General features: G+C 58.4%; 53 protein-coding genes and 2 tRNA genes (1 of these 55 only partly in view). 29 read left to right on the top strand and 26 right to left on the bottom strand.

Features of this window, described 5'->3' with window-relative positions; genetic code table 11:
* The 5 genes from G5137_RS11155 to G5137_RS11135 form a co-directional block, all read right to left on the bottom strand.
* Positions 1-2,095: the 5' portion of a pesticin C-terminus-like muramidase gene (locus tag G5137_RS11155; RefSeq protein WP_421255374.1), read on the bottom strand. Its footprint begins 548 nt before the window's first position; 2,095 of the gene's 2,643 nt are visible here — the first part of the coding sequence; its start codon is at positions 2,093-2,095; its stop codon lies off the left edge, out of view.
* Between the two features lie 34 nt (positions 2,096-2,129).
* Entirely contained in the window at positions 2,130-4,175 is a 2,046-nt protein-coding gene (tssI, locus tag G5137_RS11150) for a type VI secretion system tip protein TssI/VgrG (protein ID WP_421255373.1), read from the bottom strand.
* Positions 4,176-4,537: 362 nt separating this feature from the next.
* Positions 4,538-5,056 carry a type VI secretion system effector Hcp1 gene (gene hcp1 / locus G5137_RS11145; protein WP_010634242.1) on the bottom strand — a complete coding sequence of 173 codons (519 nt, stop codon included), beginning with the start codon at positions 5,054-5,056 and terminating at the stop codon, positions 4,538-4,540.
* A 229-nt stretch (positions 5,057-5,285) separates the two neighbouring features.
* On the bottom strand, positions 5,286-5,996 hold the full coding sequence (locus G5137_RS11140) for a LuxR family transcriptional regulator (RefSeq protein ID WP_421236341.1): 711 nt from the start codon (positions 5,994-5,996) through the stop codon (positions 5,286-5,288).
* Positions 5,997-6,302: 306 nt separating this feature from the next.
* Positions 6,303-8,408, bottom strand: a complete 2,106-nt coding sequence (locus G5137_RS11135; RefSeq protein ID WP_421255372.1) for a TonB-dependent hemoglobin/transferrin/lactoferrin family receptor — start codon at positions 8,406-8,408, stop codon at positions 6,303-6,305.
* Positions 8,409-8,600: 192 nt separating this feature from the next.
* On the opposite strand from G5137_RS11135, the gene G5137_RS11130 reads away from it, so the two are divergent.
* From G5137_RS11130 to G5137_RS11120, 3 genes are read left to right on the top strand one after another with little or no spacing between them, the layout of a single operon-like run.
* Positions 8,601-9,572 (top strand): ChaN family lipoprotein, encoded by a 972-nt coding sequence (locus tag G5137_RS11130; RefSeq protein ID WP_421255371.1) that lies wholly within the window; start codon positions 8,601-8,603, stop codon positions 9,570-9,572.
* 25 nt (positions 9,573-9,597) lie between these two features.
* Complete coding sequence (locus G5137_RS11125) at positions 9,598-10,152, top strand: cysteine hydrolase family protein (protein ID WP_005348211.1); 555 nt, start codon at positions 9,598-9,600, stop codon at positions 10,150-10,152.
* Between the two features lie 37 nt (positions 10,153-10,189).
* The gene (locus tag G5137_RS11120) at positions 10,190-10,573 is read left to right on the top strand and encodes a hypothetical protein (protein ID WP_005335256.1); all 384 of its coding nucleotides are present in this window, start codon (positions 10,190-10,192) and stop codon (positions 10,571-10,573) included.
* 86 nt (positions 10,574-10,659) lie between these two features.
* Here the strand turns inward: G5137_RS11120 and hutZ are convergent, their stop codons facing one another.
* Positions 10,660-11,217: a heme utilization protein HutZ gene (hutZ, locus tag G5137_RS11115; RefSeq protein WP_005335257.1), complete on the bottom strand. Its 558-nt coding sequence runs from the start codon at positions 11,215-11,217 to the stop codon at positions 10,660-10,662.
* A complete protein-coding gene (hutX, locus tag G5137_RS11110; protein ID WP_040066748.1) occupies positions 11,214-11,726 on the bottom strand; it encodes a heme utilization cystosolic carrier protein HutX in 513 nt (170 codons plus the stop codon). The genes hutZ and hutX overlap by 4 nt, the downstream gene beginning before the upstream one ends.
* 170 nt (positions 11,727-11,896) lie before the next feature.
* Between hutX and G5137_RS11105 the strand changes: the two genes are divergently transcribed.
* The 5 genes from G5137_RS11105 (at position 11,897) to pepE (ending at position 17,173) form a co-directional block, all read left to right on the top strand.
* Positions 11,897-12,748: a heme/hemin ABC transporter substrate-binding protein gene (locus G5137_RS11105; protein ID WP_040066746.1), complete on the top strand. Its 852-nt coding sequence runs from the start codon at positions 11,897-11,899 to the stop codon at positions 12,746-12,748.
* Entirely contained in the window at positions 12,745-13,776 is a 1,032-nt protein-coding gene (locus G5137_RS11100; protein ID WP_005335261.1) for a FecCD family ABC transporter permease, read from the top strand. The genes G5137_RS11105 and G5137_RS11100 overlap by 4 nt, the downstream gene beginning before the upstream one ends.
* An 11-nt stretch (positions 13,777-13,787) precedes the next feature.
* Complete coding sequence (locus G5137_RS11095) at positions 13,788-14,600, top strand: heme ABC transporter ATP-binding protein (RefSeq protein WP_268012483.1); 813 nt, start codon at positions 13,788-13,790, stop codon at positions 14,598-14,600.
* A gap of 230 nt (positions 14,601-14,830) precedes the next feature.
* Positions 14,831-16,192, top strand: a complete 1,362-nt coding sequence (locus G5137_RS11090) for an endonuclease/exonuclease/phosphatase family protein (protein ID WP_421236342.1) — start codon at positions 14,831-14,833, stop codon at positions 16,190-16,192.
* A 243-nt stretch (positions 16,193-16,435) separates the two neighbouring features.
* Positions 16,436-17,173 carry a dipeptidase PepE gene (gene pepE / locus G5137_RS11085; RefSeq protein ID WP_421255370.1) on the top strand — a complete coding sequence of 246 codons (738 nt, stop codon included), beginning with the start codon at positions 16,436-16,438 and terminating at the stop codon, positions 17,171-17,173.
* 120 nt (positions 17,174-17,293) lie between these two features.
* Here the strand turns inward: pepE and G5137_RS11080 are convergent, their stop codons facing one another.
* The 3 genes from G5137_RS11080 to dnaB all read right to left on the bottom strand — a co-directional run bounded on the left by G5137_RS11080 (position 17,294) and on the right by dnaB (position 20,372).
* Positions 17,294-17,713, bottom strand: a complete 420-nt coding sequence (locus G5137_RS11080; RefSeq protein ID WP_058058222.1) for a secondary thiamine-phosphate synthase enzyme YjbQ — start codon at positions 17,711-17,713, stop codon at positions 17,294-17,296.
* Positions 17,713-18,786, bottom strand: coding sequence for an alanine racemase (gene alr / locus G5137_RS11075; RefSeq protein WP_185228398.1), 1,074 nt, complete (start codon positions 18,784-18,786; stop codon positions 17,713-17,715). The genes G5137_RS11080 and alr overlap by 1 nt, the downstream gene beginning before the upstream one ends.
* Positions 18,787-18,977: 191 nt before the next feature.
* Positions 18,978-20,372 carry a replicative DNA helicase gene (gene dnaB, locus G5137_RS11070; RefSeq protein ID WP_041210543.1) on the bottom strand — a complete coding sequence of 465 codons (1,395 nt, stop codon included), beginning with the start codon at positions 20,370-20,372 and terminating at the stop codon, positions 18,978-18,980.
* Positions 20,373-20,735: 363 nt separating this feature from the next.
* On the opposite strand from dnaB, the gene G5137_RS11065 reads away from it, so the two are divergent.
* A complete protein-coding gene (locus G5137_RS11065; protein WP_421255369.1) occupies positions 20,736-21,596 on the top strand; it encodes a Tim44 domain-containing protein in 861 nt (286 codons plus the stop codon).
* A gap of 195 nt (positions 21,597-21,791) precedes the next feature.
* Here the strand turns inward: G5137_RS11065 and ushA are convergent, their stop codons facing one another.
* On the bottom strand, positions 21,792-23,516 hold the full coding sequence (gene ushA, locus G5137_RS11060; RefSeq protein ID WP_421255368.1) for a bifunctional UDP-sugar hydrolase/5'-nucleotidase UshA: 1,725 nt from the start codon (positions 23,514-23,516) through the stop codon (positions 21,792-21,794).
* Positions 23,517-23,784: 268 nt separating this feature from the next.
* Between ushA and G5137_RS11055 the strand changes: the two genes are divergently transcribed.
* The 3 genes from G5137_RS11055 (at position 23,785) to G5137_RS11045 (ending at position 25,589) form a co-directional block, all read left to right on the top strand.
* Positions 23,785-24,129: a DUF2956 domain-containing protein gene (locus G5137_RS11055; protein WP_206877835.1), complete on the top strand. Its 345-nt coding sequence runs from the start codon at positions 23,785-23,787 to the stop codon at positions 24,127-24,129.
* Positions 24,130-24,272: 143 nt separating this feature from the next.
* The gene (locus G5137_RS11050; RefSeq protein ID WP_107684268.1) at positions 24,273-24,608 is read left to right on the top strand and encodes a hypothetical protein; all 336 of its coding nucleotides are present in this window, start codon (positions 24,273-24,275) and stop codon (positions 24,606-24,608) included.
* A gap of 111 nt (positions 24,609-24,719) precedes the next feature.
* A complete protein-coding gene (locus tag G5137_RS11045; protein WP_421255367.1) occupies positions 24,720-25,589 on the top strand; it encodes a hypothetical protein in 870 nt (289 codons plus the stop codon).
* 54 nt (positions 25,590-25,643) lie between these two features.
* Here G5137_RS11045 and G5137_RS11040 read toward each other — a convergent pair whose 3' ends face one another.
* Both G5137_RS11040 and fkpA read right to left on the bottom strand, forming a co-directional pair.
* On the bottom strand, positions 25,644-27,050 hold the full coding sequence (locus tag G5137_RS11040) for a sigma-54-dependent transcriptional regulator (RefSeq protein ID WP_005348258.1): 1,407 nt from the start codon (positions 27,048-27,050) through the stop codon (positions 25,644-25,646).
* 152 nt (positions 27,051-27,202) lie between these two features.
* On the bottom strand, positions 27,203-28,006 hold the full coding sequence (fkpA, locus tag G5137_RS11035; protein WP_216952987.1) for an FKBP-type peptidyl-prolyl cis-trans isomerase: 804 nt from the start codon (positions 28,004-28,006) through the stop codon (positions 27,203-27,205).
* 118 nt (positions 28,007-28,124) lie between these two features.
* Here fkpA and G5137_RS11030 point away from each other — a divergent pair, with 118 nt between their 5' ends.
* Both G5137_RS11030 and G5137_RS11025 read left to right on the top strand, forming a co-directional pair.
* On the top strand, positions 28,125-29,093 hold the full coding sequence (locus G5137_RS11030) for a vegetatible incompatibility protein HET-E-1 (RefSeq protein WP_043820853.1): 969 nt from the start codon (positions 28,125-28,127) through the stop codon (positions 29,091-29,093).
* 14 nt (positions 29,094-29,107) lie between these two features.
* Entirely contained in the window at positions 29,108-29,323 is a 216-nt protein-coding gene (locus tag G5137_RS11025) for a SlyX family protein (protein ID WP_216952985.1), read from the top strand.
* 102 nt (positions 29,324-29,425) lie between these two features.
* On the opposite strand, the gene slyD is transcribed toward G5137_RS11025, so the two are convergent.
* Together slyD and G5137_RS11015 are read right to left on the bottom strand one after the other, a co-directional pair.
* Entirely contained in the window at positions 29,426-30,028 is a 603-nt protein-coding gene (slyD, locus tag G5137_RS11020) for a peptidylprolyl isomerase (protein WP_160881135.1), read from the bottom strand.
* Between the two features lie 143 nt (positions 30,029-30,171).
* A complete protein-coding gene (locus G5137_RS11015) occupies positions 30,172-30,375 on the bottom strand; it encodes a YheV family putative zinc ribbon protein (RefSeq protein WP_005335287.1) in 204 nt (67 codons plus the stop codon).
* 39 nt (positions 30,376-30,414) lie between these two features.
* Here G5137_RS11015 and G5137_RS11010 point away from each other — a divergent pair, with 39 nt between their 5' ends.
* The 3 genes from G5137_RS11010 to G5137_RS11000 all read left to right on the top strand — a co-directional run bounded on the left by G5137_RS11010 (position 30,415) and on the right by G5137_RS11000 (position 33,178).
* Complete coding sequence (locus G5137_RS11010) at positions 30,415-31,074, top strand: hypothetical protein (protein ID WP_421255366.1); 660 nt, start codon at positions 30,415-30,417, stop codon at positions 31,072-31,074.
* A 153-nt stretch (positions 31,075-31,227) separates the two neighbouring features.
* Positions 31,228-32,127 carry a chemotaxis protein gene (locus G5137_RS11005; protein WP_227342036.1) on the top strand — a complete coding sequence of 300 codons (900 nt, stop codon included), beginning with the start codon at positions 31,228-31,230 and terminating at the stop codon, positions 32,125-32,127.
* Positions 32,128-32,191: 64 nt separating this feature from the next.
* The gene (locus tag G5137_RS11000; protein ID WP_227342035.1) at positions 32,192-33,178 is read left to right on the top strand and encodes a hydrolase; all 987 of its coding nucleotides are present in this window, start codon (positions 32,192-32,194) and stop codon (positions 33,176-33,178) included.
* Here the strand turns inward: G5137_RS11000 and G5137_RS10995 are convergent.
* On the bottom strand, positions 33,157-34,260 hold the full coding sequence (locus G5137_RS10995; RefSeq protein ID WP_337072492.1) for a GGDEF domain-containing protein: 1,104 nt from the start codon (positions 34,258-34,260) through the stop codon (positions 33,157-33,159). The genes G5137_RS11000 and G5137_RS10995 overlap by 22 nt on opposite strands.
* A 145-nt stretch (positions 34,261-34,405) precedes the next feature.
* On the opposite strand from G5137_RS10995, the gene G5137_RS10990 reads away from it, so the two are divergent.
* Genes G5137_RS10990 through G5137_RS10980 form a run of 3 tightly spaced genes read left to right on the top strand, consistent with a single transcriptional unit; the run spans position 34,406 to position 36,101 of the window.
* On the top strand, positions 34,406-34,630 hold the full coding sequence (locus tag G5137_RS10990) for a YheU family protein (protein ID WP_421255365.1): 225 nt from the start codon (positions 34,406-34,408) through the stop codon (positions 34,628-34,630).
* 52 nt (positions 34,631-34,682) lie between these two features.
* Positions 34,683-35,552, top strand: coding sequence for a phosphoribulokinase (locus G5137_RS10985; protein ID WP_157162054.1), 870 nt, complete (start codon positions 34,683-34,685; stop codon positions 35,550-35,552).
* Positions 35,553-35,567: 15 nt separating this feature from the next.
* Positions 35,568-36,101, top strand: coding sequence for a DUF4136 domain-containing protein (locus G5137_RS10980; RefSeq protein ID WP_421255364.1), 534 nt, complete (start codon positions 35,568-35,570; stop codon positions 36,099-36,101).
* A gap of 148 nt (positions 36,102-36,249) precedes the next feature.
* Here the strand turns inward: G5137_RS10980 and G5137_RS10975 are convergent, their stop codons facing one another.
* Together G5137_RS10975 and G5137_RS10970 are read right to left on the bottom strand one after the other, a co-directional pair.
* Entirely contained in the window at positions 36,250-36,546 is a 297-nt protein-coding gene (locus tag G5137_RS10975; protein ID WP_216952978.1) for an MliC family protein, read from the bottom strand.
* A 97-nt stretch (positions 36,547-36,643) separates the two neighbouring features.
* Positions 36,644-37,048 carry an OsmC family protein gene (locus G5137_RS10970; RefSeq protein ID WP_216952977.1) on the bottom strand — a complete coding sequence of 135 codons (405 nt, stop codon included), beginning with the start codon at positions 37,046-37,048 and terminating at the stop codon, positions 36,644-36,646.
* Between the two features lie 300 nt (positions 37,049-37,348).
* Here G5137_RS10970 and crp point away from each other — a divergent pair, with 300 nt between their 5' ends.
* The 4 genes from crp to G5137_RS10950 all read left to right on the top strand — a co-directional run bounded on the left by crp (position 37,349) and on the right by G5137_RS10950 (position 41,168).
* Positions 37,349-37,987 (top strand): cAMP-activated global transcriptional regulator CRP, encoded by a 639-nt coding sequence (crp, locus tag G5137_RS10965; protein ID WP_005335304.1) that lies wholly within the window; start codon positions 37,349-37,351, stop codon positions 37,985-37,987.
* 124 nt (positions 37,988-38,111) lie between these two features.
* Entirely contained in the window at positions 38,112-38,912 is an 801-nt protein-coding gene (locus G5137_RS10960; protein ID WP_216952976.1) for a putative RNA methyltransferase, read from the top strand.
* Between the two features lie 343 nt (positions 38,913-39,255).
* Positions 39,256-40,362 (top strand): porin, encoded by a 1,107-nt coding sequence (locus G5137_RS10955; RefSeq protein ID WP_216952975.1) that lies wholly within the window; start codon positions 39,256-39,258, stop codon positions 40,360-40,362.
* A gap of 176 nt (positions 40,363-40,538) precedes the next feature.
* Positions 40,539-41,168, top strand: a complete 630-nt coding sequence (locus G5137_RS10950; RefSeq protein ID WP_216952974.1) for a murein L,D-transpeptidase catalytic domain family protein — start codon at positions 40,539-40,541, stop codon at positions 41,166-41,168.
* 76 nt (positions 41,169-41,244) lie between these two features.
* Here G5137_RS10950 and G5137_RS10945 read toward each other — a convergent pair whose 3' ends face one another.
* The gene (locus G5137_RS10945; RefSeq protein WP_216952973.1) at positions 41,245-41,676 is read right to left on the bottom strand and encodes a universal stress protein; all 432 of its coding nucleotides are present in this window, start codon (positions 41,674-41,676) and stop codon (positions 41,245-41,247) included.
* Positions 41,677-41,869: 193 nt separating this feature from the next.
* Between G5137_RS10945 and G5137_RS10940 the strand changes: the two genes are divergently transcribed.
* Entirely contained in the window at positions 41,870-42,619 is a 750-nt protein-coding gene (locus tag G5137_RS10940) for a substrate-binding periplasmic protein (RefSeq protein WP_216961110.1), read from the top strand.
* Positions 42,620-42,637: 18 nt separating this feature from the next.
* Here G5137_RS10940 and G5137_RS10935 read toward each other — a convergent pair whose 3' ends face one another.
* A complete protein-coding gene (locus G5137_RS10935) occupies positions 42,638-43,090 on the bottom strand; it encodes an RNA methyltransferase (protein WP_216954310.1) in 453 nt (150 codons plus the stop codon).
* Positions 43,091-43,294: 204 nt separating this feature from the next.
* On the opposite strand from G5137_RS10935, the gene G5137_RS10930 reads away from it, so the two are divergent.
* Positions 43,295-44,386 carry a PfkB family carbohydrate kinase gene (locus tag G5137_RS10930; RefSeq protein WP_216961106.1) on the top strand — a complete coding sequence of 364 codons (1,092 nt, stop codon included), beginning with the start codon at positions 43,295-43,297 and terminating at the stop codon, positions 44,384-44,386.
* Positions 44,380-45,288: a pseudouridine-5'-phosphate glycosidase gene (locus G5137_RS10925; protein ID WP_216952970.1), complete on the top strand. Its 909-nt coding sequence runs from the start codon at positions 44,380-44,382 to the stop codon at positions 45,286-45,288. Before G5137_RS10930 ends, G5137_RS10925 begins: the two co-directional genes overlap by 7 nt.
* Before the next feature lie 87 nt (positions 45,289-45,375).
* Here G5137_RS10925 and G5137_RS10920 read toward each other — a convergent pair whose 3' ends face one another.
* The 4 genes from G5137_RS10920 to G5137_RS10905 form a co-directional block, all read right to left on the bottom strand.
* A complete protein-coding gene (locus G5137_RS10920) occupies positions 45,376-46,101 on the bottom strand; it encodes a carbonic anhydrase (RefSeq protein ID WP_216954309.1) in 726 nt (241 codons plus the stop codon).
* A 350-nt stretch (positions 46,102-46,451) separates the two neighbouring features.
* Positions 46,452-47,726 (bottom strand): alpha/beta hydrolase, encoded by a 1,275-nt coding sequence (locus G5137_RS10915; RefSeq protein WP_421255363.1) that lies wholly within the window; start codon positions 47,724-47,726, stop codon positions 46,452-46,454.
* Between the two features lie 426 nt (positions 47,727-48,152).
* Positions 48,153-48,228, bottom strand: a tRNA-Asn gene (locus G5137_RS10910).
* Positions 48,229-48,232: 4 nt separating this feature from the next.
* Positions 48,233-48,308, bottom strand: a tRNA-Phe gene (locus G5137_RS10905).
* Between the two features lie 265 nt (positions 48,309-48,573).
* Between G5137_RS10905 and rraB the strand changes: the two genes are divergently transcribed.
* Entirely contained in the window at positions 48,574-48,909 is a 336-nt protein-coding gene (gene rraB, locus G5137_RS10900) for a ribonuclease E inhibitor RraB (protein WP_216954308.1), read from the top strand.
* 56 nt (positions 48,910-48,965) lie between these two features.
* On the opposite strand, the gene G5137_RS10895 is transcribed toward rraB, so the two are convergent.
* Entirely contained in the window at positions 48,966-50,918 is a 1,953-nt protein-coding gene (locus G5137_RS10895; RefSeq protein ID WP_421255407.1) for an EAL and GGDEF domain-containing protein, read from the bottom strand.
* Between the two features lie 185 nt (positions 50,919-51,103).
* Here G5137_RS10895 and G5137_RS10890 point away from each other — a divergent pair, with 185 nt between their 5' ends.
* Entirely contained in the window at positions 51,104-51,598 is a 495-nt protein-coding gene (locus G5137_RS10890; protein ID WP_216952967.1) for a hypothetical protein, read from the top strand.
* A 70-nt stretch (positions 51,599-51,668) separates the two neighbouring features.
* On the opposite strand, the gene G5137_RS10885 is transcribed toward G5137_RS10890, so the two are convergent.
* Positions 51,669-57,197, bottom strand: a complete 5,529-nt coding sequence (locus tag G5137_RS10885) for a type I secretion C-terminal target domain-containing protein (RefSeq protein ID WP_421255362.1) — start codon at positions 57,195-57,197, stop codon at positions 51,669-51,671.
* Positions 57,198-57,216 lie beyond the last annotated feature (19 nt).

Here is a 57,216-nt window from a genome sequence, read left to right as displayed (position 1 = left end):
CAAGCCCCCTTCCATAAGTAACACCAGACGCACCAATCACAACCCCTCTATTATTTGGAACATGTGGATGTCTTGAAAAATACATACTCGTATCAACATCGTTCCCTTCAGCATCAAATGTGAGCTGTCCTTTGGGTACAGTGAGCCATTTTTCATCCATTTCATCATCAGAGATAGGCTCAGCCACCAACCCCATCATCCCTGCCGGATGAATAAACCAAGGTTTGGTATCACCCAATATCGCGCTGGCATCTTCCACCCACGCCATATTGCGGTGTACCTGCATCGCATACTCATAGAGCTTCGGCTGGTCAGCCAACTCCTGCTTGAGACGCGGCCAATCCCCCGGCTTTACCCATTCGCTTTTGTGCTTGATAAACAACAACCGCAACTTGCCCGCCAGCTCCTCATCGGCCAGCGCGGCCTTGATGTCATTGCCGCTCAGGGTGCCATCATTGTCCCTGTCTGTCACCAGCTTGTCATAGAGGGTACTAAAAAATTTGCTCGCCTCTTTCTGCTGCGGATCTTCACTCTCGGTATCTGCCTTATCTAAAAAGCCATCTTCATCGCTGCTACCATCGACCAGCTTGACGCCCAGCTGGTGCCAGTCGTGCTGACTGATGACTTCGACATCACCGCCCTTCAATACGAACTCGCCAGGCAACTCCCCGTCCGCAGTAGTCCGCTCACGCACTTTCACAAAATTGTTGGCACCATGAGTAACAATATCAGACTCTTTCACCGCCAACGGTAAGACCAGCGGCCCAAAATTGGCAACCTCGTGAAAACCATGTTGGCTATCGCTGGTTAGACGATAGGTAGTGACCTCTTTCTTTACTAGCAGGTAGCCTTGGCCACCGGTGACCCGCGCCTTGTTATTGATGCAATCTTTAAGCGCCTGTTTGTCGCTCTCTGACACAAACACCTCAAAGTGCACGGCTTTGCTGTCGGCGTCTTTCTCGAAACCGCTGGCACTGGCAGTGGCTAGCTCATGCTCCCCCCAATGACCGATGATCTCTCCGGCCTGCACCGGTATCGGATTTGCGCTGCGGTTAACAACCGGCGCATCGTCTTTGAATTCGACCGGGGTACTCGGTTCAGCGGGCAGTCCGGCCCCCATCTTGCTTTTTGCCAGCCAGCCAACGGCACCTTTGCCAGCATTGGTCATCACCTGATTCGCACTGTCTTTGACTGTGCCGCTGCCCGTCTTGAACACCTGTACTTTACGAAACTCTGTCGTGCCGCCATTGAGGTTCACCATCTGTGGTGGCTCAGTGGATACCACCACCTCACTGCCAGCAGGCAGCCCCATGCTACCCACTGTGGTGTCAGCAGTTTTACGTAACCATGTATTACTCGGGACCTTGTGGCGGGCCGGTTTGCCTTCTGGTGGGGTCATCCACGTCGGCTTTTGCGGATATTCATGCTGTAACTGGCTCTGTGCGATATAGAACGGGCTGTTCGGTTCATCGACGTAGTGCACCAGAAAATAATTGTGGGCTTCATCCCTGTGGTTGAGCAGGTTGCTCGGGGTTTGCTGGAGCAACTTCACCTCAGCACCTGTTTTGGCATACACAGGACTACTGCCCGACAGTCGGCGTGTCAGCTTTAGGGGGTCTCCCTGCGCCACCGGTTCATAGGTGGAGACACCCGAGCCCTTGACGGTAACTCGCGCCGCCTCGGGACTGTTGTAGCTGTTCTCGCAGGCGATGTGCATGTAGAGGCTGTAGAACGTCAGGCGATTCTTGTTCTGCTCTCCGCCTTCGTAGCGATGACGAACCAGACAAAACGAAGGGGAGGTATGTAGCTCAATATCGTCTCCTGGCTTTCCTGCTTCGGGGCTGCGGGTTGCCTTGGCCGGTTTGGTCGCCAGTCGGTAGGCCACAATCTCCCCGTCAGCAATCGCGCGCACTGCTCCGCTCGGGTGCCAGCCTCCGCTTTTACTGAAATGGATACCACCGTGCCAAATGCGGTTACGGCCTATCGGGAAGGTACCGCTCTTGAGACCATTGATCTTCTTGATAAATTCATCGAGGGATGCAATCTCGCTGGAGCCATTTTCACCCGCCAGTTGCATGGGATAGACGATTTTCATCTTTATCATTCAATCCTAAGTTATTCGTCGAACATCAAGCAGAGGGCTGATAATCGCTATCGGGCTCCAGCGCCTTGAGCAACGCCTCCATCGCCTTCTCGGTGGCAATCGCCTTGACCAGTTCAACCAGTTCCGGAGCTTTGACCACCTCAACCCCTTTGGGAATAACGGGAGCCTGACCAGCCCAGCCAGAGCCAGCTCCCGGGCAGCCTCCGGCATTGAGTTTGATGGCGGGGCCGACCAGCTTGATGCCGCTCGGGTCAACTTTGACAAAGCTGCCACCCCCCTTGAGGGTGATCTCTGAGCCCGCCTCCAGCACCAACTTGTCACCCACCTTGATATGCACCTCTTCACCCGCTTCCACCAACAGGGATTGACCCAGTTTCTGGTGCAGGGAGGTATCCACCGTCAGCGAATAGTCCGCCTCGATCTGGTCACGCTTCTCACCTTCCACCGTCAGGTGGTCATTGGCCTTGATGCGGGTCACCCGATCAAAGTCGATGTCGGTGTGTTGGTCATGCTTGATGTGCCAGGCGGCATCGTTCTCTATCAGCACATTCAGGTCTTTCTGACCGTGGATATAAATCTCTTCCTGCCCCGCCTGGTCTTCAAAACGCAGCTCGTTGAAACCCTCGCCTTGATGGGTCTCGGTACGCAGCACGGTGCGGGTCTTGTTGGCGGGCAACTCATACGGCGGCCGGTTGGTGGCGTGGTAGGTACGGCCCGTCACGATAGGCTGGTCGGGGTCTCCTTCCAGAAACGAGACGATAACTTCGTGGCCGATGCGCGGAATCGCCATCATGCCGTACTGACCACCGGCCCAGCCTTGCGAGACTCGCACCCAGCAGGAGCTCTGGTCGTTGGAGCTGCCATATCTGTCCCACGGGAATTGCAGTTTCACCCGCCCGTGCTCGTCGCAGTAAATCTCCTCCCCGTCGGGGCCCACCACGATAGCGATTTGCGGGCCGTCCACCATCGGCTTGTAGGGTGCCTCGGGGCTGCCGATGCGGGCGCGCCAGGTGGTGCTCGCCTTCACTACGCCAAATTCGTTGTGGTAGACGGTGGGACCGCTGCCGCCCTCTTCTTCCAGCGCTTGGGGCTGCTCACCGGTGTGGCGAATATGGACGATTTGCCAGTCGGTGTTGAGGCTGCCGTTCGGATGTTCGGTCAATGAAAAGTGCTGCCCCGGCAACAGCGCTGCACTGTTGGATTTGCCACTGCACGCTACCGCGTCATTGCGCAGCGCATCAAGCCGGTGCTGGGCAAAGGCCTTGCCGCTGCCGTCCTGTTTGTAGCGGCCCGGGTAGTCAAAATGCTGGTAGGTATCGCGCTGATGGTCGAGCTCCGCGCCCTGCTTTTTGTGGGAGAGGCCATAGGCCGGGGTGTTGAAGCTGTAGTCTTTGAGCTCCACATCCGAGGGGCGCACCGCCTCGCGGTAGTGGAACTGGCGCACATAGGGCCCTTGTTCCAGCGAGCGGTTGCCGAGGTTGAAGAAAAGCTCGGGGCCAGCGGTCAGGGCGGCAGCATCGTCAGCAAAGACGATGCGGTGTTTGCCTTGCTCAAATTCGTGGAAGTAGAACAAGCCCTCTTCGGCAGCGAGGCGGTTCACGAAATCGAGGTCGGTCTCGCGATACTGCACGCAGTATTCCCGCTGGGCGTGCTCGTTCTTGAGCGCAAAGGCGTAGTCAGTAATGCCGTGTTCTTGCAGCAGGATACTGAGGATTTCATCGGGCTTTTGCGCCTGAAAGATGCGTGAGTTCTGGCGCAGCCCCAATCGCCACAGGGCAGGTTTGACTTGCAGCTGATAGCGGGTACGGCGAAAGCCGCTGTCCCCTTGGGCAAACTCGCTCACTACCCCGCAGACCCGACGCTGCAACTCGCCGTTGTACCACACCAGCAGCTCGCACGGCTGGTCCAGCACGGCGCCAAAGTCGACATCAGGCTGGCTACTTGCCACCTCCAGTTGCAGATTGAACGGCCGATTCAGCCCCTCATCCAGCTGGAAACTGGCCACCACGAAGGTGCTCTCGGGCAACTCCCCCACCTTGACGGTAAATTGCAATCCGGTTTGATTAGCCATGGCTTTCCCCTCTTGTCACGGCCAAGCTGTGCCTGAGCCCTTGCCAACTCTCGCGCCCATACACGCCCTCGCCGCGCAGCCACGCTACCGCCCTCTCAGGTGCCGCAAGGGCACCAAAGACAAGGGGGTTAACAGGTTACGAGCGGTTCGGGTCTGCATCACAGGACACCCTTTAGTGCTTTGCCATCCCTCCGCGCTCACTCGCAGGGCATAAAACCCCAGCAGGGGGATGGCAAAACAGAAAAGCTCCAGCCAACCCGTTGGCCAGGCTGGAGAAAATGCACAGTACAAGAAGCCGGTTGAACAACCGGCTCAAAGACACATTACTACTTACAAGGAATACCAAAGTACCGAAGCAAGGCTTACGCCTCGATGGGGGCGCGCCAGTCGTCCGCACCGGAAGTACCGGCAACGGTGTGCTCCCAGTCAATCTTGCGGTAAGCCATGGAGACCTGGATAAGCTGGGTGAAGTCAGACTTCGCCGGGTCCTGGCAGTGGGGCATCTGGCAGTCGATGTCAACGATAGTGGCATCGGTCAGCACGGTAGAGAAGAAGTGCTCCTGCTTGCCCTCAACGGAGGTGCGATACCACTTCAGGGTCACTTTCGGCAGCATTTCGCCGGAAGCCAGCGCGTTGTACATCAGCGGCACGGCTTTGTTCAGGGCGACGGTGAACTTGAACGGCTTGTGGACACGCTGACCGGCAGGCTGACCGGATTGCGGGTCGGTCGGGACGGTGACAACGTGCTGGAACTCTTGTACCAGCATCTCGTCTTCGTGGCCTTGCACGAAGATGTTGCCGACTGAGTCAGAGGTGAAGGCTCCGGCGGTGATATTGCCCTGGGTTTTACCTTCGATGCTGATATAACATGGAGTTGGCATGGGTATGCTCCTAAATAAGTTGGTTAAACGAGATAGCACTCAACCAACCCTTTAGCAGCGACCATGCCACTTATTTTTATTCTTATTTTTCAATTAGTTAAATAAAAGACAATTCTCGCACGATTCCTTCATATGCAATAAATTGCGCAACATCATCAAACTCACTGGCAAAACTGTCATTTTAAGTGATTTTATCTGTGTAATGAGCAATTTTTTGCGTTAGACAGCATCATGCACTGTCATCATCCACATTTTCAATCTGTGCCGTGTCAATGTTCAGTCTGACAATACCCTGCATCAGCGCCCATGATATCGCCTGATTTTTGCTGCTTGCCCCCAGCTTCTCCGCTATCCGTTCAAGATGGAAAGTGACGGTTCTGGGCTTGATCCCCAGGATCTGGGCAATATCACTCACTTGCTTGCCTTCGGCAGCCCACTGGCACACCTCCAGCTCCCGTAGGGTCAGTTCTTCCTGAGGAAGCTTCACGGCAAGACAAACACGGGCCACAGCCTCGAAGACATGCACCGCCAGCCAGCTTAAAAAGGGAGCAGCCGTCAGCCACTGATGCTCAGTTCGTGTAGTGCGTGTGATCAATGACAACAAGCCAACATGGCCATTCGGCCCGTGCCAGGGAATCGTGATCCCGTCGCGCAATCCCATCTCATGGGCCTGCAACATCACCTCAAGCCCCGCCATATCTTGTTGATCGCAACACTCGGTGATCAGGTTGGCCCAGAGGATAGGGGTACTCTGGCTCATCCCTTTGCGTACAACGGGATCTACCGTAAAGAAACGCTTTTTGTCATAGGTCTGTACCCATTCGGCAGGACAGCCGTTGAAAATCCTCACGTCAGGTCGCTGAATCGAACTGGGAAAGATGAATCCCAGCCGGAAGTGGTCAAAACCCATCTGCTGGCTAAGGGTACGCAGCAGGGCCACTATGGTCTGCTCGTCAGAGGCCTCATTGAAGCGGGTAATCAGCTCAAGAGCGTCGGCGGTGTCGAGGAAAAAGTTCGATGTCGAAGTCAAAAGCTAGGCACACCCGTTGTAAAGAATTACTAAATGTCATTAACAATAAATCAAATAGCATAATATCTCGCCAACACAAAGAAAAAGGCGAAGCCAATGAATAACATGGTGTGAGCGGGTCACCTCACACCTGGCTACATGTATAAAAAATCCCCGCCTGTCAGGGCGGGGATCCGGTGCGGGCAACAGCCCGAGATCACTGCGTGTGTTGTCTTTTTAGAATACGTATTTGACCCGTGCACTCAGGTTGCGGCCCGGTTCGGTCATCATGCTGTTATCGGAGCCCTCGGCACGACCGGCGATGCGCTCGTAGCTGGTGTACTCCTTGTCAAACAGGTTGAAGACCCCGACGTTGAGCTGCAGGTCGGTCATCGGGTTGAACTGGGCGTACATATCCACCACACCCCAACCGGCGCTCTTCACGTAATCGTTGCCTTTGCTGTCTTTACGGACTTTGTCCATGTCGTCAGCAAAGCGCAGCGCGGTATTGAAGTTCCACTGGGACTGTTCCAGACGCACACCGACCGAGCCGTTGAGCGGGCTCAAGCTGTTGATGTAGTTGCCATCCCCATCCTTGCCTTCGATGTAGGCGAGGTTGCCCCAGACATTGACGATGTCGTTGAGCCAGTAATCCGCCTTGGCTTCGACCCCTTTGGTGGTCGCCTTGCTCAGGTTCTGGTACTGGTAGACGGCGGTGCGCCCCTCTTTGCCCACTTCCACCATCTCGATGAAGTCTTCGAACTTGTTGTAGAAGCTGGCTACTTCATAGCTGAAGCCGTTGCTGCTGCCACGTACACCAAGATCGATGCCGTCGCTGCTCTCCGGATTGAGGTTCGGGTTGGGCTCGATGCGATAGCCGTAAGCCTGATGGTTCAGGGTGGAGAAGGCGCTGTCATACATGGGGGCCTTGAAACCGTGGCTGTACTGGGCGAACAGGTTGGCCGCCTCGTGGGCCTTGAACACCAGACCCAGCTTGGGTGACAACTCCCCTTCGGAGAACTTGTGCAGCTTGTCGCCGGTGTAGGCCGGATCGTTGTCCGGGGTCATCCGGTAGTAGTCATAACGGGCACCCGGGGTCAGCACCCAGCGCTCGCCAAACTTGATCTCGTCAAAGGCCCACAGGGCACTGCGCTCGCTGGTGGTAGCCGGGAAACTCAGCTCGTTGTAGCCGACAAAATCACCGGGAGTCGTCGGCCCCTTGTAACGGGTACGTTCGTTGTCGGTGTGCTCGTATTCAGCCCCCCAGGCCAGGCGGTGGTTGGCGACCACCTTGTGGAACTGCAGCTGGGCGCCGATGTTCTTCTGATCGAACACGTTGTGATCCAGCGAGTTTTTGGTCACATAGGGGTTGCCGGGGCTGACCGGATACTTGGATGAGGCGTACTGATCCAGCGTCTGCTTGGTGCGGGCGAAGTAGACCTTGCTATCCATCCGATCAGCCCAGCCTTGATTCAGCGCGATGCCGTGATCCAGCACCAAAGAGAGGTTGTCGGTCTGCTTGTCGGTGATGGGCTGATCAAAGACACGGGCAGTACCGGTACCGACCTTGTTGAGCTTGACCGCATCCGGCTCCTCGCCATCGGTCAGGTAGTCAACGGTCAGCTTGAGGAACTGCTCATCGGAGAGGTTCCACTTGCTCTTGAGCAGCAGGGCGTGGGTACCGATATCGAAGTCGTTTTTGGTGGAGTCGAAATTCTGGGTCACACCGCCATCGCGCCAGGTGTAGCGCAGCAGGTTCTCCACTTCACCAGTGCGCAAGGCGCCGGTAAAGCCCGCCATCTTCTGGTGGCTGCTGGAGGCGTAACCGCTGGTCACATCCAGATAACTATCCTTGCCCTTGAGGAAGTCGCTGGCATCCTTGGTGGTGATGGCAATCACGCCACCCAGCGCATCGGAGCCGTAGGCGGCAGACGCCGGCCCCTTGGCCACTTCTACCTGCTTGATCATGTCGGTATCGAAGTAGCTCTGGCCAACACCGCCCTTGCTGTAAGCATCGTTCTGGCGCACACCGTCGCGCACCACTTTGACCCGGTTTTCACCCATGCCGCGGATGATGAAGGTCTGCGCATCCCCCTGACCGCCGAGCACGGTCACACCGGGTTCGTAGCGGAACAGGTCGGCGACGTTGGTGACGACCTGCTCTTCAATCTGCTTGGCGGTGATCACCGAGATGGGGCCGGAGACATCTTCCAGTTTTTGCTCCATCCGTGAGCCGCTGACGACCACGACTTCATCCGCCTTCTGGGTGGCAGCAAAGACCTGGGAGGAGAGACCGGCCGCCACGGCGAGGGCAACCAGAGAGAGTGCGTTATGATGGGTCACAGCGAATCCTTATTGAGAACTGTTATCAAACAGGCCGCATATTACCCGGCTCTCGACAAAGATCAACAAGAAACGAAATCATTCTCATTTGTTTTGAACCAAATTGGTTTTACACTGTCGCCCTGTGTTGCCCTTATTCTCTATTAGCCCCCGAGATGCACCGGCATCCGGGCATATCAGCCGTGAGATCCCATGATTAGACGACTTCCCCTGCTCGCCCTGCCGCTGCTACTGGCAGCCTGTGCCACCCCAACCCAGCCAAACGTGTCATCACAGTTGCAGACGCTCTATGACTACCGGCTAAGTAGCGAGGGAGATGCAGACCTGACGCTGGAGCAAGCAATCGCGCGCATTGCCGACGCCGACATCATTCTGGTGGGCGAGCTGCACAGCCATCCTGCCGTGCATCTGTTGCAATCGCGCCTGCTGAGCGGGCTCTACACCGCAGGTCAGCAGCACGGTCGGCCATTGGCCCTCTCCATGGAGCAGTTCAGCCGCGCCGCTCAGAAGACGCTGGATGCCTATCTGGCGAATCAGATTGGTGAAGCGGCCTTGATCCGCGAAGGCAACGCCTGGCCCAACTATCCGAGCGACTACCGCCCGCTGGTAGAGTTTGCCAAGGCTCACCGGATGCCGGTGATCGCCGCCAACGCCCCCAAGCCGCTGGTGAGCTGTGTCGGTCAGGAGGGGGCTGAGTGGCTCGACAAACTGCCAGCCACACGTCGCAGCCAGCTGGCCCGCCAGCTGACGCTGGGGGATGACCCCTATCGCCAGAAATTTATGGCCTCCATGCACCACGGCGATGCCGACAGCAACGCCCGCCGCTTCGCAGCCCAGACCAGCTGGGATGACACCATGGCCGAGAGCATGGTGGATTATCTCGCCAAGCACCCGGGCCAGCAGATCATGCATATCGCCGGCAATTTCCACGTCGAGGGGGGGCTTGGGCTCGCCAGTCGCATCGCCAGCCGCAATCCGGCCCTCAAGGTAGCGCTGGTCGTCCCCCGTACAGATGAGACCTCTGTTGCAGATCCCGCAGCCGATGTGCAGGTAACCATCATGCCGCTGCCTAAGCGCTGGCAAAACAGTGACGAGATGAAGCAAGATATGGGCGCGCTGCATCAATCCCGCAGTCGTGACTGCAGCCAGTGGCTGCAACCCTAATCTTCCAGGAAACGGCGGGTAAAATATGGATGTGTTACTGATCATCGATGTGCAGCAAGGCTTGTTCAACGAGCCCCGTTACCGCCAGGAGCAGGTGCTGGCCAATATCAATCGGGCTGCGGCCCATGTCAGGCAGCAACAGGGACGGGTCATCTATATCCAGCATGACTCGCCCCCCGGTACCGAACTGGAACCGGGCACCCCGGGTTGGCAGTTGCACAGTGCGCTGCAACCGGCCAAGGGAGAGAGCCGGGTGCGCAAAACGGCCTGTGACAGCTTTCTCGATACCGAGCTTGCCTTCCTGCTGGCCGAGCAGCCGGTCGATCGACTGATCCTCTGTGGCTGCGCCACCGATTTTTGCGTCGACACCACGGTGCGCAGTGCCGCCTCCCATGGGTACGAGGTGCTGGTATTAAGCGATGGTCACACCACCGCCGATCGCCCCCACCTGAGCGCAGCCCAGATCACCGAGCACCATCACTGGATGTGGCGCCACCTCAGCCTGCCGGAGGGGCGCAGTGTGACCCTGCTCACCACCGACGAGCTGCTGGCAGTAACACCCGCCCTGCAGCCATGCTAATCTGCGAGCCTCGCCTCGTTTCTCACTGGAGTCTGTCGTGCGCCTGTTGTCTGCCACCCTGTTGTTGATTGTTCCCCTGCTGTCGGCCTGCTCCAGCTTGCCCGGACAGAAGTATGACGGGCCGGAACCTCTGTTTCTGACCCACATCAACGAGGAGGGGAGCAAGCGGTTCACCTTTGAAGCAGCCCCCAACGACACCTTGCCGCGCGGCCTCTCGGCGGCCCAGAGCCAGCGCCTGCTGGAGCAGCGGGAGGCGTTGCAGGAGAACCTGCTGACCGAGACCCTGGCGACCAAGCAGTATTGCCGCCAAGGCTACATAGTGCTGAGCCAGACCTCCTGGAAGGTGCGGGGGGAGTGCAACGAAACGGCCACCGACGCCGATCGTCGCGCTTTTCCCAACAAGGCCAGCTGGCAGGATTGAACTGGCGGATAAGATAACGCAATAAAAACGGGCAGCCCAGTGGCTGCCCGTTTTGTTATAACGGCTGTCGTGGTCGACAGGGATTATCAGACCGGCGCATCGGCCGGGCTGGTGAGCTCGGCACCGTTGTCGATGCGCTTGTGCCCTTCCACCAGATGGACGAAATCCACCAGCTCGTCACCGGAGACCGCGAACGCCTGGCCGAAGCCCTTGACGAACAGCCCCTGCTCCGGCTTGAGGCGGAACAGTTTGAAATCCTTGAGGTTGGAGAGACCCTTGATGATCTCGCCAAAACGCCCCTCCAGTGCTGCGACCGCCTTGCTCCAGCGAGCGTCGTCACGGGCCACCACTTCGGCTACCGCATCGAAGGTCAAGCGCTTGCGGGCAAACAGCTCGCGGGCACCGCTCTCATCCTCGATCAGCATCAGGGATACTCGCGGCACCTGTTGCAGGTTGCGGGCGTGGCGAGCGATCTCGGAGATCAGCACATAGTAGCCATCTTCCTGCAGCACAAACGGGGCATAGCTGGCGTTGGGATTGCCTTCGCCATCGACGGTGGCGAGCTGCAGGGTACGGCAGCTGTCGCGAAACTCGCGGATCTCTGGTTGCAGGCGGTTCTGCAGACGCTCCTGACGTTCACTCATGCTTTGACTTCCTCTTGAGAGTTGTGGCGCAGCGCCATGAAACGGGTAACCTGATCGGCCAGCAGCTGGCGTTTCTCGTCGCGACCCAGATAGACCTTGAAAATGCAGCGGCCGGAGTGACCGAAGAACTGGAAGGAGTGCCCCTCCTTGCCCATGAACAGCTTGCTGACCAGCGCAATCCCCGCCACGTTGTCGAGCTTGAGGTGACCATGCAGCTCACCGTCGCGGCCCATCAGGTTGTAGTAGCCGCGTGCGTCCTTGCCTTTCGGGAAGGGGGCTTTTACCTCGAAGATGGAGCCTTCAGATTCGACGATGGTGGTCACCGGGCCCCAGTCGGCCAGATCTTCCAGCAGACCTTGTGCGCGATCGGCGGACAGCAGGGTCACCAGCTCGGCGGGCAGATGGCGAACCACCTCCCATTCGCTGATGGCAAGCTGGGCCGCCAGGGTGGACGGATGAGCGCCGGGATCCTGCTCCAGCAGCGCGTGAATACGTTGTGCAATGCTCATGTTTTCTCCCTCTGCGGGACCAGGTCGTCCCGCTGTTTATCATGGCGGCTACTCTAATAAAGCACCGGAATCAATGCAATTGATAATTGCTATCATTATCAGTGCATTTTTTCTAAAGCCTTGATATTCTCGGCGGCACACCCGTTTCATTCACCCCTTCGGAGGTTAGCATGGGCCGTCGTCTTGCCCTCGCCATCACCCTGCTCTGCAGTTCACTATCCCCCTTCTCTGCCGTTGCCGCCGACGGACAGAAAGAGCGTATCGTCAGTATCGGCCCGGCCACCACAGAACTCATTCTGGCCCTTGGCGGTGAATCGAGCCTGATCGCCACCGATGTCAGCAGCCCCTTGCCAAAAGGGTTGCCCAAGGTGGGCTATCACCGGGCGCTGGCCGCCGAAGGGATCCTGAGCCTCTCCCCCACCCGACTGGTGGGCAGCGACGAGATGGGCCCGGCCCCGACCCTGGATCAGCTGCGTCGTGCCGGGGTCAAGGTGGAAGTGCTGGATACCGCGCCGACCCTCGCCAACCTCAACCAGCGTATCGACACCCTCGCCAGCCTGCTGGGCGACAAAGCCGCTGGCGATCGCCTGAAGGCAGAGATCCAGGCCCAGACCGATCAGCTGGCGGCGCAAGCCAAACAGAACAAACCGCTCAAGGTCGCCTTCCTGCTGCTGCACAAGGGGCAACCCACCAGCATCGCCGGGGGGGACACCACCGCCAGCGCGCTGATCTCGCTGGCAGGCGGCATCAATCCGGTCGCCGAGTTGCGCAACTACAAGCCGGTATCCGCCGAATCCCTCATCGAGATGCAGCCCGATCTGGTGCTGGTCAGCGGTCGTGACTGGCAGCAGTATGCCGATCCGGCCAAGGTGCTGGCCGAAGTGCCCGCCCTGGCCGCTACCCCGGCTGGCAAGCGCAACGCCATTCACGCCATCGACGGCCACGCCCTGCAAGGGGGCCTGAGCCTCAACTCCCTGCAACAGGCGAACCAGATCGCCCAGTGGATCAAGCAGGGGTCATGATGCGGTTACCCCTCTCCTGGCTGCTGGCCTTCACCACGGCCGCACTGGCGCTGTTGCTGCTCGGTTCGCTGGCAACCGGCCCCATGACCCTCACCCTGGGCGAGAGTCTGCGGGCGCTGTTTGCCGGGCAGGAGAGCGGGATAGAGTCGCACAAACTGCTGATCGTGCAGGAAATTCGCCTGCCGAGAACCCTGCTCTGCATCGCAGTAGGGGGGATTCTCGGGCTCTGTGGCGCCGTGATGCAGGGGCTGTTTCGCAACCCCCTGGCTGACCCCGGCATCATAGGTGTCTCCGGCGGTGCGGCGCTTGGGGCGGCGCTCGCCATCGTGCTGCTGGCCCCCCTCGGCCAGCAGCTGCAAGCCACCATCGGGGTTGGTCTGCTGCCGCTGCTCGCCTTTCTCGGCGGCGCGCTCACCACCACCCTGGTCTATCTGCTCGGCACCCGTGAGGGGGGCACCTCGGTCACTGTCATGCTGCTGGCCGGGGTCGCCATCACGGCGCTCTCCGGTGCAGTGATCGGCCTGCTCACCTATCTGGCGGACGATCAGATGCTGCGCAACCTGAGCCTGTGGCAGATGGGAACGCTGGCGGCAGGCAAACCGGCCGATGTGGCGCTGGCCCTGCTCACCCTGGCGGCCCTGCTGTGGCTCTTTATGCGCGATGCCAATCCCCTCAATGCCCTGCTGCTGGGTGAAGGAGAGGCCCGTCATCTTGGGGTCAATGTGCAATCCCTCAAACGTCGCCTGATCCTGCTCACCGCAGCGGGCGTCGGGGTGGCGGTGGCGGTATCGGGGATGATCGGCTTCGTCGGGCTGGTGGTGCCCCATCTGGTGCGCCTGCTGGCGGGCCCCAACCACGTCAGGTTGCTGCCGCTCTCGGCCCTGCTTGGCGCCGCCCTGCTGCTGGCGGCCGACATGCTGGCACGCACCCTGCTGGCCCCGGCCGAGCTGCCGGTGGGCATCATCACCGCCCTGCTCGGCGCCCCCTTCTTCATCTGGCTGCTGGTAAAAGGCCGCCGCGCCCTGTGATACGGACTGTTATGCAACCACTCTCATCCTCACTCTCCTCCCCCCTGTTGAGCTGCACCCGACTCAGCCTGCGCCGTGGCCAGCGCCTGATCCTGGATGGGCTCGATCTTAGTCTCGAGAGCGGCACCCTCACCGCGCTGCTCGGCCCCAACGGGGCGGGCAAGAGCTCGCTGCTCAAGTGCCTGACCGGCGAGCTGGAATATGAGGGTTCCATCACCCTGTTTGGCGCGGATCGCCAGCAGTGGGACAGCAGCCAGTTGGCCCACCGGCTCGGGGTATTGCCGCAAAGCTCCTCTCTCAACTTCCCCTTTCTCTGCGAGGAAGTGGTCGCCATGGGGCGCTTGCCCCACAGTGAACCGGCGGCGCGGCGTGACGAGATTGTGGCAGCGGCCATGACCCATGCCGGGGTCGAGCATCTGGCCAAGCGGCTCTATCCGGGGCTCTCCGGCGGCGAGCGGCAGCGGGTGCAGTTTGCCCGGGTGCTGGCGCAGATCTGGCAGGCCCCCTCCCCGACCGAGCAAGCCGAGCAACCCCGCCTGCTGCTGCTCGACGAACCCACCTCGGCCCTCGATCTGAAATATCAGCACCAACTGCTGGCTATGGCCCGGGCGCTGGCCAGTCGCAACACCGCCGTGCTGGTGGTGCTGCACGACCTCAATCTGGCGGCGCGCTATGCCGATCGGCTGGTGATGCTGGAGCGGGGCAAACTGATGGCCGATGGCACACCAGCCGAAGTGCTGACCCCTGAGCTGATCGCCCGTCTCTATGATTATCCGGCACAGGTGATCCATCACCCCGAGAGCGGCCTGCCTATGGTAGTGTGACAAATTCAGAGTGCGGTAACGGCAGGAAGCGCGCTATTCATCACGAAAACTGCAGCGTATAAACCGGTTTTTCACACCCCATATCGCCCTGCTAACATTCATCATCGCCAGCTATATGGTGTGAATATCCTCACACTTTACTCAGGCAAAATCCCCGCAGCATCGCCGTCTACTTATAATGGCGCCGCCTCACAGAAGGCATAACTCATTGATGCTACGGAACAATTACAATGAAAAATATCAACAAGACCCTACTGGCTGCCGCCATCTCTCTCGGGATGCTGGCAGGCTGCAACAGCGACAACGACTCAAAGGCAGCTGATCCCATGGTTCGTTTTGCCACCTTCAACCTCTCTTTTGACCGCACTGCCGCCGGTATGCTGACCGGTGAGCTGGCACTGACCCGCACCGAGCAGGATGCCCTGCTGGCCCGCCTCGCCGAAGGGAGCCTGAGCGGCGCCACGGAAACCAAAGCCAAGAACGTGCAGCAGATCCGCAACGTGGCGGAGATCATCCAGCGCACCCGCCCGGATGTGTTCCTGCTCAACGAGTTCGACAACGACGGCAAAGGCGAGAGCACCGCCGACCTGAAAGCCTTCAACGACAACTATCTGGCTCACGCCCAGCACGCAGAGGTGACGGCCATCAGCTATCCGGTGATGCAGCACTTCGCCACCAACACCGGCCTGATGAGCGGTTATGACCTCAATCTGGATGGCAAGGTCAACAGCGGCCCCGACGATGCCTGGGGCTTTGGCAACTATCACGGCCAGTACGCCTTTGCGGTGATGTCCAAATATCCCATTGACACCAAGCAGATCCGCACCTTCCAGAACTTCAAGTGGAAGGATATGCCGGGCGAGCAGAACCCCATCATCGATGACTGCAACAATCCCAAGGTCAAGATCCCGGCCAGCCGCCAGTGTGGTGATGCCTGGTATTCAGACGCAGCCTGGCAGCAGTACCCGCTCTCCTCCAAGAACCACGCCGATGTGCCGGTACGGATCAAGACCGAGAAGGGGGAAGAGGTGATCCACTTCCTGATCTCCCACCCGACCCCGCCGATCTTTGCCAATGCGGCGCGTCACACCGTCAAGCACAACCGCGCCGAGATCGCCTTCTGGAATGATTACGTCAAGGGTCTCAACTACATGACCGATGACAAGGGCACCAAGGGTGGGCTGGCCAAAAACGCCAAGTTCGTTATCGCGGGTGATCTCAACGCCGATCCGCTCACCGGTGACGGTGACCTGACCGCCATTCAGGATCTGCTAAACAACCCGCTGATGAATCAGGCCATCACCAATGGCACCCTGATCCCGGTCAGCGAAGGGGGCCCGGAGTGTGTCAGCAAGGGGGCCGACTGCAAACGCAACCTCACTCGCCCCAACCCGGAACGCATCACCAACTCCAGCGTGCTGCAGCTGGATCACGTCATCCCCTCCGCCAACCTCAACGCGGTCAAGAGCGGCGTCTTCTGGCCTGCCAGCTTCGAGGCCGGTTATCACCTGGTCTATGATGCGAAACTCGGCATCGCCAAGGGAGTCAGTTCGGATCACCGCATGGTATGGGTCGATCTCAAACTCGACTAACTCTGCCATGACCCCGCTGCGGCGGGGTCTTTTATTGGCGATGACTGGCGAGTTGACCACGGCTCATTAATCCACCGCTTGGCATTGAGTTATCCATCCATAACTCATCCATAGCCGCTGAATGGGCCTCGCGATCACAGAACCGCCGCGCCAATGGTGGTAGCATGCCTGCTCTTGCCATCCGGCCGCACGGCGGATCCGGTGGCCCCCCTCCTCCGCTTTCACTTTTTGAGGAACGATTTGATGGAACTGCTTCTGCTTAGCAACGGTAAAGCCAACGAATTTCCGGGTCTGCTCGGCTGGGCCCGTGACCGGGTTCAAAGCCTGCTGGCTCGCAAACAGGTCAAGCGCATTCTGCTCATCCCCTATGCGGTGATCCGCAGCGACTGGGATGCCCGTGCCAACGAACTTACCGAGAGCCTCGGGATCGAGACCATCAGCATCCACCACTTCGATGATCCGGTTGATGCCATCAATCAGGCGGACGCCATCTTTATCAGCGGCGGCAATACCTGGCGCCTCAACCAGATGCTGCACGAAAACGGCCTGATCGTGCCAATCCAGCGAGCCGTGCGCGAGCGGGGTGTCCCCTATGTGGGCTGGAGCGCCGGTTGCAACGTGGCGACCCCGAGCATCCGTACCACCAACGACATGCCGGTTTGCAGCGCCGCCGTACTGCCCGCACTGGGCCTGTTCCCGCTGCAGATCAACCCGCACTATCTGGACGCCAGCATCAGCGGCCACATGGGCGAGACCCGCGACGAGCGTCTGGCCGAGTTCTGCGCCATCAACCCGAGCGAGCACGTGGTGGCCCTGCGCGAAGCGAGTCTGCTGCAAATCACCGGAGAAAACGGCAGCGAGCGTCTGGAGTACTGGAGCGCCCGCGAGCAGGACTTCAAGATCTTCAAACACGGTCAGGAGCCGCAAGCCTTTATGGACGCCGCCCCGCTGGCCGAGCTGACCCCCTTCAAGGTCGGCTGAGCCACGCAGAGCGCCGCACCATTGGCAGGCGGATAGCTCGCGAAAGCGTAAAAACAAAAGAGGGATGGCTCAATGCCATCCCTCTTTTTTATCGTCATCTTGCAGCTGGTTGCAGGCTGACTACTCACCCTGCAGGGTCACCAGCACCTTGCGGGCACCACCATCGACGCGATGCTCGCCAAGCCAGATCCCCTGCCAGGTGCCGAGCGCCAGCTGACCATCGCGGATCGGCAGTTGCAGGCTCACCCCGAGCAGGGAGGATTTGATATGGGCGGGCATGTCATCCGGCCCCTCATAGGTGTGGCGATAGTAGGGCGCATCCTCTGGTGCCAACCGGTGCAGATGGGCCTCCATATCGCTGCGCACGCTCGGATCGCAATTCTCGTTGAGGGTGAGCGAGGCGGAGGTGTGTTGCAGCAGCAGGTGCGCCATGCCAATCCGGTAATCCGCCAGCATCGGCAGCTTGGCCACCAGCTCGTCGGTCACCAGATGAAAGCCCCGCGAACGGGGCTTCAGAGTCAGCAGGCACTGCTGCCACATCAGACGTACTCCATAAAGACGCGGGAGGTGAGCTTGGTGATGAGCTCGTAGGGGATGGTGCCAATCTCGTCGGCCACCCGCTCCACCGGCAACCCCTCGCCCCACAGTACCGCCTCATCGCCGGGCTTGTCGGTAGCACCAGGCCCCAGATCGACCGTGCTCATATCCATGGAGACACGCCCCACCAGCGGCACGATGCGGCCGTTGACCAGTACGGATGTGCCGTTGGGCGCCATGCGCGGATAGCCGTCACCATAGCCGATGGCAATTACGCCAAGGCGGGTATCGCGATCCGCCACCCAGTTGGCGCCGTAACCCACCGGCTCGCCCGCCTTGTGATCCCGCACCGCAATCAGCTGGGTCTTCAAGGTCATCACCGGCTGCAGGTCGTAATCGGCCGCCACCGTATTGGGGAAGGGCGACACGCCATAGAGGATGACGCCAGGGCGCACCCAGTCACAGTGGGAGTCCGGCCAGGCCAGAATGCCCGCCGAGTTGGCCATGGCCCGTTCGCCCAGGAGCGGCGCGGTCAACTTGCTGAACAAGTCGATCTGCTCGCGGGTGGTGGGCTGCTCCAGCTCATCGGAGCGGCTGAAGTGAGTCATGATGTTGAACGGCTGCACCACGTTCTTGCACTTGCCGAGGCGCTCGATAAAGGCGGGCATCTCATCGGCCCGCACCCCGAGCCGGTGCATGCCGGTGTCGAGCTTGAGCCAGGCCACCACGGGGGCTGGCAGCTCGGCCTGCTCCAGCGCTTCGAGCTGCTCCCAGGTGTGAACCGCCGTCTGCAGATTGTTGGCCGCCAGCACCGGCAGGTCGTCGGCGGAGAAGAAGCCCTCCAGCAGCACAATGGGTTTGACCACGGCACAGGAGCGCAGCATCAGCGCCTCTTCGATACGGGCCACCGCATAGGCATCCGCATCCACCAGGGTGCGGGCGACCGGCAGCAGTCCGTGGCCATAGGCGTTGGCCTTGACCACAGCGATGATCTTGCAAGCGGGAGCGTGGCGCTTGACCACGGCGAGGTTGTGGCGCAAGGCCGCAGTGTTGATTTGGGCAGTAGCCGCTTTCATGGTTTTCCCTTACGAGGGCACAAATGGTCCCCCCCTCATCGGGCAGAAGACCGCCACTCACTTATCGTCGTCGAAGGCCGGACCGGCATAATTGTCGAACCGGGAAAACAGGCCCAGAACGGCAGCCAATGACTGGCTATCGATCAGGGCAGTCGTGGTAATGACGAAACCGCCATCACCTTGGGTTTACATCAATAATCGTCATCAAACGCAGGGCCGGCATAGTTGTCGAACCGCGAGAACTGACCCTGGAAGGTGAGACGCACACGGCCGATGGGGCCGTTACGCTGCTTGCCGATAATGATCTCGGCAATCCCCTTGTCAGGGCTGTCATCGTGATAAACCTCATCACGATAGATAAACATGATCAAGTCCGCATCCTGCTCGATGGAGCCCGATTCACGAAGGTCAGAGTTGACCGGACGCTTGTCGGCCCGCTGTTCCAGACTTCGGTTGAGCTGGGAGAGCGCCACCACCGGGCACTGCAGCTCTTTGGCCAGCGCCTTGAGGGAGCGGGAGATTTCACCGATCTCCAGAGTCCGGTTGTCGGAGAGGCTGGGTACCCGCATCAGCTGCAGGTAGTCCACCATGATCATGCTGATGCCGCCGTTGTCCCGTGCCACCCGCCGGGCGCGCGAGCGCACTTCGGTCGGGGTCAGGCCGGAGGAGTCATCGATATACATCTTGCCCTTCTCCAGCAGCAATCCCATGGTGGAGGAGAGACGGGCCCAATCCTCGTCGTCGAGCTGACCGGTACGCACCTTGGTCTGGTCGATACGCCCCACCGAGGCGAGCATACGCATGATGATCTGCTCGGAGGGCATCTCCAGCGAGAAGATAAGCACCGGCTTGTCGGCGGTGAGGGCCGCATGCTCACAGAGGTTCATGGCAAAGGTGGTCTTGCCCATGGAGGGACGGGCGGCGACGATGACCAGATCCGAACGCTGCAAACCGGCAGTCATCTTGTCCAGATCGTTGTAGCCCGAGGAGACGCCGGTCACCCCGTTGTGCGGGGTCTTGAACAGCTCTTCAATCTTGTCGACGGTCTGCTCGAGGATCAGCTTGAGCGGCTGAGGGCCTTCGTTGGCGCTGGTGCGCTGCTCGGCGATCTGGAATACCTTGCTCTCGGCCAGATCGAGCAGATCGTTGGAGGTACGGCCCTGCGGCTCGTAACCCGCTTCGACGATCTCGTTGGCGACCGAGATCATCTCCCGCACTACCGCCCGCTCGCGCACGATTTCGGCGTAGGCGTTGATGTTGGCGGCGCTCGGGGTGTTCTTGGCGATCTCCACCAGATAGGCGAAGCCACCTGCCTCTTCCAGCTGTTCGGAGCGCTCCAGCTCCTCCTGCAGGGTGATGAGGTCGATGGGGTTGCCCGCGTTGGAGAGGCGGGTCATGGCCTGGAAGATCAACCGGTGCGGACGGCTGTAGAAATCCTTGTCGATCACCCGCTCGGCGACCCGATCCCAGGCGTCGTTATCCAGCATCAGGCCGCCCAGTACGGACTGTTCGGCCTCAAAAGAGTGGGGGGGAACTTTCAGCTGTTGTGTCTTGGCGTCTTTTTTCGCCGTCACTTGCTCTGCCATACACATAAAAACCGCAGCGGGAAGGGGACGGGAATTTTACAAAAGAAAGCCAACTACGGCGAGCCCTATCTGGCGGCTCATACCATCATAAAGGGCCAGACCAGGGTCTGTTCGCTCTTGCTGCTTCTGGTTTTGCTGCGCATCTTGCGCTCTTTGCGGCTCAATCGTCTGCTTTTCATGCTGCACACTCCTGACATCGAGACCCACCCGAGGTGGTAATTCGTTCATGAATAATTCATGCCTGTCATGGTACTTATCGGCACAAGCTGCGACACATTTAGGGACAGGCAGCCTGCCATGCGCCTTGCTGAGCTTGCCTAAGCAGAGCATGCCCCAACTACAGACGAGAGTGAAAGAGTCAAAATGAAAAAGATGCTGACCCTGTTTGCCATGATCCTGGCCATCGGCCTGGGGGCACCGCACGCCGAGGCCAAGAAGTTTGGTGGCGGCAAATCCTTTGGCAAAAGTTACAAGACAGCGCCGGCACAGCCTGCGGCCAAACCGGTCGACAACAAGAACCCGACCCTGGGTGCCCAGACCCCGCCGAAAAAGAGCGGCATGATGGGTGGTCTGCTGGGCGGTCTGCTGGCCGGTGGCCTGTTTGCCTACCTGCTGGGCAGCGGCGCCTTTGAAGGTCTGCAAGGGATGGACTTCCTGCTGATCGCCCTGCTGGCACTGGGCGCCGTCTTCCTGTTCCGGGCCATGCGCCGGGGCAAGATGGGAGCGCCACAGCCGCAACAGACGGCCTATGCCGGTTATCAGCCGCCCCAGAGCGCAGCCCCGCAGCAGTTCGAGCAGAGCCACAGCGCACCGCAAGCCACCGGCTTTGCCGACAGCGACGTCCCGTTCCGCCTGCCGCCAGGCTTTGACATGAACAGCTTCCTGGCCGGTGCCCGCGATCACTATCGCACCCTGCAAGAGGCGTGGAACAAGAACGATCTGGAAAAAGTGCGCGAATACGTCAGCCCCGAGCTGTTTGAACAGCTCAAAGCCGAGCGCGCCGAACTGACTGGCGACCAGCATACCGAAGTGATGTACGTCGATACCCAGCTGGTACGTGCTGACTATGGCAGCGACTGGGCTCAGGTGAGCGTGCGCTTCAGCGGCCGCTACATGGACCGTCAGGAGCAGGTCGAAGAAGACATCAAAGAGGTGTGGCACCTCGAGCGCGATCTGGCCAAAAACAATGCCCCCTGGCATATAGTTGGTATCGAACAGCTGTAAGGTTTAGATTGTCACTACGCAAGAGGCGGCCAACGGGCCGCCTCTTTTCATTTCATCCCCTCACCTGACCTCATACAGGCGATTGCTATCGTCATTGATGATTGAAGAGTTGTAACCGCCACCCAAACAACGACAAAGGGCAGCCACCGGCTGCCCTTGGGGATCACATCTGGAGCTAAACGCACCGCTGACGAATCAGTTGCACCCTTCGGCAGATGTTGAGTTCAGATAGCTCACCTCATTGCCTGGCTGATAATCCGCAACGTTGATGGTCTTCTTGATCTCGATGAACTCTTTCAGCACGGCTGCATCCACCAAGCCGGCATTGATGGTATCGATCTTCGGATAGCCGTCACCACCGGAGGCGCTGAAGCTCGGGATCGCGAAGCTGTAAGTTGCTGCCGGATCAAACGCCTTGCCACCGATACTGGTGATATTGACGCTCTTGGCCTGGCAATCCACCGCCATGTTGATACCGCCAAACTGGGCATAACCACCGGTATTGCGGGTTTTGCTTGCCACCTGGCCCAGATAGGTCGCCAGCTCGCTTCCCTTCATGACAGCCTTGTTGACCGTGTTGCCAAACGGGTGCACCAGCAGCACGCTGCGGTAAGTGATATCACCGGCCGGGATGCTGTCACGCACGCCGCCTGAGTTGACGATACCAAAGTCGACCCCCAGCTTGCTGCTGGTCGCCGTGGTGATGAGGCGACCCAGGTTGGTCTGCTTGTTGCGAACCGAGTTGCGATCACCAACCAGCAAGCCATCTGCCGAGCCAATGACGACATTCAGCTCTTGCTGACCTTTCTCCTGATAACCCAGCAGGGTGTTATACAGCTCGGGATCCTTGGTGATCTCGTCCTGTACGAACTGCATCTTGGTCGGGTCCTTGGTTACGACGCCGTTGGCATCGATCGCCTCGCCCTTGGCGTTGCGCTTGATCAGGTTGACCGGGATCAGCTCATAGCTGGTCAGGGTCAACTTGCCATTCTGATACTCAAACTGGGCACGGCCCACATACTTGCCCCACTCGTGAGCCTGCATGATCCAGGTGCCGTTTTGCTGGTCCGGTTGGCAGTTATCACCCGGTTTGAAATTGGCGTACTTGTTGGTGGTGCCCGGTTCCATACAGACCGGATTCTGGGAGTGGCCACCAATGATGGCATCCAGAGTCCCTGCCGGCAGTGCACGAGCCATCTCTACATCGCCCGGCGCATTGCTGCCGTGCTGACCATTCTCGTAATGGCCCATGTGGGTGATGGCGAAGACCAGATTGGCCTCCTTGTTGCTGCGGATCTGCTGGCCCAGTTTGGCCGCTTCCGTAGTCGGATCGCGGAACTCCAGAGTCTGCACGTTGTTGGGGTCAACCAGCTGGGCGGTATCTTCGGTGGTCAGGCCCAGTACGGCGACCTTGAGACCGCTCTCCAGCTTGAACACCTTGTAGGGGTCAAAGTAGTGTTTGCCACTCGCCTTGTCATAGATGTTGGCCGAGAGCATGGGGAACTGGGCCCACTTGCGCTGCTTCTCCAGTACGCTGAGGGGGTTGTCGAATTCATGGTTGCCCACTGCCATGGCATCGTAGCGAATGTTGTTCATCGCCATGAAGTCAGGCTCGGCATCCTGCAGATCGGACTCCGGCACCCCGGTATTCACGTCACCACCAGATAGCACCAACACCTCGCTGCCAGCAGCCTTGGCCTCGCTACGCAGCTGCTCGACCAGAGTCTTCTGGGCAGCCATACCATACTCATTTTCAGCGTTGTGCCAGAAACGGCCGTGGGTATCGTTGGTGTGCAGGATGGTCAGTTTGCAGACATTTTCGGTGCAGGGTGCAACGGTGTCATTGCTCGAGGTATTACAGCCAGTCAGTGCAGCAAGCACGGCCAGTGCCACGCCGCCTTTGATAAAGTTATTATTCATTTCCATATCACCTTGATTGTTTTGTTATTTATCAACCCTGTCCAGCGGGTCGGGCGCCAATATAACAAACAACAGATGACCGTTTTTCATCGATGACTCACAAATTCTGCTAATTGTGATCTTCGGCCCAACATCCGGCTTCCTGCTGATTTGTCAGGTTTTTTGTTGAGCTGTCACTCACTTGATCCCCTCCCGCACCAAGGAGACGCCACCCGGACGTGCCTTTATGGCATACTCCCCAGCCAGCCATGCCCGAGGAGATGATTTGATGGCCAAGTACGACAAGATTTCCCCCGAGACCCAGCAGGAGGCGATGAAAATTGCCCGTGCCAACCAGAAGCCGGGGCAGACCAAGGAACAGACCCAGCTTATCGCGCAAGGGATCCAGAAAGGCATCGACGAATACAAGAAACAGATGAAGGCGCGGGCCCGCGAAGCGAGCCGCCAGAAAAAAATGCAGGCCAAAGCCAGGCAGCCACAGGGCGCGCCACAAACCGAAGAACAAGACGATCAGCTGGAGCTGGTTGAAGTAAGCCATCAGCATCCCCTGCCCTGGATCTTGCTAGTGTTGAGCTGGCTGGGATTTGCAGCAGCCTGGTTCTGGTCGCACTAAGACGCGCTAGCAAACCTTTATCCGGGATCCTCTTCACAGCCCGGGCCCGGGCTGCTGGTGATTACCTGCGAAGAGTGGTTAAATCCCGCGCCTCTTGCACCGGACTCCCTGTTTTTTGACGATCAGTTTTCAGGAAAGATGTTATGAACCCCGCTCCGCTCTATCTGCTGGCCCCTTTTGTTCTGTTCCTTGTGACCATGCTGCTCTATCGCATTTCGCCGCTGCGGGCGGTCGCCGCCGGCGGGGTACGCTGGTTTATCCTCCCCGCCTTCACCCTGTTTATTTTGCTGATCATCATCAATGGAGCCGCCAATCCCGCCCTGCGCGATCCGGCATTCCACTGGTTGATGCCGGGGCTTGGCTTTGCCCTGAGCCTGTTTCCGGCCCTGCCCAAGGCGCTGGTGCCACGGCTCGCCATCAAGGAGGGGGCCTTTGCCGCCCTCGGCCTGATGCTGATGAGCCTGGCCATGGTCTACTGATCGGCTGGCACAACCGTTAGCATGGCTCAAGGGGCGCTCTGTGACGGGCGCCCTTGTACAAACAATGGCCTGCAGGCATCTTGGTGACAGGATAACCAGCAAGGAGGCCAAATGGACAATCCGCCCGATTTCATGGCGCTGTGGGATTATCAGGATCCCGCCGCCAGTGCCCTTCGTTTTCACACCCTTCTTCCCGAAGCGCGCGCCGCCGCCGACCTGCAACTCGAACTGGAGTTGCTGACCCAAATTGCCCGTACCCATTCGCTGCAGCGCCAGTTTGCCGAAGCCCACCAGCTGCTCGACGAGATAGCGCCTCGTCTCACAGATACAACCCCCAGAGCGCGGATCAGGGCCCTGCTGGAGCGAGGCCGCACCTTTAACTCGGCGGGCGACAAAGCCAGTGCCAAACCGCTGTTTGAACAAGCTTGGCAATGGGGGCTCAAGGAGAAGGAGACCTATCTTGCTATCGACGCCGCCCACATGATCGCCATCGCCGCACCGCTGGAAGAGCAGAGCCGCTGGCATCAACTGGCGATGGAGCTGGCGGAACGCAGCAGTGACGAGAAGGTGCGCGGCTGGCTGGCCCCCCTTTACAACAATCAGGGCTGGACCCTGTTCGAACTGGGCCGCTTCGAGGAGGCGAAAATCCAGCAACAGAAGTGCCTGGCCTGGCATCTGCAACATAACCAGCCGGCCAAGGCGTTTATCGCCCGCTGGAGTCTGGCTCGCCTGACCCGGGCCCAGGGTCAGCACCAGCAGGCGCTGGCAGAGCTGCACCAGCTCAAGGCCGATATGGCCGAGGCTGGCGAACCTGAGGATGGTTATCTGTTCGAGGAGCTGGGGGAGAATGCCTTGGTGCTGGACGATCCGCTGGCCGCGGAATACTTCTCCCGCGCCTGGTTTCTGCTGTCACAGGACCGCTGGTTCAGCGCCAACGAGGGGGAGCGGCTGACCCGCCTCAAGCGCCTCGCCAAACTCTGATCCCCAAAATAGCAAGGGCGGCACGCTAGCCGCCCTTTCTGCTGGCAAGATGGTTCAGGCCCGATTGGACTCTTCCCACCCCTGCTTTTTACGGTAAATGGTGGAGGGGCTGATCTCGAGCAGGGCCGCCGCTTTGGGAATGTTGCCGTCACAGCTGGCGATGGCCTGTTCGATCACCTCTTTTTCCACCAGCCAGAGCGGGCGGATAGGCCCGTTGGCCACTCCGGTGGCGGCCGGAGCAGATGCCACCGCTGCCGCAATCGCAGCCGGCAGTTGGGGGCGAACCCCATTGAGCGGTGGCGGCAGAATATCCGGGCTCACCAGCTCCTTGTCGTTGAGCACCACGATATTGCGCACCACGTTTTGCAGCTCGCGTACGTTGCCAGGCCAAGGGTAGTCGAGCAGCACTCGCGCCGCCTCGACATCGAAATCCTTGAAGCGTTTGTTCTCCTCCTTGGCGTAGCTCTGCAGCAGGGTACGCGCCAGCAGCAGGATATCCTCGCCCCTCTCCCGCAGCGGCGGCAGGGTAAGCGGAATGACGTGGAGCCGATAGTAGAGATCCTCGCGAAAACGGCCCGCTTTTACCTCTACCAGCGGATCCCTGTTGGTGGCGCAGATAAAGCGCACATCCACCGTCTCGAGCTTGCCGCTGCCGACTCGCTGCACTGTGCCGGTCTGGATGAAGCGCAGCAGCTTGCTCTGCAGATCCAGGTCCATCTCGCAGATCTCGTCGAGAAACAGGGTGCCACCATCGGCCAGACTGGCCGCCCCCTTGCGATCCCCCTGGGCGCCGGTAAAAGAGCCCTTCACATGACCGAAGATCTCGCTCTCCATCAAATCGTGGGGAATGGCGGCGCAGTTGAGGGCAATAAAGGGCTGTTCGCTGCGGGGACTGCACTGGTGAATCGCCTCGGCACACACCTCTTTGCCGGTGCCGCTTTCGCCAGTGATAAAGACGGTCGCCTTGCTGGGCGCAGCGCTCTCGATGATGCGATAGACCGCCTGCATCGACATGGAGGCACCGATAAAGCCGAAGAAGGAGCTACGCTCGAAGTTCTCCCGATAGTGGGCAACCAGCGAGCTCAACTGCTGGTGTTTCAAGGCATTGCGAACGGTGGCGCAGAGCCGCTTACTGTCAAACGGCTTGGTCAGAAAATCGAAGGCACCGAGGCGCATCGCCTCCACCGCCACATCCACCGAGCCGTGGGCGGTGATCACCACCACCGAGCAGGGCAACTGCTGTTCGGTGATCATCTGCAGAATATCCATACCGGACATATCCGGCAGCTCCAGATCCAGCAGCACCACGGGGGGAGGACTTGCCAGCAACTGCGCCAACGCCTGCTGACCACAATCGGCCAGCACCACCTCATACCCCTCCTGGCGCAGGTACTGTTCATAGACCACCGCCAGACTACGGGTATCTTCCACCAGCAGGACACGCGATTTATTTTCAGCCACTGGACTCATCCTTGTATTTGATTCTGCGATCTATTTTGCCTTATTTTCGCGCGCAAACCCAACGCCAAGACAGCTCTGTTATCCCGCGATTGCAGGGAATACACAAGTAAAAACGGCTCCTTAAGGAGCCGCTTTTTAACTACAAGAAGGGATTACTTCTTGGCGTCGTCTGCAGTCGGCTTCTCGATAGCCAGCAGCTCAACGTCAAACACCAGCACGGCGTTCGCCGGGATGGAGCCTGCACCGTGCTCGCCATAAGCCAGCTTGGACGGCAGGAAGAACTTGAACTTGGAGCCAACCGGCATCAGCTGAACACCTTCAGTCCAACCCGGGATAACCTGGTTGAGCGGGAAGGTAGCCGGCTCGCCGCGATCGACGGAGCTGTCGAACTTGGTGCCGTCGGTCAGGGTACCGGTGTAGTGAACCTTGACGATATCGGTAGATTTCGGCTTGGCGCCAGAGCCCATCTTCTCGACCACGTATTGCAGGCCGGATTCCGTGCTCTTCACACCCTCTTTCTTGGCGTTGGCAGCCAGGAACTCTTCGCCCTTCTTCAGATTCTCAACGGCGTCTTTCTCGGCCTTGGCCTTGGTCAGCTCGTTGATCTTGGCGTCGTAATCCTGCAGTACCTTCTGGATCTCTTCATCAGTCATCTTGGCTTCTTTGCCCAGACCGTCAGTCACCCCTTTCAGGATCACGGCGTTGTCCAGTTTGATGCCCAGTTCCTGCTGACGCTCCAGGGTATTGGCGATGTAACGACCCATGGAGAGGCCAATTGCGTAGCCAGATTGCTCTTCAAAGCTCTTGGCTTCGGCCTTGGTCGCCTCTGCCGGCTTGCTGGCTTCTGCCTTCACTTCGGCGGTATTGGCCGCAGCAGGCTTCTCGTCTTTTTGGCAAGCAGTCAGACCGACGGCAACGGCCGCCGCCAACAGGGACACCTTCAGAAATTTGTTCATCAGTTTCTCCAAACTCCAAATACCGCTCTCGGTTCCATCGTGAAATGAGAGGTTTATCGTGATAAGCGCCTTATACTAACGCCGTGATCGCAGGTAACAAAAGCGTGAGACCGCAAAAATGATAAAAAGTGCCATTTATCTGGTGAGCCTCTGTTTAATGCTCACCGGTTGCGAGCAGAGCTCCCAACCCAACCAGCAAATGACCCTCGCCAGCACGGGTCTGCTGACCGCAGATCTCTCCAGTGATGGCAAGCAAGCCATCGTCTCCAGCATCAGCCAGGGCATCATCGTCTGGGATCTGGAACAGAACCGTCAACGCTGGCGCTGGAAGCAATCCGACTCGGCGGATGATCTGGTATTCATTACCCGCTTTTCCGAAGGCAACAGCCATGCCGTCACCGCCACCCCCGACACCTTTGCAACCTGGCGGCTGAGCGACGGGCAATCACAAGGCTACTACTCACTTCCTGAATCCAGGCTGAGGGACATCGCGCTCTCTGCCGACGGTCGTTATGTGCTGATCGGGCGGGAAGATGGCAAGGCCGAGTGGCTCGACACCCGAAGCGGCCGTCGCCTGCAGTTTCTGGGGCACACCGAACAGGTCAATACGGTGGATCTCTCCGCCAACGGTCGCTACGCCCTGACCGGCGGCAACGACTACAGCGCCTATCTGTGGGATACCCGTAGCGGGCAGGTGATCTGGCGGTTCAACCATGGTGGCCGGGTGATCATGGCCAGACTGGAGCCGAGCGGCCGCTACGCCTTCACCGCCGACAGCAGCCGGGCCAGCATCTGGGATCTGAAAACCGGCAAGGAGGTGAGTCAACTGCAATATGATCACCGCTTCGAGGTCTACACCAGCGCCCGCTTTGCCAACGATGGCAAGTGGCTCATCACCGGCGCCCCTTCCCGTCAGCTCTCCCTGTGGCAAGTGAGCGATGGTGCCCTGCTGCAGAGCTGGCGCGTCTCGCCGCAACCCAAGGTGAAACCGCCCAGCGCAGTAGTCTACGGCGTCGCTTTGCGCGACAATAGCCACCTTGTCAGTGCCAGCTCCAGTGGTCTGGCCGAAATCTGGACAATCAAGTAAGGACCCGAAGGCCCATGAGTCAGCAACTTAACGATCGCATCGAAACCCTGGAAACCCGTCTCGCCTATGCGGAGTACACCATAGAGCAGCTCAACGACGAGGTAACCACCCAGGGCCGTGAAATCGATCGACTCAAATACCAGATCCAGCTGCTGATCGACAAACTGCAAAGCGTACAGCCCAGCCAGATTGCCAGCATGGCCGAAGAGACCCCGCCGCCGCACTACTGATCCGGTGCCATCTCTGGTCAGGCAACATGGCTTGGCATAGCTGTCAGCCAATAAAAAAAACCCGCGTTCACGCGGGTTTTTTTATCATCGGCATGGCCGTGATCAGTGGTGATGGCCCTTGCCACCACAACCGCCGCCACCGCAGCAGCCGCCGTGGCCGTGATCCTCATCGTGGTCGTGACCATGACCACCACAGCAGCCGCCGTGATCGTGGTCATGACCGTGATCGTGACCGCAACCACCGGCACCGTGAACGTGGCCGTGGGCCAGCTCTTCGGCAGTGGCGGCACGCACGTCCTTGATCTCGACCTTGAAGCCCAGGGTTACGCCTGCCAGCGGATGGTTGCCATCCACTTTGACGAACTCTTCGGACACTTCAACCACGGTCACCGGACGGTGACCATCGTCGGTTTCAGCCACAAAAGTATCCCCTTCGGAGACTTCCATGCCGTCGAACAGCTCGCCCGGTACTTCTTGTACCAGTGTCTCGTCATATTCGCCGTAGGCCTGGCTCGGTGCCAGAGTCACTTCGAAGGCTTCACCTACCGCGCGACCTTCCAGCTCGGCTTCCAGGCCAGAGACCAGGTAACGGGTGCCGTGCAGATAGACCAGCGGCTCTTTGCCGACAGTGCTGTCGATGACTTCACCGTGCTCGTCGGTGACTGTGTATTCCAGCGTAACCACGCTCAGAGGAGCTACTTTCATGTCAGGATCCTGCGGATAGAAAAAAACGGGCTCAGAATACCCTAAAAAGCGGGCCGCGCATATGCCGTGCGGCGCCACGGAGTGACGAAAAAAACGGCAACAGCGTCAGCGAGGAGACCCGCACTCCACCCGCCGTTGCCACATCAGGGGCGAAACACCCCGATCACCTCTTCCGCCTCGCGAGTCTGCTTGTCGACCTCGGCAGGCGTTTGTACCTGGGTATCGCCACAGGCGACGCAGGTCACCTTCTCGACTCCATGCTCCAGATACAGCATCATGTTGTCCAACTTGCCGCACGCCGGGCAGACTGCACCGGCAATGAAGCGTTTTTTACGTCTGGTTTCCATATTTGTTACCTCCAGGCAGCATCATATCAGGGTTTTTACATGCATCACGCCATCGAGTATCACCATTTTTCCTGCCAGGGCCTGCACGCCGGCAACCGCAAACGAACTCCGGTCGGGCAGCTGTTGCGGATCACCCGGGGCGCCGCGCTGCTGAGACTGGGCCAACATGAGCTGTTGCTGCCGGCAGGCAGCAGCTTCTGGCTCTGCGCCGATGCCCTTGCGGCCTTCAGCCCCCTCAGCGGTTGCGAGTACGATCAGCTGAGCGTCTCTTTGCGCGTGGCTCAGCCGCAGCAGGCAGGCTGGCTACAAGCCACTCCGCTGCTCGATGCCCTGCTCGACTCTCTGGCCCGGTGGCAACGTCCGAAAGAGTGGCAAGGGGCCTACGGTCAGCGACTGCAGGTGATCCTGGATGAGCTGCAACAGTGCGCCATCAGCCAGCAGGGTTACGGTAAGCTGCAAGCCTGTTGGCAAGCGCTGGCCAATGGCCAGCCGGAGTCTCTGCAACTGTGGGCACAACAAGCCGATGTGCCGGTGGAAGGGAGTGAATTGCAACAACAGTGGCAACTGCTGCAGGCGCTCAGATTGCTCAAGGGCGGCAGCAAACCCGCGCAGGTGGCCAGCAAGCTGGGTTATGCCGATGAGGCCACATTGCAAGCGATCTGCCAGCTGTGGGGTGTTGGCGAAGATGGAGCTCAATAACCGGACACAGGTATGAATGCGCCAACTAAATTGGCTGAACGAGTCCAGTTTTTTGCCAGATGGTCGTTAACAAGGAAGGGCCATCCCCCCCGTAATCCTTTATGCTAAAGGCCTGAAGTGACTGCCAACCTTTCGACCAACAGGACATCTGCCATGACGAGCAAAGCCAATCAATCCCAGGGCATGTTGCTGTTTCACCTTTCAGCCCAGCAATCCTTTGCCATAGGCACCCTCAAGGTAAAGGAGATAGTCCCTTACACCCAGCTGACCGCCATGCCGCACTCGCATCCGACCGTGCTGGGGGCCGCCAATATGCGCGGCGCCACTATTCCGGTGATCGACATGGCGATGGCGGTGGGTTATCGCCCCATCAGCAAGGAGGAGATGCCCCACTGCTTCATCATCATCACCGATTGCCGCCGCACCCTGGTGGGCTTTCTGGTGCGAGGCATCGACAAGATCACCGAGTGCAACTGGCGCGATATCGAGTCACCTCCCGCCGCCCTCGGCCACAATGTGTTTGTGACTGGTGTCACCCGGGTCAATGACCAGCTGATCCAGCTGCTGGATGTGGAGCTGATCCTCTCCCGGGTCTATCCGGACGATCCGAGCCACCTCTATCCGGTGCTGACCGATGTGCAGCGGGAGCGGATCAAGCCGATGCGGATCCTGCTGGTTGATGACTCCTCGGTCGCCCGTCGCCAGCTGATGGCAGCCCTCGATTACATCAATATCCCTTATGAGGTCTGTACCAATGGCAAGGACGCACTGACCCTGATGCAACAACGTGCCAGCCAGCAGACCCCCATCGATATTCTGGTGAGCGATATCGAGATGCCTGGGCTCGATGGCTACGAGCTGGCCTTCGAGGTACAGAGCGACAGCAAACTGGCGGGGGCCTACATCATCCTGCACACCTCCCTCTCCAGCGAGATCAGTGTGGAGCGGGCCCATCAGGTGGGCGCCCATGAGGCGCTGACCAAGTTCGAGGCCAACGAGCTGATCCAGGCCATGTTGCGCGGTGCCGAACATCACGATCGCCTGCTGAAATAAGCCAATGACTGGCGGGAGCTGAACACCTCTCGCCCCTCTATCTTCGACCCAGACCGACGACGCCATGCTGACCGAAAGCCACTTCCACGCCCCCTGGTGGGCCCGCAATCCTCATCTGCAGACCATATTGCCCAAATGGCTGCGCCGGACTCCGGCCCGATTTGTGGCCGAGCGCTTCGAACTGACTGACGGGGATTTTGTCGATCTCGCCTGGAGCGGCGAGATCACGACAGATTCGCGACCACTGGTGGTGGTCTTTCACGGGCTGGAGGGGAGCATTCACTCCCACTATGCCAAGGGATTATTCACCCATCTGCAGCAAGAGGGCAGAGAGGCCGTGCTGATGCACTTTCGTGGCTGCAGCGGCGAGCCCAATCGCCACCTGCATGCCTATCACTCCGGCGCCATCGGTGATGCGCAGGAGCTGATTGCCGAGCTGAGCCAACGCTTCCCGGGCAAACCGCTGATCGCCATCGGCTTTTCACTGGGTGGCAATATGCTGGTCAACTTGCTGGCACGGGCCTGTCCTGCGGCATTGAAAGCGGCAGTGGTAGTCTCAGCCCCGCTGCAACTGGCCAGCTGTGCCGAACGGGTCAATCAGGGTTTCTCAAAGGTCTATCAGAACTATCTGCTGCGTACCATGCGCCGCAATTTGCTCAGCAAGATCAGCCAACAGCAGAAAGCGAGTGAACGCTGGCAGCCCCGGCAAGTGGAGCAGATTGCCACCCTGCGCGATTTTGACGAACTGGTCACCGCTCCGCTGCACGGCTTTCACAGTGCCAGCCACTACTACCAGAGCTGCTCGGGACTACCGCTGCTGGCTCAAATCCCCATCCCGACCCTTATCCTGCACGCCGCCGACGATCCCTTTATGTCACACGCGGTCATTCCCCGGCCGGATCAACTCTCGCCCACGGTGCGCTATGAGCTGAGCCAGCGCGGCGGCCATGTCGGTTTTCTGCACGGCACCCCCTGGCGGCCAAAGTTCTGGTTGGATGAGCGGATCAGTCACTGGATTGCCGAACAGACTCAGGGTGCGGTGCAGAACTGATTGCGACCCCCAGCCTTGGCCATGTAGAGGGCCTGGTCGGCCCGCGCCAGTAGCTGCTCACCACTCTCCCCGCCTTCCAGTGTCGCGATCCCCTGACTGATGGTCACCCGACTGGCAACATCGGATGCCAGATGCTCAAGCTGCAATTCGGCCAGCCCATCCTGCAGCCGCCGCGCTACCGCAGCGGCGCTCTGCCTGTCGGCATCGGGCAGTAGCAACACAAACTCCTCGCCGCCATAACGGGCGGCCAGATCCGCCTCACTGCGCACCGAACGCATCATCAACTGCGCCACCTCCCGCAGGCAGACATCCCCCGCCTGATGGCCATAGTGATCGTTAAAGCGTTTGAAGTAGTCCACATCGATGAGGATAAGGGCAAGCGGGGCGCCGCTCGACTGACTATGGGCTTTGCAGCGTTCGAGCTCCTGACTGAAGTGGCGCCGATTGGCAAGACCAGTCAGTGGATCCTGCTTGGCCAGTGCATCGAGGCGCCGCAACAGGGCCAGATTGTCATGCTCACGCATCACGGCCAATTCAAACCAGCGATGCAGCATCCGGCGACCAACCTCCAGCGCCATTATGGTACATACCACCTCAAGCAGATAAAGCTGCGGAAAATCCACCTCCAGCCACCACAAACGCGCAACGCCAAATAGCAACGGTACACTGAGATAGGCATACAACACGCGTCGGTCGGGATAAAACGCGATCAGCGCAGCCAGTAAATTGAGGCGCATGATCCCGTTGGCATAACTTGCCCCTCCTCGCAGCTCAACTTCACCAATGGTGAAGATATGCAGCGTCCAGACGCCCCCCCAGACCAGCATTACGACCAATGCGCACCATAGCCAGACTCGATCCTGCAGATGATTGCAGAGCAGGGCTGCAACCGGCAGCAGCAGCAGCACGACCATGACAAAGCCCAGCTCACTCTGAAAGCGCCATGGCAGAGTACCGTCACTGGCCAGGCCTGCCTGGCTGTAGACCTGGTAGCGTATCGCCAGAAACAGCACAACCAGCCAGTTCAGCAACCAGAACCAGACCATGCCGCGACTGATGGCCTGGCGACAAGCAAGATCCATGTGAGCCGATATCGTTGAGGGGGCCCGGCGTTGCTCTTCAGACAACATGTCTCACACTCCACGAAACGCGTAAAAAGAGGTTGCACTCATTTTATTGCGCACAACAATAGCTGACGGTTATACCCTTTTGCATCGAGATCCCTTCATGATAATCCCCTGGCAAGCGTTGGATGCCGATACCCTGACCAACCTGATCGAACAGTTTGTGCTGCAAGAAGGCACCGAATATGGCGAGCATGATGTTTCGCTTGAAGCCAAAGTCGCTATGGTAAGGACTCAATTACAGCAAGGCATCGCCGTGATCGTCTATAGCGAGTTGCATGAATCGGTCAATATTGTGCCACGCGCTCGTTTCAATGAGCCGTCTTGACCATCTCGGGTTCACGCCCGTATAACGAAACTCCCAAGGAAGAGAGCATTCTATGTCGGCCAAGCATCCCATTATCGCCGTCACCGGGTCGTCCGGTGCCGGTACCTCTACCTCCACCATCGCCTTTCGATCCATGTTCCACCAATTGGGTTATCAGGCAGCCGTGGTGGAAGGTGACAGTTTTCACCGCTACACCCGCCCCGAGATGGATGTGGCAATCCGCAAGGCGCGTGAACAAGGACGCCACATCAGCTATTTTGGCCCCGAGGCCAATGACTTCGGCTTGCTGGAGAGCTTTTTTCAGGGCTATGGCCAGGATGGCACCGGCCAGTATCGCCGCTATCTGCACAGCTTTGACGAGGCGGTCCCCTTCAACCAGATGCCCGGCACCTTCACCCCCTGGCAGCATCTGCCGAGCGACACTGACCTGCTGTTTTATGAAGGGCTGCACGGTGGTGTGGTCACTGAGGATCACAACGTAGCCCGCCACGTGGACTTTCTCATCGGCGTGGTGCCCATCGTCAACCTGGAGTGGATCCAGAAGCTGATCCGCGATACCTCGGAGCGCGGCCACTCCCGTGAGGCCGTAACCGACTCCATAGTCCGCTCCATGGATGATTACATCAACTTCATCACCCCGCAGTTCTCGCGCACCCATATCAACTTCCAACGGGTGCCGACAGTGGACACCTCCAATCCCTTCAGTGCCAAGGTGATCCCGAGTCTGGACGAGAGTATGCTGGTGATCCGGTTTCGCGGCATAAAACAGGTCGATTTTCCCTATCTGTTGTCGATGATCGACGGCTCATTCATGTCACGAATGAATACCATCGTCGTGCCGGGTGGCAAGATGGGGTTTGCCATGGAGTTGATCCTTAAGCCACTCATCCAGCAACTACTTGAAACCGGCAAGATCACTTAAGCCAAGGAGTTCACAATGCGGTTAGCGTTTATCTCTGTGGTATTGGCCGCCCTGCTTGGCGGCTGCAGCAGCGGGCCGACGGCCCCCACGCTGGAGTCCGGCACCATGCTGGTTCGTCCGATTGGCAACTGGACCTATGGCGCAACCCCGCGCTACGCCCTGGCCGAGCAGTATCAATTCGCCGGTGAGCTGGCGGAAGGGTGGCTGGAGCCGATGCAGCAGGCGGTGAGCCGGGAGCTCAATGGCAAGGGGTGGCAGAGTGCGCCGCTCGACGAGGCGGATCTGTGGGTCGCCATAGGCGTCGCGGGCGGCAAGGATATGAGCGATGGCGAGATTTTCGCCCGCCTCGGCATGACGCCCGGGGTCTATGCCTCGGCCAACCAGCGCAAAGGCTCGCTGGCCATAGTGCTGCTCGATCGCAAAACCCAGAAAGCAGTCTGGAGCAGCATCATCCAGCTGACCAGCGATGTAAGCATTGCTGATAGCCAACGTCAGTCGCTCAGCCAGCAGCTCGCTGCCGAACTGCTTCATAGCGTCCCGACCAATTAACAGTTAATGCTGGCTTATTGAAAAGGGATGGATAGAAAAACGGCTTGCCTCCCGGCAAGCCGTTTTTTGTGGTCTCACAGTTTTGTCCCAGTCTGGTCTTGGCCAGACTGGGACACGAAGCTGCACGCCTTCAGATATCTGTGGACACTTATTTGAGCGTACAGGTAAGCAGCGTAACCCCTTTCTGGGTGAGGAGCGCCTGTTTCTCCTGATTCCAGAAGGTGGTCAGGCCGTCAGAATATTTGGCGCCAGACTCTGACTCCACACGCGCCAGTTTGTGGTAAACCCCGGCATAGGGGAACTGCACCATGTCAGCCTGGGCATCATAGGTAATGGCCAGCATCTCTTCGCCACACTGGTATTGGCTGTATTGATACTGGGTAGGTTGCGGGCTGCTGCACGCCGCCAGACCCAACAGGGGAAGCAGAGCGATCAATTTTTTCATTGCACTTTCCTTATGTGATGGCCTTATGTAATGGCCTTGTGCAGAGGCCTCATGTGACGGCCTTATGCCAGGGTACCAACGAAACAATCGTCAGTTATCAAGCTTCAACAATTTGATAACTATGGGTAATTTGTACCGCTTTTTCCAACATCAGGGAAACAGAACAGTATTTTTCCATCGACAGATCGACCGCTCTGGCCACCTGTTTCTCTGCCAATCCCTTGCCTGTCACCACGAAGTGCAGATTAATCTTCTCGAAAACCCGGGGCACGCTATCAACCCGTTCGCCACTGACCTCGACATGACAAGCGGTCACCGACTGGCGCGCTTTTTCTAGGATGGAGACCACATCAATAGAGCTGCAGCCACCGACCGCCAGCAGGATCATCTCCATCGGGCTGGCCCCCTCACCGGGGTTGGCTCCATCCAGGATCACCTTGTGACCGGATTCACTCTCACCCACAAACTTCATCCCTTCCACCCAGCTGACCTTGGCTTTCATCTCGCACTCTCTCCTGTTAATCGTGATGATGGATCCCTAGCATAACCCAGTCGCTTATCTCTGCCGAACAGGGGGAGTTGGGATGGAAATAGATCAAAATCAACATCTCCGACCTCTATCTTCCCTAGAATGGCCGAAGCAGCGCAGCAGGCATTACCCAAAGGGCTCTTGCAAAAGGGCGCAAAGCCTTGTCAGCACAGACAAAGGCTCTTATCCTACTGCGACTAATACAAGGAATGGCAAGATTGGCAGCTTGCCCGGACGCACAAGTCCATAAAAAGACACTACAGAGGAATTCTCATGGTTATTGGCAAACCGCAAAGCGATCCCACCCTGGAATGGTTCTTGTCGCACTGCCACATTCATAAGTATCCCGCGAAGAGCACCCTGATCCATGCGGGTGAAAAAGCGGAGACCCTCTACTACATCGTCAAGGGCACTGTGGCCGTCTTGATCAAGGACGATGAGGGCAAAGAGATGATCCTCTCCTATCTGAACCAGGGTGACTTCCTGGGCGAGATGGGGATGTTCGAGGAGAACGAGAATCCCGAGCGTTCCGCCTGGGTTCGCGCCAAAGGCTCTTGCGAAGTGGCCGAGATCTCTTACAAGAAGTTCCGCCAGCTGATCCAGGTCAACCCGGACATTCTGATGCGTCTCTCTGGCCAGATGGCCAAGCGCCTGCAGCACACCAGCCAGAAAGTGGGTAACCTCGCCTTCCTGGATGTGACCGGCCGGATCGCCCAGACTCTGCTCAACCTGGCCAAGCAGCCAGATGCCATGACCCACCCGGATGGGATGCAGATCAAGATAACCCGTCAGGAGATCGGCCAGATCGTCGGCTGCTCCCGTGAAACCGTGGGCCGCATCCTCAAGATGCTGGAAGAGCAGGAGCTCATCTCTGCTCACGGCAAGACCATTGTGGTATTTGGCACTCGCTGATGACCCGTCCGCAGGGCTGACTGAGGCCTTGGGATAAAAAAGGCTGCTACGGCAGCCTTTTTTATCCTCTCCCCTATAATCCCGAACGCCCTTCACTGTTCCGGCATTCGCCCAGAGAGTTACTATGCACCTTCAATGTCCCCGTTGCCGCAGTCCGCTCCATCTTCATGAAGCCTCCCAGGGGCGCTATTGCGACAACAAGCATCACTTCGATCCGGCACCGGAAGGTTATCTGGATCTCATCCCCGGCAAGAAAAACCCCAAAGACAGCGACAGCCGTGCCCTGATGCGCGCCAAGCACCATTTCCTGGAAGCCGGCCACCAACTGCCGCTGGTCGAGGCCATGGCCTCCCTGCTCGCTCCCCTTGCCCCACAAGAGCTGGTTCATCTGGGATGTGGTGAAGGCTACTACTGCCGCGCGCTGGCAGAGCGCCTGCCCGGCTGGCAGTTTGCTGGGGTTGATATCGCCAAGAACACCATCTTTGCCGCCAAAAAAGCGCAGCCGGACGGCCAGTTTGTCATTGCCGATCCCGCTCGCGCGCCGTTGCAACCGGGCTCTGCTCAGGTGCTGCTGGTCAACGATCTCAAGGTCAAGACGGAACAGCTGGTCAGCTGGCTGGCCCCCGGTGGCTATCTGCTCTATCTGCAGCCGGGCCCGCGTCATCAGTGGCAACTGCGGGTCAGCCTCAATCCGGTGAGTATGGAACACCCTTTAAGCTGGCCCTCGCTTGCCGGTCTCCGGCTGGTAAGCCAGGAGCGCTGCCAGTTCCCTATCTCTATGGATCAGACCATGCGCGCCTTTATTCTGGAGACAAGCCGTCTCGGCTGGCGCGCCAACGGCGAACAGCGCCATGCCTTTATCCAGCAAGGTCCGGCACAGCTGGAACAGGATTTGCTGATGACACTGTGGCAAAAAGCAAGCTGACCGCCTGACAGGAGCACGGCAAGTGCTCCTGTCCCATTTTCCTCCCGCCACTCTTCTCCCCCTTCGTGATTCGCCTCACAACTTGAGTCATCGACCTTATTGGTCAGGCCAGCTTTAATGTCAAAACAGCCAATAGAGAATAATTCATTGAATTTAATCTCTTTTTAACCTGTCAAAAAACGTCATATCCAGTATCAACAGCGCCCTTCAGCACCAAATTAAACGACGACAGATTCAGGCCCAGTCAAGGTTCAAGCGCCTACCGTGTGGCTATCGGACCCTTTCCGATTTCCATAGAACCGACCACAGGTTCGGAAGTGTTTACATCAGAGGAAATAAGGATATGAAAAAGTCTGCACTGACTATGGCCATCTCCAGCTTGCTGCTGGCCAGTGGCGCCCACGCTGCTACCGTTTACAACCAGAACGACACCAAGCTGGATATCGGTGGCCGTGCCCAGGGTGCCTACTACGGCACTGACAACAACAGCGCCGAAGGAGATCAGAGCTACTTCCGTCTGCACGTTGCTGGCGAGACCAAGATCGCTCCCGAGATGAAGGCATTCGGCTTTGCCGAATACAACCTGCCGACCTCCGGTTCTGACAACGATGAACTGCGTTACGCCTATGCCGGCATCCAGCACGATCGCTTCGGTGCCTTCAGTTATGGCCGTCAGGATGGTCTGTTCACCAAGGCCGTAAACAACTATACCGACGTACTGCCCGAATGGGGTGGTGATGGCCTGGGCAAAGATACCGAAGTATTCGGTACCGGCCGTACCAACGGTCTGGCTCAGTACATCTTCAACTACGAAGGTCTGACTCTGGGTGCCCAGTTCACTGGTAACAATAACCCGCAAAATGCTGGCCGCAGCGCCATTGCCGAGTCCTTCAACGGTAACCTCTACAACGGTGAGAGCTGGAACAGCACTGGTTCCAAAGAGGGCTTTGCCTTCTCTGCCAACTATGACTTCGATATGGGTCTGAGCCTGGGCGCTGCATACAACCAGGCTGGCAAAACTGCCGAACAGGCCCGCTACGCAGCCTTTGGCGGCGAGAAAGATGCCAAGCTGATGGGCTTCGGTGCCAAATATGCTGCAGGCGACCTCTATCTGGCGGCAACCTATTCCCACGGTGAGAACCACCTGTTCGTCAACAACGGCTACGCCGAGAAGATGGATGGTTACGAAGCCGTTGCCCAGTACACCATCGGCAAGTTCAAGCCTTCTCTGGCTTACCTGCGCACTGACGTCAAAGATACTGCCCACGGCATTGACGACACCTACACCGAGTACGTATCCATCGGTGCCTGGTACAACTTTACCGAGAACTTCAACGCCTACGTTGACTACAAGCTGAACCTGCTTGACTCTGTTGATGGCAAGTCCACCAACTCTCTGGGCAAGAACACCGACGACGTTGTTGCTGTCGCCCTGCAGTACAACTTCTAAAAGGTTGACTGTCGGTTATACCCTGTGAAACCAATGTCTACTGTTTGAATTTCTTCCGGCCGCTCTGCGGCCGGTTTTTTATTGCGCGTTTTCAGCACCTTGCATATAACTATCGAGCGGATAGCTGTAATTTCAGCCCGTTGGACAAGCAAGGATGCGCAAAGAGGGGAGCAGGGATGACAGAGTTACTCGGAAAACGGTGGGGGCCACTGTGGCCAGTGTTACTGTTGCTGGTGAGCATCGGCTGGAGCGGGAATAGCGCCGCCAGTAGTGAGCGCAACCTCTATCAGCAGCTTGGGCTGGCCGGCAAACTCGACAGACAAACCTTTCAAAAAGCCCTTGTCAGCTATCAAAGCGTACGCAGCAAGCAAAAATCCATCCTGACCATCATTGATTACAGCAAGCCTTCGACTCAGCGCAGGCTGTTCGTCATCGACATGAAACGTCACAAACTGCTTTATCACACCTGGGTAAGCCATGGCCGCAACTCAGGTGAACTAGCCGCAGAGCGCTTTTCCAACCAGCTCAACTCCCGACAAAGCTCCCTCGGCGTCTATCGTACCGCAGAAACCTACTTGGGCAAGCATGGCTACTCCCTGCGGCTGGATGGGCTCAGCCCCGGCAAAAACTGCAATGCCCGCAAACGTGCCATCGTGGTGCATGGCGCCGCCTATGCCAGCCCAAACCATCTGCGCAAATATGACAAACTGGGCCGCAGCTGGGGCTGTCCCGCCCTGCCAAAGGAACAAGCCAGGGCCATCATAGATACCATAAAAGGGGGCAGTGTCATCTACGCCCACGGCTAGCGGGCACAACACCATAAAACACAAGGCCAGCAATCGCTGGCCTTGTTTGTCACGCTCTCATACTAAACGGGACGAGTTATTGGCGCACCACCAGGACCGGGCACGGAGCATGACGCACCACGGATTCGGCAACGCTGCCTACCAGCAGATGGCTGATGCCGGAGCGGCCGTGACTCCCCATAACGATCAGTTCAACCTCGTCTTCCTTGGCCTGGATAATGATTTCATCCGCTGCCCTACCAAAGCGAATATCAAACGTTGCCGGAATAGGCAGGGTGGCAATCAGCTCTTTGAGTTGGGCTCTGGCCTGACGCTCCATTTCGTGAGTGATCTCAACGGCTGTCATATGAAGAATTTTGTAACTGTCAAAGCCGTGCAGTTGGTCTACGACATGGATCAGCTTGAGCTGGGCCTCATGGCTCTGCGCCATGAATACGGCATAGTCGAGTACCGCCCGGGACATTTGGGAAAAATCGACAGGACAAAGCAGAGTTTTGATCGATGGCATAATGCAGTCTCCTCTACTGATTGGGGTACTATTGAATCTTGAGTTCATCATAACCATCAGATTGAAAATAACTCTCGACCCTGTCGCAAAATGAACATCAGGGATTTTTTCTGTACGCCGTCGCCATCAATGCCATGGTATAAAGTAGGGTATCAGTGTTTTTTCCTCTGCCCCAGCGAGGCCAGCTCTGACCATGCTACGCATCTGTCTGTTGCTCTGTTGTCTGTTCACTGCGGCGAATTGCCGGGCAGAGTCTATTGACGTTTATTGCGATGATTGGCCCGGTTTTTGTCAAAAGGATGGCAAAGGCCTCTATCTGGATCTGGTGCGAGCCATCTACCAGCCTCACGGCTATCAGGTAACCCCCCATATTGTGCCCTATAAGCGCGCTCTCGCTGTCATTGCAAAAAAAGGGGGAGATATCGCCATGGGGGTATATCGCGATGAAGTATCCGGCGTCCAGCAATCTCGCTATCCGGCATCAGCGGATGACCTGACCGTGTTCATGCTCAAGAAATGGCAACCCCAGTGGCAAGGGGAGAAAAGTCTGGAAGGGCAAACCGTGATATGGCGGCGGGGCTGGGCATTCGACAAGTACATTGCGGTCACCATGCAGTGGCATGAAATTGACAGCGATGAGCTGGCCCTGCAACTGCTTGGTAAAGAGCGATATCGCTTTTACCTCACTGCCGGCGTGCTCTATGTGGATGAGGCTATCCCTCCCGAGCTGCATCGCGTCTTCCTGCGCTGGATCCCGACCTATCCCATTTTTGCCGATACCCAGCAAGGCAACCGGATGTTACAGCTCTGGGATAAGGGAATGGTTGAGTTGATCCGCAGCGGGGGTCTGGCAGAGATCTATAAGCACTATCAACTCTATGACTACTATCAGGGTTTTATCGAAGAACTGGAACAGAAAGTGGCTGCCAGTCCTGCAGACTGAATGATAACGTTGCGCTAATTACTCTCCCCTCATTCCCTTGGCCAAGCGGTCGTAGAGGATCACATTGACCGAGGCCGCCAGATTCATACAGCCACTGGTCGGCACATAAACCACATCTTTCACCGCGCCATAGAGGGCAGGATCGAGCGTACCATCCTCCGGCCCGAAGATATAAAAAGCGCGTTCCGGATGGACATAGTCGGGGAGCGGTGTAGCGCCGTCGATCAGATCGACCACCACGGGCACGCATCCCTGCGGGATAAACGCCATCAGATCATCCACCCCGAGCAGCGGGATCTTCTCCACCATCTGCTTGGTATCAGTGGCAAAGCGGCGCGCCAGCTCGAAGCGGTTGCCGGTGTAGTAGACCTCGTCCACCCCGTAACAACCCGCAGCCCGCATCACGGAACCGACATTTTCCGGGGACTTGGGATTGACCAACCCCACGCAGCAGAATGCACTCTTTTCCATCATCTCTCCTCATCTTGCGACGGCCATTATAAGCCGTTGCAGGGCCACCGACCCGTTAAAAGTCCCCTCCCCGGCTAAACCGCTTGCCAACCCAGCTTTGAATGTCGATTTTTTGTGCGCAAGCCGACAAATTTTGTACAAGCCGATAGCCAGCAAACGTTTCCCAGCAATAATGGACAAACGTTTGTAAATGGATGTTTGTCTATGACTGAGCGTGAACAAGAGATCCTAGCCCTGCTGCGTCAGGATCCCATGATTGCCCAGCAGGATCTGGCCGATCGCCTCGGCATCAGCCGCTCCGCGCTGGCCAGCCACATCTCCAGCCTGATCCGGCAGGGATATGTGCAAGGCAGAGGTTATGTACTGCGAGAAGGCCCCTACGTAGTGGTGATCGGCGGTGCCAATATGGATATTTGTGGCACCAGCCATGACAACCTGCTGCTCGGCGACTCCAACCCGGGCAAGGTGCGCACCTCGGCAGGTGGTGTTGGCCGCAATATCGCCGAGAATCTGGCGCGGCTCGGCAGCGACACCCGGCTGCTTACAGCGGTCGGCAACGACCAGTATGGTCATCATCTGCTGGAGGTAAGCCAGCGGGCCGGCGTCGATGTGCGCCAGACCCTGGTGCTCGATGGCCACACTACCTCTTGCTACCTCAGCCTGCATGATGGCAGCGGCGAAATGAGCTGCGCCATCAACGACATGGCCATCATAGAGCAGCTCACCCCTGCCCGCCTGACCCCGCTCGGTGGCTTTCTCGGCGGTGCCCGGCTTTGGGTGCTCGACACCAATCTGGCCATCCACACCCTCGACTGGCTGTTCGAGCGGCAGGGAGAGCACGCCATCTTTGTCGATACCGTTTCGGTGGCCAAGGTGGAGAAGATCCGCCCCTGGCTCGGCAAGATCCACACCCTCAAACCCAATCGCAGTGAAGCCGAGCAGTTGTGCGGCATGACCATCGCCGGGCCCGAAACCTGGCCCATGGTGGCCGCCTGGTTCCACCGCGCCGGGGTCAAGCGACTGTTCCTCAGTCTGGGTGAACAGGGGATCTTTTACAGCGATGGCGAGCAACAGGGCCACCTGCCTGTGCTGGGTAGTCCGGTGCTCAACGTCACCGGCGGCGGGGATGCCTTTATGGCTGGCCTCGCCCACGCCTGGCTGCAAGAGCTCGACATTGCCCAAACCACCCGCTTTGCCTTGGGCTGCGCCGCCCTCACCGTCAATTGTTCCGATACCGTTTTTTCCGGTCTGAGCAAGACCGCCGTTGACCGCATACTGGAGGAGTACTCATGCTGAACGCTTACCTCGATATCCAACCGGAAGTGGCTGCCGCGCTAGCTGCTGGCAAACCGGTGGTTGCCCTCGAATCCACCATCATCTCCCACGGCATGCCCTATCCGCAGAACGTGGAGACGGCCCGTCAGGTGGAGCAGGTGGTGCGCGATAACGGATCCATTCCAGCCACCATCGCCATCCTCGATGGCCGCCTCAAGGTGGGACTGGATGCCGGTGCGCTGGAGGCCCTCGGTCGGGCTGGCCATGCGGTTACCAAGTGCAGCCGCCGCGACATTCCGTTCGTGCTGGCACGCAAGGGGATGGGGGCCACCACGGTCGCCTCCACCATGATCATCGCCGCCATGGCGGGGATCCGGGTCTTTGCCACCGGCGGGATCGGCGGGGTACATCGCGGTGCGCAGGAGACCTTCGATATCTCAGCCGACCTGCAGGAGCTGGCACAAACGCCGGTGGCCGTAGTCTGCGCCGGAGCCAAGTCGATACTCGATATCGGGCTGACCCTGGAGTATCTGGAGACCCAGGGCGTACCGGTGATCGGCTATCAAACCGAGGAGCTGCCAGCCTTCTACACCCGCGAGAGCGGCTTCAAGGTCGATTATCGCCTCGATACCCCGGCGGCCATCGCCGAGGCGCTGCGCCTCAAGTGGGAGCTGGGACTGGCGGGCGGCGCCGTGGTGGCCAACCCCATCCCGACCGCACACGCCATGCCGAAAGCTGATATCGACGCAGCCATTGCCCAAGCGCTGCGTGAAGCGGATGAGCAGGGGATCAAGGGCAAGGCGTCAACCCCCTTCCTGCTGGCCCGCGTCTGCGAGCTGACCGGCGGCAACTCACTGGCGGCCAACATTCAGCTGGTACTGAACAACGCGGCGCTTGGCGCCCGCATCGCCGCCGCGCTTTAATTGCACACCGATACCTCGCCATGTAAAAGAGGGCCTCGCGGCCCTCTTTGTTGTTTTTGCTATCTGCAGCGCTATTGCAACGCTGTGTTATTGCAGTACCACGCGCCCATTGAGGGGCTGCACCGGTCGGTTGTTGGGGTGGTGCATCACCGCCTTGAAGGCGTCGATCTGGGCCTGACTGACCTCAACCGGCTGCTTCATCACCAGCCAGCGCACCCCTTCCGAGCAGGGAGGCGTTGTAAGGGAACCGCTGAAGCGATAGTAGTCATGGCTTTCCGGCAGCAGTTGCTCAGCAGAGAGCGGCGCCTTGAGGGCCTGGATCTCCCCCACCTTGGCAGGTAATGCACTCCAAGCTGCCGCCAGCGCAGGATTGGCCTTGCCAGCCTCGAACATCACCGCCACCACGGCGATCTCTTCCTTGTCACTGACGTGCACCAGATGCCCTTCCAGCGGATAGGATTTGCCCTCGATGAGGTTTTCACTCGGGGCGTGGAAGTGGAACTGCTTGAGCTCAAACCTGGTGCCATCGAGTTGCAAAATGCTGCCCGGGGCATAACCGACCTGCACGGTATGACCATTGTTGACCACTGTGTTGCCACCCGCCTGATAGTGGAGTACCAGCGGGGCCAGTTTGGCCTCGACCAATCCGTTCAGGTCAACCGGCGACTGATTGCTACCCGCACACTGGCCAAACTCAGGGGTCAGCTTGGCCCAGTGGGTAGGCCCCGCCTCACCGCTATATTCCCAATGGGGGGTGGCAGCAAACACGACAGGGCACAGCAACAGGGAGCAGGCCAACAGAGACTTTCTCATCATACATCCTTATCTTGATTGAAAAGCACGACCATCCCCTACCCCGGATTGCGGGGCATGCAGAGATGGCATATCTGATACGCGGGATACAGAGCGGTAGAGCGACTTTCTAATGGTAACGAGCACGAGTTGGTCAATCGGTTTGACCGCGGCTCAATACAGAGTCGTTTGGCAAGTATATGGTGAGGGATCGGCAGAAACAGTGAAAGAGGGGGAAATTAATCAGCCGGCTATCCACTCATCGTCTGGCAGGCGCGGGGCAAGGTTCAGGGCGTCACGCTTTCATAACAACCATCCATAACAATCATCGCGGGAGTCCGGACTCCCGCGATGATTGCCGATAACGACAATTAACGGTCGCGATTCAACGCGATCAGACGATCAAGAATCTCTTCACCATCGGCGCGCAAACCGTTGTGCTCATATTCATTGGTGATCCAGGCACGACTGTTGCCAAGGCCACGCAGAGTTTCGCGACTGTAGTCAAACTCCACATACATATCCTCGGGATAGACGGCGCAGGCTACCGGCACCTTGTTGCGGGCAAGCTGTGCCGAGTCATAGAGCGCCCCCCAGTCAGCCTTGTTGGCCAACTGATGGGCAGCCTCTTTCAGGGGCAGCAACTCGCGGAACTGCTCGAACATCCAGGGGTAAACCATCTCGCCGGTGAAGGCGAAATCCTTGCCGGGTGCCCAGTTCACCGCCGGGAATTCCCCCCTGACCCGGGCGGCGGCCCAGCGAGTCGCCTCCCCTTCGGCATAGATAGCTTCGTGCAAGATGGCAAACAGCGGGTTGGTATTGAATGGCTGCATGCTCTGCACCTGATAGAGAAAGGCCGGGCTCAGCTTGTCACCGATAAAGGCCTCCTCCAGCAGGTAATAAAGCTCCTCAAAGGCACCCGTAGCGCCGAGATCCAGCCCTTGCTGCTGGAACTGCTCCACCGTCAGGCGCTGGCCGTTGGGCAGTCGCACATCGTGCTGGTGCAGATGGTTGGCCAGCCGGTTGGCAATCCCCTGAGCGTGGGGGAAGCGGGCGAAGAAGGCGCGGTTCTTGTCGGCCACCCGCTGGTAGGTGGCGCGGTAAACCTCCTCGGCACTGCGGCCGATCGGCGCGATACCGCCGGTGATATAGACCTCCCGCAGACTGTCAGGGAAAAACGAGAGATAGGTCAGGCAGCAAAAGCCGCCAAAGCTTTGCCCCAGCAGGCTCCAGCGATGCTTGGGGCTGAGCTCCTGCCGGATGAACTCGGCATCTTGCACTATGCTGTCGGCGCGAAAATGGCTGAGATACTCCGCCTGCTCGGTCGGTGTCATTTTGGCCAGAATATGCCCATGGATGGGGCTCGACATCCCGGTGCCACGCTGATCCAGCAGCAGCACTCTGAACTCCTGCAACGCCCGCTTGAGCCAACCACTGTTAGCCGTCGGGCGCGGCGCCCCGAATCCCGGCCCACCTTGCAAAAACAGCAGCCAGGGCAACTTCTCATCGAGTTTGTCTTTGCAGCAGAGGGTGCGGGCAAACAGGGTAATGCTGTCACCATCCGGCTCCTCATGATCGAGGGGAACGGTAAAAAAGTGCGGCTCGCAATGAATGCCGTCCAGTACATAGCTCAAGGGGCTGTTCATCTGGGATCTCTCCGTCAGGATGGGAACATCATTGACCCCATCATATCCTCGCCCAGCCACAGGGTCACTCCGGTTTTCCAAAATGTTAACAATGGCTTAAAGGTCGAAACATCACCAGACAAGCAGCTCTTCAACGGTGCTGAATTAATTGTTTTGCGGGGGAGATTGACGCCATGGCGCCATTCAACAAAGATGGCTCGCCTGCACAGGAGTGCAGCCATTCAGGCCGACAAAATAGATAAGGGAATGTGATGAAACCGAAGTGGATCAGGGCCAGAAAAAGAGAGAAGAAGCCATGCCCTGGCAGCATGCTGCAGACCGGAATGCTGCTGTTCAGTGCCACCTGTAGCGCGACGCTCTTTTTGGCAGCATGCAACAGCAACTAGAAATGAAAAAGCCCGCTCAATTGAGCGGGCTTTTCGAATTTGGCTCCTCCTACTGGACTTGAACCAGTGACATACGGATTAACAGTCCGCCGTTCTACCGACTGAACTAAGGAGGAATTGTGGTGCCCAGAGACGGAATCGAACCGCCGACACGGGGATTTTCAATCCCCTGCTCTACCGACTGAGCTATCTGGGCAACGGCGCGCATTAAACCCTTTCCAGCGCAGAGTGTCAACCATGATGGCACGATAAAAAGCACGTTCGCTCAACAACTGAACGCAATGAACGGTTATTAGCCGTTTCGGAGCAGAAATCTGCCTAACCGTGACCCGTCTCATATATGAATGATCACCAAACCGCGGGAAATCACGGCCTCTATAGCTTTGCCACATTGAGCCGAATCCACTCTGCGAGTATGCTTTGCCGCAATGATACCGCCTGGAGGCAACATGAGTCTGAATATGCAAGAGTGGCGTGAAGAGACCACCGAGATCGTCAACGAACTGCTGGCCGATGGCAGCAATCCCGATGCGGATTACGACATCGAGCACCACTTCGCCTGCCAGGATTTCGACCGTCTGGAAAAAGCAGCGGTTGACCTGTTCAAGGCCGGTTTTGAAGTGACCGATGCCGAAGAGATGGAACTGGATGACGGCGCAACCATCTTCTGCTTCGATGCCACCATCGAGTGCAAGCTGGATGTCGAAGCCATCGTTGCCGATATCGAAAAGATGCTGCCCATCCTGGAAAAATACGGGGTGGACTACGATGGCTGGGGCACCTACTTTCAGGATTGATCCCTGCCACAAACAGAGAGGCCACCTGCGGGTGGCCTCTCTGTTATTGCAGACTGTCACAAATAACTGGCGGCAAACTGCTCGGGCGGCAACGGGGGGCTGAACAGATAACCCTGTAGCCGATCACACCCCGCCTGGGTCAGCCACAACTGTTGCTCGACGGTTTCCACCCCTTCTGCAGTAATGCAGATCCCCAGCTCATGGCCAAGTCCGATGACCGATCTCACGATGGCGGTGGTGGCACTGTTGCTGACCAACCCCTGGGTGAAGCTGCGATCCAGCTTGAGCGTGGCGACCTTGAGCCTTGGCAGATAGGCCAGCGAGCAATACCCGGTACCGAAATCATCGATGGCCAGTTGAAAACCGGCGGCGATCAGGTTATCCAGGTTGGTCTCGATCTCATCGGCATTCTCCATCAAGACTCCTTCAGTGATCTCCAGCTCCAGCTGGCCTGCATTCAGACCATGACGGGCAATGCAGCCCTGCACCTGCTTGCAGAGCGCCGGATCACGAAACTGCAACGGCGAAAGGTTGATGGAGAGTACCATATCCGGCTGATCGGTTTGCCACTGGGCCAACTGAGCACACCCCAACTCCAGCATCAGTTGACCAAGTTGGCCGATGATCCCCATCTCTTCGGCCAGTGGAATAAATTCTTCCGGCGAGATCATGCCAAGTTCAGGATGCGGCCAGCGGCAAAGCAATTCTGCACCACAAAGCTGATGGGTTGTGCTGCTGATAATGGGTTGGTAGACGGCAACCAGCTGGGATGACTTGATGGCGAGCGGTAACTGGGCGGCGATCAGTTGACGCCGCTTGAGCCGGGCGTGCAGCGCCGGATCAAACAGAGTGCAGTACTGCTGCTGCCGCTTGCCCTGCGCCAGCGCCGCTTCAGCATGGCTGAGCAACCGCTCGGCATCGCTTGCCCGCCCCTGAGCCAGCCCCAGAAACACCGGGATCTGGATACGATGCTCTTCCACCTGATAGTACTCCATCAACTGCTGCTGCAGATGCTGGTTCCACTCCTGCAACGGCTCGTTGAAATCGGGGAGTAACAGACAGAAGTCATCGGCAGCCACCCGGCAGAGCAAGGTTCGCGGCGGAACCAATTGCTGTAGTCGCTTGGCCACCTGGCTCAGCAGGCGATCAGCAATCCGGATCCCGAAGCGATCGTTAACCTCACGAAAGTGGTGCAGATCGACCAGCACCAGTGTGGCGCTGCGGCCCCCCAAATGGCGGCTGGTCTGCAAGAAACGGGAGAGTTTGAGCAGCCCGGTGAGGCTGTCGTAGTGCTGCTCCTGCTGCAACTGTGCCTGAGTGGTGCGCAAGCCAGTGATATCGCGCCCCAGCGTCAGGATCCCGAGGGAGTGACCATCCCCATCGGGGACATCGACCCGGGTGATCTCCATGTGCCGTCCCTGCCCTCTGGCATCCAGCAGACAACATTCGCCGTGGCCCATCCCTTGGGGTGCCGCCAGCCGGAACGGCAGCTGCTGACCCAGCACCTCATTCGCCCCCTGACCAATAAAGTCGAGAAACGCCTGGTTGCACTCCAGCAACACACCGTTGTGATCATCGAAACGGATCAGGTCAGGGATGGCATCGAGCAGAAAACGCTGCAACACCTGCTGTTTTTTGACCGTCTGTTCCAGGTGCTTGCGCTGGGCAATCTCGTTGACCATTCCGAATACGGCATATGGCTCACCCTGAGCCGTGTAAAGCGGGATCTTGTGCACCTCCATCCAGCAGGTCTCACCACCCCGATTACAGTGCAACTGTTGATGAAGCAAGGGAACGCCCCCCGTCAGCAACTGCGCGTCCTCGGTACGAAATACATCGCCCCATGGCATCTCTGCATCACTCTTGCCGACCACCTCGGCGGGTGAACCCAGCTTGGCCTCAATGGCAAATTCACGATTGGCAAACAGGTAGCGACCATGCCTATCACGACAGAAGATACTCATTGGCAACTGGTCGATGATCTGCTGAAGCAGATCCGGGGTAAGCATGTTGGTCACAGGGGCGCTTATGGAGGAATTTCGAGCAAATCTATGATAGCAAACCAATTTTGTAAAGCACCCCCGGTAACCCCTCCATTTACACCGATGCAGCACGCATGCTGACAGAGGTTGTCGCTCAGGTGATAATAGGCACCGGTTGGCCAATGGCCTGATAAATGGACGAGAGAAGCAAGATGAAAAAGATGATGGGGTGCGCATTGGCGCTGCTGCTGGCAGGTTGTGCTGGCGACAATAACGGTGGTGAGGAGTATCGCTACAACCCGCCGGTCGCCAAGGCGACCAACAATACCCAGGAGATGGCGATCCCGGTGGATCTGGTGTGGGCTCGCGCCGAAAAGTGGTTCACCGACCACGGCCTCACCATCGAAAACAGTCAGCGCGGTGCTGGCCTGATGACCGCCAATGTCAACCAGTCGGCCGACGGACTTGAGTGGCTGGACTGCGGCACCATGGGTTCCAAAGTAGCACTGGGCAACCCTGACCTGCAGATCAACCTGATCATCACCCAGAGCGGCAACAGCAGCGTGGCCACCGTCAACGTCAAAGGCAACACCGAGCTGTTCTTTGTGGAATCCTCAGGCGAGCGCGTATCAGCCCCGTCCATCAAGCCGGTCTGCGTCTCCCGCGGCACCCTTGAGCAGAGCCTGTTTGCCACACTCGGCAACTAATTTCGCCTCCCTGCCAAGATAAAAAAAGCGGCAGATTGCTCTGCCGCTTTTTTACTGTCCCGAGTTGGGCTTACTTATCGATATCGAGCATGTTGTTGGTCAGCATGTAATCGATCACTTGGTTGGCAGTAGTACCTGCCCCCCCCGTCAGGCTATCGAAAGTATGGTTCATCAGCACTATTTCCTGAGTCACCGACGCAGTACTGCTCTCCTTGACCTGTAGATGTACCCCTTCATTGTCCTGGAACACCGACAGCAGGCTCTTCAGATCGTTCTGGTTACGAGAACCGTCGTGATCCAACAGGTCGCTCAGATCCAGCTTGTCACCTTCCGCCTTGGAGAAGTCGACCACGTAATCCTTGGCAACGCTGCCTGCGGCGGTATCGCCCTGCAGCCAGGTGAAGGTATCGGCACCGCTATCCCCCTTGAGAATGTCATTGCCAAGCCCGCCAACCAGGATGTCATTGCCCAGACCACCGATCAGGTTATCGTCGCCAAGACCACCAAACAGGGTATCGTTGCCGCTGCCACCGTACAGGGTATCGTTGCCGCTCTCGCCATACAGGGTGTCGTTGCCGGCACCACCGAACAGGATGTCGTTGCCGGCACCACCGAACAGGAAGTCATCGCCACCCTGACCGAACAGGATGTCGTTGCCATCCCCGCCAATCAGCACGTCCGCCTTGTCATTGCTGGAGGACTGATCGAACTCGCTGGCATGGTCCGTGATGTAGTCATGGACCTGGGCATCGGTCACCGAGCCTGCGCCCAGCTTGCCGGCCACATACTGCTTGATGGCCGCGTAGCCTTCACCGTTGATACCGGCGAAGTGGATGGCATCCCCGAACAGGATGTCGTCGCCAGCACCGCCGTCGATCCGGTCACTGCCCGGCAGGTTATTCACCGAGGTGCCCAAGATGGCGTTGGCCAAATCGCTGGCGTTGACGCCGGTCATGATGACGCCGTCAGAGTCATAGGACTTGAGATCGTTGTAGGAGATGTTGGCCCCCAGTCCGATCGCTTCTACCGTAACCCCCATCCCAGTAAGCAGCCCAAAACCTGCTACCGAGTTATTGATAGTTGAGCTGGAGGTAGTGCCGCCATCACCATCCAGTGTTGAGTAGGTATATCCCCCCCTACCATCCGGACGCATAAAACCGATCGGGTTGCTGTATCTACCATCGGCATACACTCGGCCAGCGCTGTCGATGATGGTGTAGCCATTGGAGCTATATACCCGACCCGGAATATAGGTGCCACCAAGCAGACTGTTGAGATAGACGTCATAGCTGCTACCTGAGAAATTCAATACCCTCGGGTTGGAGCCTTCGTTACCGAGGTAATAAGTTGGCTGACCATCGGTAATGAAATAGGACAGATTCTTGGCATTACTGTTACTTTGAGCCGTAGAACTACTGAACCAGTTAGCAACCGTCTTGAACACATCTTCATAGTTGGTCCCCCCTCCGCTACTCATGGAATCGATTACAGCCTGCAGCTGATTCAAGGCATTGCTGTCTTTCAGGTTCACACTAATACTGGCATTCGACAGAGCATCAAAGTCAACCAGCATGATGTTGACTGTACCAGCCCCTTCGCTACCTGCGCTCGCTTTGAGGCTGGCGAAGATCTGTGCCAACTGGCTCTTGATGGTGTTCATGGCGCTGGTGCCGATACTGCCCGAGCTGTCGACCATAAAGGCGATGTTGTAGTTCTGGCCCGGCAGTACCACGCTGCCATCCAGATCCCCGACCACGATATTGTGCTCGTTGCCATAGGTGCGGTTCTGATCGCCCGGCTCCCCTTCGGTGGAAAGGAAGTAGCTCATGCGGATCGAATCCTGATCCGATGCACTGCTGGTCTGATCGGTCGCCACTTCCTTGGCAATGGCTTCTACCTTGAGGTCGAACTGGCCGGCACTGCTGCCCGGCACCCGCAGGGTCAGACCGGTCAGTTTGACGTCCAACGCGCTCTGGTTCCACAGACCGGTCAGCGTCAGCGTGCCATCGGCCCCCACGGTACCTAGCACGGTGGAGCCCTGATAGAGGGTCGACCCCATCGGCATGCCGGTCAGCACCAGGCTGTCGAACTGCTCGCTACCATCACGGTCGGTCAGGGAAGCAGTGATCTCGAGCGGGTAATCCACCACACTCGGCTGTACCGCCGTCAGGGTGCCGTCGGTCTGGTTGAACTGGTAAATGCCGTCATCAAACTGCACCAACTCGATGTCGTAGAGCGACTTACTGATGGTGACGCCGTTCTCCTTCACCAGGAAGTTGAAACCGCCGTCACTTCTGCGCTCGATGACATAGTTGGCACGCGAACCCATCAGTACGGCCAGGTCGGTACCGGCGCCGCCAAACAGGGTGTCGCCACCCAATCCGGCCACCAGGATATCGTTGCCGGTACCGCCGTCGAGGGTGTCACCTGAGGTGGAGTTGCCACCGACCAGCACGTCATTGCCAGCACCGCCGACGAAGTAATCGCCGCCGCCCTTCACGCTGACGATATAGTCATTGCCGTTGCCGCCCACCACTTGATCCTGACTGGTGGTGCTGTCGGTCAGACTATTGGTGATGCCAAAGTTGCCCTTGTTGAAGTTGCCGCTCTGGAACGCCCCGGTGGAGATGCCGGACGACGGGTACTGGGTATAAAGCGGGACGCCGTTGCCGGTCAGGCTGATGTCGACCACCGGCTTGTCCGCGACCGCCGTGATATCGATCACCAGCTTGCCTGAGTTACTCAGGTTGGCACCATCGCTGATCTGGTAACCCAGAGTGGCGTAGTCCCCTTGCTGGTTGCCCGTCGTCGTACCGCCACCATTGAGGGCATTGCTGCTGGATTCATTGAGACTAGGCACAAAGCGCAGATGGCCGCTGTCGATATCGGCGTAGGAGACAAGATCCCCCACCTTCACTGCAATCCACTGGCCAGCAGCGTTCAGGTATTCCAGCTTGCCGCTCAGCGGCAGGGTGTTGATCTGCACGCTCAGGTCAGAAGCGGCCTGATCATCGCTGGCACCAAACTGGGCCCACTTCAGCACCAGTGGCGCGTCCTCCTTGCCGGCACTGTAGCCACCCGTGGTCACCGGCGCCCGATCGTTGTCCACTATGGTGCCGGTCCCGCTCTGCCCACCGATGGTCACCGAGAGGGTCTCGTTCGTTTCGACCAAGCGATCGTTCACCGTCGGGATGGTCACAGTGAAGTCCGACACGCCGGCTGGTACCGTGATCTTGCCGGTAGTGCTGTTATAGGTCACACCATTGCTGAACTGGGCATTGCCCCAATCCTGGTTGGAGGCGGAGTTGTTACCCGAACCACGAATGGCGAAATCGTATTCAGTCGCTTCCTGGGTCGCATCTGACAGGGTGACTTTGTGCAGCAGATTGCCCCCTTCGGTTACGCTCTCGCTGGAGACTCCCTGAACCAGCGGCGTGAAGAGAGGCTTGGTTGCAAAGGAGCCAATGCTGGCGTCGCCGTCACCATCCACCACCCGGACCTGGAAGTCGATGTCGCCATCACCCAGAGGTTTGGACATGCGCTGATACTGGAAGAACTCCCACTTGCCTGTGGCCGGCGTAAACTCCAGCTTGAAGATGAGGTTGCCGTCCGCATCCTTCCCGACCAGGGTATTAGCGCCGCTGGCGGTGATGGCGATGGCAGAACCGGAAGCCGTTCGCAGACCATTTTCGAAGGTTGCCGGGTCCATTACCAGCCCGATGGAGCCCTTGCCATCCGCCCCCCACTGCGGGGTCACGGTGCCAGAACCATAGGCAATTGCCTGCGCCGTGTTGGAACCGAGGAACTCGATGCTCTGTACGGTGAAGTCGCTGTTGTCGGAGGTATTGGTGCTGCCGTTGTTGGTCGCCTTGATCACCATGGTATCAAAGCCACCCTGCTGCACCTGGAAGTTCTGGTTGAACTCCCCACCCGATGCGTTGGAGTTGAATACCAGGGTACTGATCAGTACACCACCGCGATAGAACTCCACGACCCCGCTCTCCAGCTCGCCGCCAAACATCTTGCTGAACTTGATGTTGGCGCCGTAGGCAACCTTGCCCGCATCCAGCCTGACGATCAGCTGCTCGGAGGCGGACGATCCGTCGGCAAAGTGACGGAAGTCAATCTCGTTGGCGAGGTTGTGGTAAGGCGCAGCTCCGCTGGCCACCCCCAGCCCCGAGCTGGAACCGTTGACCACCGCCGTTACCAGTGAGGAGTCTGTTGCCGACTTGAAGCCCAGGGCGCTGATAGTAAAGCCCGCCATGTTCAGAGTGCTCTGGTTGCCACTGTACTTGGTCAGGTCAAAGAGCCCGGTCAGCACGTTCGGAATATCGGTCTTCACCACGGAAACGGCATCGCTGTTGTCAGCAATGGGGGAGTCGTCCTCAACACTGACATCCAGCTTGTCCTTGGTGACGCCGCTGCCATCGGAGACCTCCACATCCAGCTGGAACGACAACTTGTCTTCCGAGGTCGTATCCCCGTGGTCGAGGGGACCTTTGAGGGTCACGTCATAGGTCCACTCACCCTTTCCACTGGCATTGGGTGCCGTCAGCTTGACCTCGACCACAGCCTTGTAATCGGCGCCGCCAATCACCCCTGTGTAGCCAACCAGCGTCTTGCTGCCCGCATCCCAGCTCCACTGGACCTTTGCCCCACCGGACGTCAGCCCGGCCGGTCCATTCAAGGAAATGTTGAGTGTGCTGCTGTCGATGTCGCCCACCGAGAGGGTACCGGACGCCTTGATGGCATTGGTGGTATCCGGATTGCCGACCGTGTCGGCAATGCCGTTTGCCAACCCCTCTTCAGAGACGACAACCCCGTTGGAGATGGTCAGCGTCGGCAGATCGTTGACCGCATCCACCTTGATGGTCACGGTTGCGGGACTCGCATCCACGGCGCCGTCGTTGTCTACCACCGCATAGTTGAAGCTGGTGTTGCCGTTCCAGTTCGTATTCGGTGTGAAGGTGAGGTTGCCGGCGTCCGCTACCGCAATGCTCTGATCCACTGTCACCGCAACCCCGTTCAGATAGAGGATGCCGTTGGCAGGCAGGCTCTTGATGGTGAAACTCACCACGTTGCCATCAATGTCGCTGCCACTGAGGGTCGGAATGGCGATGCTGGCTGCATCTTCCTGGCCGTTTGCCTGCTTGTTCGCCGTCTCCGGCGCTTCATTCAGGATCTGCGCGTTGTCGCTGCCCGGCTGTGAGACGTTGCCCGCCTTGTCGGTCTGGGTCGCCGTCACCGTCAGCGACTTGCCGTTGGCCGGGGTCGTTTCCGTCCAGCTGATGGTGCCGTTCTGATAGCCGTAGCTCTTGCCATTGCTTGACAGCAGGGTGCCATCGGCCTTGAGCGTCAATTGGACAGTGCTGTTCACCCCGCCATTGTTGATAGTCAGCGTCACCTTGCCGCCCGCAACCAGGTCTGCGTGATTGATCCCGGCACGTACCTGGATCTGATCATTGCCAATCTCGGCCTTGGTCAGCATTTGGTCATTATTGGTGTCATCAACGATGGTCACGGTCGGTGCTGAGGAAGCTACGCTGTCCAGGATCGCCTCTTCCTTGTCGCTCGCCGGGTTGCCCGCCTGGTCGGTCACGTCCGCCTTCACGGTGAAC

Origin of the sequence: Aeromonas sp. 600282, assembly GCF_049175755.1 — a bacterium.
In the GTDB taxonomy this organism is placed as follows: Bacteria; Pseudomonadota; Gammaproteobacteria; order Enterobacterales; family Aeromonadaceae; genus Aeromonas; species Aeromonas veronii_A.
The sequence above is the reverse complement of the archived record's forward strand: the minus strand, read 5'-3'. Positions and strand labels throughout refer to the sequence as shown.

Bases quoted from the DNA above. Each gene is read 5' to 3' on its own strand.
- tssI (WP_421255373.1), bottom strand. From the start codon at position 4,175: ATGGCTAATCAAACCGGATTGCAATTTACCGTCAAGGTGGGGGAGTTG.
- hcp1 (WP_010634242.1), bottom strand. From the start codon at position 5,056: ATGCCAACTCCATGTTATATCAGCATCGAAGGTAAAACCCAGGGCAAT.
- G5137_RS11130 (WP_421255371.1), top strand. From the start codon at position 8,601: ATGATTAGACGACTTCCCCTGCTCGCCCTGCCGCTGCTACTGGCAGCC.
- G5137_RS11125 (WP_005348211.1), top strand. From the start codon at position 9,598: ATGGATGTGTTACTGATCATCGATGTGCAGCAAGGCTTGTTCAACGAG.
- hutZ (WP_005335257.1), bottom strand. From the start codon at position 11,217: ATGAGTGAACGTCAGGAGCGTCTGCAGAACCGCCTGCAACCAGAGATC.
- hutX (WP_040066748.1), bottom strand. From the start codon at position 11,726: ATGAGCATTGCACAACGTATTCACGCGCTGCTGGAGCAGGATCCCGGC.
- G5137_RS11105 (WP_040066746.1), top strand. From the start codon at position 11,897: ATGGGCCGTCGTCTTGCCCTCGCCATCACCCTGCTCTGCAGTTCACTA.
- G5137_RS11100 (WP_005335261.1), top strand. From the start codon at position 12,745: ATGATGCGGTTACCCCTCTCCTGGCTGCTGGCCTTCACCACGGCCGCA.
- G5137_RS11095 (WP_268012483.1), top strand. From the start codon at position 13,788: ATGCAACCACTCTCATCCTCACTCTCCTCCCCCCTGTTGAGCTGCACC.
- G5137_RS11090 (WP_421236342.1), top strand. From the start codon at position 14,831: ATGAAAAATATCAACAAGACCCTACTGGCTGCCGCCATCTCTCTCGGG.
- pepE (WP_421255370.1), top strand. From the start codon at position 16,436: ATGGAACTGCTTCTGCTTAGCAACGGTAAAGCCAACGAATTTCCGGGT.
- G5137_RS11080 (WP_058058222.1), bottom strand. From the start codon at position 17,713: ATGTGGCAGCAGTGCCTGCTGACTCTGAAGCCCCGTTCGCGGGGCTTT.
- alr (WP_185228398.1), bottom strand. From the start codon at position 18,786: ATGAAAGCGGCTACTGCCCAAATCAACACTGCGGCCTTGCGCCACAAC.
- dnaB (WP_041210543.1), bottom strand. From the start codon at position 20,372: ATGGCAGAGCAAGTGACGGCGAAAAAAGACGCCAAGACACAACAGCTG.
- G5137_RS11065 (WP_421255369.1), top strand. From the start codon at position 20,736: ATGAAAAAGATGCTGACCCTGTTTGCCATGATCCTGGCCATCGGCCTG.
- ushA (WP_421255368.1), bottom strand. From the start codon at position 23,516: ATGAATAATAACTTTATCAAAGGCGGCGTGGCACTGGCCGTGCTTGCT.
- G5137_RS11055 (WP_206877835.1), top strand. From the start codon at position 23,785: ATGGCCAAGTACGACAAGATTTCCCCCGAGACCCAGCAGGAGGCGATG.
- G5137_RS11050 (WP_107684268.1), top strand. From the start codon at position 24,273: ATGAACCCCGCTCCGCTCTATCTGCTGGCCCCTTTTGTTCTGTTCCTT.
- G5137_RS11045 (WP_421255367.1), top strand. From the start codon at position 24,720: ATGGACAATCCGCCCGATTTCATGGCGCTGTGGGATTATCAGGATCCC.
- fkpA (WP_216952987.1), bottom strand. From the start codon at position 28,006: ATGAACAAATTTCTGAAGGTGTCCCTGTTGGCGGCGGCCGTTGCCGTC.
- G5137_RS11030 (WP_043820853.1), top strand. From the start codon at position 28,125: ATGATAAAAAGTGCCATTTATCTGGTGAGCCTCTGTTTAATGCTCACC.
- G5137_RS11025 (WP_216952985.1), top strand. From the start codon at position 29,108: ATGAGTCAGCAACTTAACGATCGCATCGAAACCCTGGAAACCCGTCTC.
- slyD (WP_160881135.1), bottom strand. From the start codon at position 30,028: ATGAAAGTAGCTCCTCTGAGCGTGGTTACGCTGGAATACACAGTCACC.
- G5137_RS11015 (WP_005335287.1), bottom strand. From the start codon at position 30,375: ATGGAAACCAGACGTAAAAAACGCTTCATTGCCGGTGCAGTCTGCCCG.
- G5137_RS11010 (WP_421255366.1), top strand. From the start codon at position 30,415: ATGCATCACGCCATCGAGTATCACCATTTTTCCTGCCAGGGCCTGCAC.
- G5137_RS11005 (WP_227342036.1), top strand. From the start codon at position 31,228: ATGACGAGCAAAGCCAATCAATCCCAGGGCATGTTGCTGTTTCACCTT.
- G5137_RS11000 (WP_227342035.1), top strand. From the start codon at position 32,192: ATGCTGACCGAAAGCCACTTCCACGCCCCCTGGTGGGCCCGCAATCCT.
- G5137_RS10995 (WP_337072492.1), bottom strand. From the start codon at position 34,260: ATGGATCTTGCTTGTCGCCAGGCCATCAGTCGCGGCATGGTCTGGTTC.
- G5137_RS10990 (WP_421255365.1), top strand. From the start codon at position 34,406: ATGATAATCCCCTGGCAAGCGTTGGATGCCGATACCCTGACCAACCTG.
- G5137_RS10985 (WP_157162054.1), top strand. From the start codon at position 34,683: ATGTCGGCCAAGCATCCCATTATCGCCGTCACCGGGTCGTCCGGTGCC.
- G5137_RS10980 (WP_421255364.1), top strand. From the start codon at position 35,568: ATGCGGTTAGCGTTTATCTCTGTGGTATTGGCCGCCCTGCTTGGCGGC.
- G5137_RS10975 (WP_216952978.1), bottom strand. From the start codon at position 36,546: ATGAAAAAATTGATCGCTCTGCTTCCCCTGTTGGGTCTGGCGGCGTGC.
- G5137_RS10970 (WP_216952977.1), bottom strand. From the start codon at position 37,048: ATGAAAGCCAAGGTCAGCTGGGTGGAAGGGATGAAGTTTGTGGGTGAG.
- crp (WP_005335304.1), top strand. From the start codon at position 37,349: ATGGTTATTGGCAAACCGCAAAGCGATCCCACCCTGGAATGGTTCTTG.
- G5137_RS10960 (WP_216952976.1), top strand. From the start codon at position 38,112: ATGCACCTTCAATGTCCCCGTTGCCGCAGTCCGCTCCATCTTCATGAA.
- G5137_RS10955 (WP_216952975.1), top strand. From the start codon at position 39,256: ATGAAAAAGTCTGCACTGACTATGGCCATCTCCAGCTTGCTGCTGGCC.
- G5137_RS10950 (WP_216952974.1), top strand. From the start codon at position 40,539: ATGACAGAGTTACTCGGAAAACGGTGGGGGCCACTGTGGCCAGTGTTA.
- G5137_RS10945 (WP_216952973.1), bottom strand. From the start codon at position 41,676: ATGCCATCGATCAAAACTCTGCTTTGTCCTGTCGATTTTTCCCAAATG.
- G5137_RS10940 (WP_216961110.1), top strand. From the start codon at position 41,870: ATGCTACGCATCTGTCTGTTGCTCTGTTGTCTGTTCACTGCGGCGAAT.
- G5137_RS10935 (WP_216954310.1), bottom strand. From the start codon at position 43,090: ATGGAAAAGAGTGCATTCTGCTGCGTGGGGTTGGTCAATCCCAAGTCC.
- G5137_RS10930 (WP_216961106.1), top strand. From the start codon at position 43,295: ATGACTGAGCGTGAACAAGAGATCCTAGCCCTGCTGCGTCAGGATCCC.
- G5137_RS10925 (WP_216952970.1), top strand. From the start codon at position 44,380: ATGCTGAACGCTTACCTCGATATCCAACCGGAAGTGGCTGCCGCGCTA.
- G5137_RS10920 (WP_216954309.1), bottom strand. From the start codon at position 46,101: ATGAGAAAGTCTCTGTTGGCCTGCTCCCTGTTGCTGTGCCCTGTCGTG.
- G5137_RS10915 (WP_421255363.1), bottom strand. From the start codon at position 47,726: ATGAACAGCCCCTTGAGCTATGTACTGGACGGCATTCATTGCGAGCCG.
- rraB (WP_216954308.1), top strand. From the start codon at position 48,574: ATGCAAGAGTGGCGTGAAGAGACCACCGAGATCGTCAACGAACTGCTG.
- G5137_RS10895 (WP_421255407.1), bottom strand. From the start codon at position 50,918: ATGCTTACCCCGGATCTGCTTCAGCAGATCATCGACCAGTTGCCAATG.
- G5137_RS10890 (WP_216952967.1), top strand. From the start codon at position 51,104: ATGAAAAAGATGATGGGGTGCGCATTGGCGCTGCTGCTGGCAGGTTGT.